The sequence below is a fragment of the Micromonospora pisi genome (genome assembly GCF_003633685.1).
Taxonomy (GTDB): domain Bacteria; phylum Actinomycetota; class Actinomycetes; order Mycobacteriales; family Micromonosporaceae; genus Micromonospora_G; species Micromonospora_G pisi.
Window position 1 is genome coordinate 7,349,779 of sequence record NZ_RBKT01000001.1, and the last position, 57,671, is coordinate 7,407,449.

General features: G+C 70.1%; 35 protein-coding genes (2 of these 35 only partly in view). 19 read left to right on the forward strand and 16 right to left on the reverse strand.

What is annotated here, in order from left to right; translation table 11 throughout:
• From BDK92_RS31530 to BDK92_RS31555, 6 genes are all read right to left on the reverse strand, one after another.
• A protein-coding gene (locus BDK92_RS31530) for an NAD-dependent epimerase/dehydratase family protein (RefSeq protein WP_211349435.1) crosses the window boundary here: on the reverse strand, positions 1 to 457 show its start. The gene continues 530 nt to the left of window position 1, outside the view; 457 of the gene's 987 nt are visible here — the first part of the coding sequence; its start codon is at positions 455 to 457; its stop codon lies beyond the left edge, outside the window.
• Entirely contained in the window at positions 451 to 3,012 is a 2,562-nt protein-coding gene (locus tag BDK92_RS31535) for an alpha/beta fold hydrolase (RefSeq protein WP_211349436.1), read from the reverse strand. Before BDK92_RS31535 ends, BDK92_RS31530 begins: the two co-directional genes overlap by 7 nt.
• Positions 3,009 to 4,031: a 3-oxoacyl-ACP synthase III gene (locus tag BDK92_RS31540; RefSeq protein ID WP_121160020.1), complete on the reverse strand. Its 1,023-nt coding sequence runs from the start codon at positions 4,029 to 4,031 to the stop codon at positions 3,009 to 3,011. The genes BDK92_RS31535 and BDK92_RS31540 overlap by 4 nt, the downstream gene beginning before the upstream one ends.
• Positions 4,032 to 4,359: 328 nt before the next feature.
• A complete protein-coding gene (locus BDK92_RS31545) occupies positions 4,360 to 5,193 on the reverse strand; it encodes a patatin-like phospholipase family protein (protein WP_121160021.1) in 834 nt (277 codons plus the stop codon).
• Between the two features lie 43 nt (positions 5,194 to 5,236).
• Complete coding sequence (locus BDK92_RS31550) at positions 5,237 to 5,719, reverse strand: molybdenum cofactor biosysynthesis protein (protein ID WP_121160022.1); 483 nt, start codon at positions 5,717 to 5,719, stop codon at positions 5,237 to 5,239.
• Positions 5,720 to 5,884: 165 nt separating this feature from the next.
• Positions 5,885 to 6,127 (reverse strand): hypothetical protein, encoded by a 243-nt coding sequence (locus BDK92_RS31555; protein WP_121160023.1) that lies wholly within the window; start codon positions 6,125 to 6,127, stop codon positions 5,885 to 5,887.
• 206 nt (positions 6,128 to 6,333) lie between these two features.
• On the opposite strand from BDK92_RS31555, the gene BDK92_RS39345 reads away from it, so the two are divergent.
• Positions 6,334 to 6,480, forward strand: a complete 147-nt coding sequence (locus BDK92_RS39345; protein WP_170208756.1) for a hypothetical protein — start codon at positions 6,334 to 6,336, stop codon at positions 6,478 to 6,480.
• A 163-nt stretch (positions 6,481 to 6,643) separates the two neighbouring features.
• On the forward strand, positions 6,644 to 8,743 hold the full coding sequence (locus tag BDK92_RS31560; RefSeq protein WP_170208757.1) for a serine/threonine protein kinase: 2,100 nt from the start codon (positions 6,644 to 6,646) through the stop codon (positions 8,741 to 8,743).
• Positions 8,744 to 8,768: 25 nt separating this feature from the next.
• Here BDK92_RS31560 and BDK92_RS31565 read toward each other — a convergent pair whose 3' ends face one another.
• Positions 8,769 to 9,659: an aminoglycoside phosphotransferase family protein gene (locus tag BDK92_RS31565; RefSeq protein ID WP_121160024.1), complete on the reverse strand. Its 891-nt coding sequence runs from the start codon at positions 9,657 to 9,659 to the stop codon at positions 8,769 to 8,771.
• 368 nt (positions 9,660 to 10,027) lie between these two features.
• On the opposite strand from BDK92_RS31565, the gene BDK92_RS31570 reads away from it, so the two are divergent.
• Together BDK92_RS31570 and BDK92_RS31575 are read left to right on the forward strand one after the other, a co-directional pair.
• The gene (locus tag BDK92_RS31570) at positions 10,028 to 11,611 is read left to right on the forward strand and encodes a DHA2 family efflux MFS transporter permease subunit (RefSeq protein WP_121160025.1); all 1,584 of its coding nucleotides are present in this window, start codon (positions 10,028 to 10,030) and stop codon (positions 11,609 to 11,611) included.
• 54 nt (positions 11,612 to 11,665) lie between these two features.
• A complete protein-coding gene (locus BDK92_RS31575) occupies positions 11,666 to 12,976 on the forward strand; it encodes a hypothetical protein (RefSeq protein ID WP_147457185.1) in 1,311 nt (436 codons plus the stop codon).
• Here the strand turns inward: BDK92_RS31575 and BDK92_RS31580 are convergent.
• The 4 genes from BDK92_RS31580 to BDK92_RS31595 are packed head-to-tail and all read right to left on the reverse strand — an operon-like array spanning position 12,961 to position 17,123.
• Complete coding sequence (locus BDK92_RS31580) at positions 12,961 to 13,986, reverse strand: methyltransferase (RefSeq protein ID WP_121160027.1); 1,026 nt, start codon at positions 13,984 to 13,986, stop codon at positions 12,961 to 12,963. The two genes, BDK92_RS31575 and BDK92_RS31580, sit on opposite strands and share 16 nt — an antisense overlap.
• Positions 13,983 to 15,143, reverse strand: coding sequence for an aminotransferase class V-fold PLP-dependent enzyme (locus BDK92_RS31585; RefSeq protein WP_246017352.1), 1,161 nt, complete (start codon positions 15,141 to 15,143; stop codon positions 13,983 to 13,985). The genes BDK92_RS31580 and BDK92_RS31585 overlap by 4 nt, the downstream gene beginning before the upstream one ends.
• Complete coding sequence (locus BDK92_RS31590; protein ID WP_121160028.1) at positions 15,140 to 16,363, reverse strand: tryptophan 2,3-dioxygenase; 1,224 nt, start codon at positions 16,361 to 16,363, stop codon at positions 15,140 to 15,142. Before BDK92_RS31590 ends, BDK92_RS31585 begins: the two co-directional genes overlap by 4 nt.
• Entirely contained in the window at positions 16,356 to 17,123 is a 768-nt protein-coding gene (locus tag BDK92_RS31595; RefSeq protein WP_121160029.1) for a tryptophan 2,3-dioxygenase family protein, read from the reverse strand. Before BDK92_RS31595 ends, BDK92_RS31590 begins: the two co-directional genes overlap by 8 nt.
• A gap of 301 nt (positions 17,124 to 17,424) precedes the next feature.
• On the opposite strand from BDK92_RS31595, the gene BDK92_RS31600 reads away from it, so the two are divergent.
• Together BDK92_RS31600 and BDK92_RS31605 are read left to right on the forward strand one after the other, a co-directional pair.
• Positions 17,425 to 17,613: a hypothetical protein gene (locus tag BDK92_RS31600; RefSeq protein ID WP_121160030.1), complete on the forward strand. Its 189-nt coding sequence runs from the start codon at positions 17,425 to 17,427 to the stop codon at positions 17,611 to 17,613.
• Between the two features lie 119 nt (positions 17,614 to 17,732).
• Positions 17,733 to 20,777: an AfsR/SARP family transcriptional regulator gene (locus BDK92_RS31605; RefSeq protein ID WP_246017354.1), complete on the forward strand. Its 3,045-nt coding sequence runs from the start codon at positions 17,733 to 17,735 to the stop codon at positions 20,775 to 20,777.
• A gap of 4 nt (positions 20,778 to 20,781) precedes the next feature.
• Here the strand turns inward: BDK92_RS31605 and BDK92_RS31610 are convergent, their stop codons facing one another.
• On the reverse strand, positions 20,782 to 21,441 hold the full coding sequence (locus BDK92_RS31610) for a GbsR/MarR family transcriptional regulator (protein ID WP_425462278.1): 660 nt from the start codon (positions 21,439 to 21,441) through the stop codon (positions 20,782 to 20,784).
• A 198-nt stretch (positions 21,442 to 21,639) separates the two neighbouring features.
• Between BDK92_RS31610 and BDK92_RS31615 the strand changes: the two genes are divergently transcribed.
• Both BDK92_RS31615 and BDK92_RS31620 read left to right on the forward strand, forming a co-directional pair.
• Positions 21,640 to 22,845, forward strand: coding sequence for a cytochrome P450 (locus BDK92_RS31615; protein ID WP_121162753.1), 1,206 nt, complete (start codon positions 21,640 to 21,642; stop codon positions 22,843 to 22,845).
• 3 nt (positions 22,846 to 22,848) lie between these two features.
• Positions 22,849 to 23,055 (forward strand): ferredoxin, encoded by a 207-nt coding sequence (locus BDK92_RS31620; RefSeq protein ID WP_121160032.1) that lies wholly within the window; start codon positions 22,849 to 22,851, stop codon positions 23,053 to 23,055.
• 76 nt (positions 23,056 to 23,131) lie between these two features.
• Here the strand turns inward: BDK92_RS31620 and BDK92_RS31625 are convergent, their stop codons facing one another.
• Entirely contained in the window at positions 23,132 to 23,686 is a 555-nt protein-coding gene (locus tag BDK92_RS31625) for a dihydrofolate reductase family protein (protein WP_121160033.1), read from the reverse strand.
• 366 nt (positions 23,687 to 24,052) lie between these two features.
• On the opposite strand from BDK92_RS31625, the gene BDK92_RS31630 reads away from it, so the two are divergent.
• The 7 genes from BDK92_RS31630 (at position 24,053) to BDK92_RS31660 (ending at position 46,225) form a co-directional block, all read left to right on the forward strand.
• Positions 24,053 to 25,306, forward strand: a complete 1,254-nt coding sequence (locus BDK92_RS31630; RefSeq protein ID WP_211349437.1) for an MFS transporter — start codon at positions 24,053 to 24,055, stop codon at positions 25,304 to 25,306.
• A gap of 8 nt (positions 25,307 to 25,314) precedes the next feature.
• Entirely contained in the window at positions 25,315 to 34,470 is a 9,156-nt protein-coding gene (locus BDK92_RS31635; protein WP_170208758.1) for a non-ribosomal peptide synthetase/type I polyketide synthase, read from the forward strand.
• On the forward strand, positions 34,467 to 35,954 hold the full coding sequence (locus BDK92_RS31640; protein WP_121160035.1) for a condensation domain-containing protein: 1,488 nt from the start codon (positions 34,467 to 34,469) through the stop codon (positions 35,952 to 35,954). Before BDK92_RS31635 ends, BDK92_RS31640 begins: the two co-directional genes overlap by 4 nt.
• A 560-nt stretch (positions 35,955 to 36,514) precedes the next feature.
• Positions 36,515 to 39,643 (forward strand): OmpL47-type beta-barrel domain-containing protein, encoded by a 3,129-nt coding sequence (locus BDK92_RS31645; protein WP_147457186.1) that lies wholly within the window; start codon positions 36,515 to 36,517, stop codon positions 39,641 to 39,643.
• Positions 39,644 to 39,756: 113 nt separating this feature from the next.
• Positions 39,757 to 40,929, forward strand: a complete 1,173-nt coding sequence (locus tag BDK92_RS31650) for a multicopper oxidase domain-containing protein (protein WP_121160037.1) — start codon at positions 39,757 to 39,759, stop codon at positions 40,927 to 40,929.
• 87 nt (positions 40,930 to 41,016) lie between these two features.
• Positions 41,017 to 45,093 carry a ThuA domain-containing protein gene (locus tag BDK92_RS31655; RefSeq protein WP_246017355.1) on the forward strand — a complete coding sequence of 1,359 codons (4,077 nt, stop codon included), beginning with the start codon at positions 41,017 to 41,019 and terminating at the stop codon, positions 45,091 to 45,093.
• A 250-nt stretch (positions 45,094 to 45,343) separates the two neighbouring features.
• The gene (locus BDK92_RS31660) at positions 45,344 to 46,225 is read left to right on the forward strand and encodes a polysaccharide deacetylase family protein (RefSeq protein WP_121162755.1); all 882 of its coding nucleotides are present in this window, start codon (positions 45,344 to 45,346) and stop codon (positions 46,223 to 46,225) included.
• A gap of 45 nt (positions 46,226 to 46,270) precedes the next feature.
• Here BDK92_RS31660 and BDK92_RS31665 read toward each other — a convergent pair whose 3' ends face one another.
• From BDK92_RS31665 to BDK92_RS31675, 3 genes are read right to left on the reverse strand one after another with little or no spacing between them, the layout of a single operon-like run.
• On the reverse strand, positions 46,271 to 47,353 hold the full coding sequence (locus BDK92_RS31665) for an Atu2307/SP_0267 family LLM class monooxygenase (protein WP_246017356.1): 1,083 nt from the start codon (positions 47,351 to 47,353) through the stop codon (positions 46,271 to 46,273).
• Positions 47,354 to 47,386: 33 nt separating this feature from the next.
• Positions 47,387 to 48,052, reverse strand: a complete 666-nt coding sequence (locus BDK92_RS31670) for an NADPH-dependent F420 reductase (RefSeq protein WP_121160039.1) — start codon at positions 48,050 to 48,052, stop codon at positions 47,387 to 47,389.
• A complete protein-coding gene (locus BDK92_RS31675; RefSeq protein WP_121160040.1) occupies positions 48,049 to 48,564 on the reverse strand; it encodes a MarR family winged helix-turn-helix transcriptional regulator in 516 nt (171 codons plus the stop codon). Before BDK92_RS31675 ends, BDK92_RS31670 begins: the two co-directional genes overlap by 4 nt.
• Before the next feature lie 289 nt (positions 48,565 to 48,853).
• Here BDK92_RS31675 and BDK92_RS31680 point away from each other — a divergent pair, with 289 nt between their 5' ends.
• The 4 genes from BDK92_RS31680 to BDK92_RS31695 form a co-directional block, all read left to right on the forward strand.
• The gene (locus tag BDK92_RS31680) at positions 48,854 to 50,686 is read left to right on the forward strand and encodes a GDSL-type esterase/lipase family protein (RefSeq protein WP_170208759.1); all 1,833 of its coding nucleotides are present in this window, start codon (positions 48,854 to 48,856) and stop codon (positions 50,684 to 50,686) included.
• Between the two features lie 285 nt (positions 50,687 to 50,971).
• A complete protein-coding gene (locus BDK92_RS31685) occupies positions 50,972 to 55,678 on the forward strand; it encodes a golvesin C-terminal-like domain-containing protein (RefSeq protein WP_121160042.1) in 4,707 nt (1,568 codons plus the stop codon).
• Positions 55,679 to 55,718: 40 nt separating this feature from the next.
• Positions 55,719 to 56,630 (forward strand): RICIN domain-containing protein, encoded by a 912-nt coding sequence (locus tag BDK92_RS31690; protein ID WP_147457187.1) that lies wholly within the window; start codon positions 55,719 to 55,721, stop codon positions 56,628 to 56,630.
• Positions 56,631 to 57,021: 391 nt separating this feature from the next.
• Positions 57,022 to 57,671, forward strand: the 5' portion of a protein-coding gene (locus BDK92_RS31695; RefSeq protein ID WP_121160044.1) for a helix-turn-helix domain-containing protein. 544 nt of this gene lie beyond the right edge of the window; the window shows 650 of its 1,194 coding nt (coding positions 1-650); its start codon is at positions 57,022 to 57,024; the stop codon falls past the right edge of the window.

Here is a 57,671-nt window from a genome sequence, read left to right on the forward strand (position 1 = left end):
CGGGCGAGTCAGCGGCCAACGCGAGCAGCTCGGCGCAGGCTTTGCTGCGGGCGTAGTTGCCCCGGGTCCGGTCCGGATCGGCAGGGTCGGCACCGGCGCCGACCAGCGCGGTGCCGTGGTGGGCGACCGACGGCGAGGAGACCTGCACGAACCGCGTCACGCCGGCCGCCCGGCCGGCGTCGAGCAGCGCGGCCGTGCCGCCGATGTTGGTCCGTTCAAACAGTGGCCACGCGCCGGTTATCGACACCTTCGCGGCCAGGTGGATCACCGCGTCGACACCGTCCACGGCCGCGCGTACGGCTCCCGGATCGGTGATGTCGCCGCGCTGCTCGTCGACCCCGGTCAGGCCGCTGGGTCGGCGTTGCAGGATGCGGACCTTGTCGCCGCGCAGCACCAGGGCGGTGGCTACGGCGCCGCCGAGCATGCCGCTGGCACCGGTGACAAGGACCTTCACCATCCGTTGAGCCTTCCGCCGGCGACCACCCGTTCCGCCCATCGACTCAGCCGGGTGCGGTCGATCTTCGAGTTGTGTCTGATGTCCGTGGGCATCGACGGGACGACGAACACGGCCGCTACCGGTGGTGCGGCCACCGCGCGTACCGCGTCGGCCAGTTCCCGGCTCGCGAGCCCGGCCCGGCGTACCGGGGGGAGGGTTTCGACGATGACCACGACCTGCGCCAGACCCCGGGGTCCCACACCGACCACGGCGGCCCGCACGACCTGCGGCAACGATTCCACCCGCTGCTCGATCCCGACCGGGGTGAGCACGCCGTCAGAGGTGACGATCACATGAGCCAGCCGGCCCTGTACCCACAGCTGGCCGTCCGGGTCCAGGTAGCCGACGTCGCCCGTGCGGTGCCAGCCCGGGTTGCGCGAGCTGGCCCGCTCGGTGAGCCAGAGGGCGTCGTAGCGATCCTTGGCATGGGCGGCCCGGACCATGATCTCGCCGGTCGGCCCAGGAGCGGGATCGGACTGCTCGGCGGGCGTGCCGGTCGTGTCCAGGGCGGCGATTGCCACCTGCACACCGGGCAACGGCCGGCCGACGCAGACGCCGTCACCCGGTCCGGTGTCGACGATCCCGTCGAGGGTGATGTCGGTGACCGGCAGGACCTCGGTCATCCCGTACGGGGTGTGTGGCTGGGCCTTCGGCATCAGCGCCTGCGCCCGTGTGAGTAGCGCGGTGGGTACCGGCGCGCCCGCACTGAGCAGCAGGGTCACCCCTTCCAACGCGGTGCGCTGCCGGGCGTCCAACGTGTCGCCCGTCTCGACCACGTTGCGCAACGCCGCCGGTGAGGCGAACACCGCCGAGGCGTCGACCGCGGCCGTCGCTTCGGCGAGGGCGCTCGCGGTCAACGTTCGCGGCGCGGTCGCCTTCATGTCCGGGATCGCCGAGGCGGCTCCGAGGGCCGGTCCGAACAGTGCGAACGGCGCGAACGCCGCGACGATTCGGGCGTCGGCGCCCAAGCCGAGCTCGGCGAGTGCGTCACGCATCGCGGCGAGCTGACGGTGGGTGTAGACCGCGCCCTTCGCCGGCCCGGTGGAGCCGGAGGTGAACAACACGGCCGCGTCGTCGTCCGGGTCGGGCGCGGCGGGTAGGTCCTGGTTACCGGCGCCGAGACGAGCGAGTCTGCCCAGGGTCAGCGCACCCAGTACGGCGGCGCCGGGCCCGGCCCCGAATCGCCGCCCCGGCCAGCGCAGGGCCCGGGCGAGGGCGAGTCCGCGGTCGACGGCGATGAGGTGCGCGGGGGCGGCGCTGCGCAGAGCCCGGTTCATGCCGGCCAGTCCCAGCCCTGGGTCGGCCACCACGATCACCGCACCGATCCGCAGACACGCGTAGACGGCGGCGGTCAGGTCGGCGCCGGGCGGTACCAGCAGTGCGACCCGGTCGCCGCGGCGTACTCCTGAGGCGGACAGCCCGGCCGCGATCTCCTGGATCCGTCGCCACAGCAGCGACCAGCTCACCTGTCGGCCCCGGTGGGCGAGCTCGACCAGCGCGGCCGACCGGTTCTCGGAGCGCTCCGCCAACGCCGCCCACAGCGGACGCCATGCCGCTGCCGGCTCCGCCGTCGCGGTCGGAGCGGGGGTGGGCCGGTCCAGGTCGGTCAGCCACTGGGAGACCGCACCGGCGACGTCGGCGTCCTCGGCGAGCAGGTGACCCGCCCCCTCGAACCGGTGCAGTCGCGCGTGTGGCAGCCGGGCTCGCAGGTCCCGTAGGTGTGCGTCGCCGAAGACCGGGTCGCGCGGTCCCCACAGCAGCAGGGCCGGTACCTCCGCCAGTGTGTCGAGGTGCTGCGCGACGTCTTCCAGTGCCGACCAGCTCGGATGTTGCGGGCTGAGCGGGATGTCCGCCACGAAGCCGCCGATCGCCGCCCGTCGGTCCGGCGTCCGGTACGGAGCGAGGTAGCCGTCCCGGACCGGCTCCGGTAGCCGCGGGTTCGCCAACGCGAGGGTTGCCTGGAGGAACGTCGGGGTCCACACGGTCGCCGCCGGCAGTATGCCGGGCAGCCCGGCGAGTCGGATGAGCGCGGGCGCAGGCGAGCCGCTCGGCTGGTGTACCGCCGTGTTGGTCAGCACCATGCCGCGTAGCTGGTCCCGATGGCGCAGCGCCCAACCCAACGAGATGGACCCACCCCAGTCGTGCCCGACCGTGACCACCGGTCCGGTCAGGCCCAGGGCGTCGGTGACCGTACCGAGGTCGGCGATCCGCTGCGCCAGTCCCCGTACCGTCCCGGTGCGCTCCGAGAACCCCATGTCAAGGTGGTCGACGGCGACCACCCGCCACGGCAGCGCGTCGGACTGGCTGAACCGGGCCAGCAGGTGCCGCCACAGGTACGACCAGGTGGGGTTGCCGTGTACGCACAGCAGCGTGCCGACCTGCTGGGGGGTGCTGCCGGTGTCCAGCACATGCCAGGTGCGTTCCACGCCCTGGCTGTCCAGCGCGGTCACCGATCGGGACCAGGCGCGATCCAGTCCGGGCAGTACGGGCGGCAGCACCTCCTGGCGACCGCTCACCACACGATCTCCAACGCGCAGGTGTTCAGGCCGGAGCCGACCCCCATGCACAGGACCCGGTCACCGGAGCTGAGCGAGTCGGCGTGGTGTGCCAGGGTCAGCGGCAGCGATGCCGGTCCGACATTTCCCAGCAGCGGGAACGTCGCCGGGACCCGGCGCGGGTCGAGGCCGAGCCGGTCGACGACGCCACGCGTGTGGGCCACCGACACCTGGTGCATCACGTACAGGTCCATGTTCTGCCAGTCCCACGGACCGACGTGGGCCCAGGTCGCCTCCGCCAGGTCCACACCCGCGTCGAGCAGACCCTTCGCGTCGGTGCGCATCCTCGTGTTGTCCCCGACGCACAGCTCGTGGTGCTGGGTCGCCGCCCGGCCCACACCGCCGATCAGCCGGTGGCCGTGCGGGTGGGTGTCGGCGGCGGCGAGCACCATGGCCGCCGCGCCCGAACCGAGGGTCAACGTGGCGAACTGCTCCCGGATGTCGGCTCGGGTGGCGTCGGGGCGGCGCAGTCGGTCGATGGTCGCCTGCTGGGCCTGCCGCGAGCTCTCACCCGCGACGATCAGCGCGTACCGGATCTGTCCGGCATCGATCATGTTAGCCGCGACCTGGATCCCGTTGACGAATCCGAGGCAGGCGTTGGCGATGTCGAAGTTCATCGCCGACTGTGGCAGCTCCAGCGCGTGATGGATGGCCACCGCCGTCGACGGCTCCAGATGCGCTCGGGACACCGATGTGTTGATCAGCAGGCCGACGTCGCGTGCGTCGACGCCAGCCTCCGACAATGCCTTCGCCCCAGCCATCGCCGCCCCGTCGGCGAAGCTGAAACCCTCCGGCCACCAACGCCGCTCCTGGATGCCGGCGATTCGTTGCAGCATCCCCGTCCGCAGCCGCAGCCGCTGGAGGGTGTCGCTCAACTCCTCGTCGATCTGCTCAGAGGTCACGATGACCGGTGCCTCCAGGGCCGTCACTGACAGCACCGCTGTGTTGGTGTAGCGGTAATCAGCATTGCCGTCTGTCATCCGGCCTCCGTCCGTCGCCCCGCGCCTCGGGGCTCGAAGTTATCCACTCCGGCCTCCATCCACCAAAGATCCGTTGGCTTGGCGGTGAACATCACCCGCTTGCCCGGTGTGGCCACCTGGTGTCGGCCCTGGGCGGATCTGCGAATCCGTGGTCCGCGCCAGTGGTCGTCGATACCGTGTGCGTGGCCAGGCATTAACTGTCCGTGATACCAGTACGTCACCTGGCGAACGGTCGACAGACCCTGGCGCAGCACCACGCGTACGTGCCCGTCGTCGATTTGACCTGGCTCGCTGATGGGGCGTACCGGGACAAAATCCCTCCGACCGTTCACGACCAGACTGTACGGACCTGGTCCGCGATCGATGCGGCCTGGTCGTGTCCGGCGCGGGCTGCCGCCGGGCGCCGCGTGGGGTCGAGCATGTTGGGGCCGATCGCGGCACGGGCCGTCGCGTCCGGTGTCACGACGATGTGCGGCACCCCGAGAGCTTCCGCCTGGGTCCGGGGCCGATCGGAGCGGCGCAGGGCCGAACTGGCGGGTGCGATCACCACGACCCGGCTGTGCCCCGTGGCCAGGTCCACGTTGGCGATCGAACGTACGCCGCCGTCCATGTACCGCCGCCCGTTGATCGTGACGGGAGGCCAGGTCAGCGGGACCGCGCAACTTGCCGCGACCGCGTCGATCAGGGGGACCCCGCTGTCCGCGTCGAAGACGACGTCCACGCCGGTTTCGGTGTCGACGGCGGTCACCAGAAGCCGGCGATCGGGCCATCGCCGGTCCGGCACGCGTCGTTCGATGACCGCGCGCCTCTCGGCTTCGGAGATGGTCCCGGCCCGTAGCGCCGCCCGCCCGAGCCAGGCGCGGCCGTGACGCCGGTCGCCCGGCCACGCGGAAGCCACCATGAAACGGACGAGATGCCCCGCACCGATCCGGGCAGGGATCTCGCCGGACCCGTTGTCGAGCTGCGCGGCGTAGATGTCGGCCAGGGGAGTTCTGCCGGTCAGTTGCGCGGCGACCGCCGCACCCGCGGAGGTCCCGATGACGGTGTCCGCGAGGGAAAGGTCAACACCGCACTGGTCGAGCCCATGTAGCAGGCCGATCTCCCATGCGACGCCGGTCACGCCACCGCCACCCAGAACCAGGGCCCGCCCATAGGTCGACATCCATGCATCCTCTCACCGTGGACGGGCGAGCGGGGACGTGCTTTCACCCTCTGTGGTCGACGATCGTGACCTCGACCGGGCCGACCCGCAGCACCCCGTCGTCCAACGGCCGGCACCGGACGCCACCCTTGCCGCGCAGCTCCCGCCAGGCGCCGGCGGCGATGGCGACGTCCATCCAGGCGCACGGGTGCGCCCGTCGGTTGACCCGCAGCCGGACCGGTCCGTCCCCCGAGTCAAGCACCAGCACGGTGCCGACCAGGTTGTCCACGTCGATGCCGGCGACGAGGACGTTGCGTCGGACCTGGCGCAGATCCACGCCGGGTGGCAGGGACTCCCGTGCGATCACGGTGACGCTCGCGTCACGGTGCGCCGGCTTGCCGAAGTATCGGTCGCCGACGACGCCGAGATCCGCCCGGATCCGGATCTCCTCGACCAGTTCGTGCGGCGGCGCCGGCGCCGGGCCGTCAGCCGGGCGGCCCTGGTAGCGGTGCACGGGCGAGGCCAGCAACTGGACGATCTCCGGCATGCAGCGAGTCTACGAAGCGCACTGCCGACGTGCCTCGGAGTTCGGCGAGCCGCTGCCGTCGCTGCGGCGGGAACTGGTCACGGCGGGCCGTCCGAGCCGAAAGGCGGTCGGCATCTCGCTCGCGTTTCTCGGGGGCGTCATCGTCGCGATCGCCGCCCTCGTCGATCAGCGGCCGGACACTCCCGGCGGGTCGCCGGGGCCGTCGCCGCAGCCGTCGCCGCAGGCGGCGAGCGCTTCGGCTCCCGGTCCGCCGAATCCTGCGGTATCCGGTCCGGCGACCTCGGTGGCGTCCGGTTCGCCGAGCACCGGCCCCACCGCCACGCCGACCGGGTCGACGTACGCGGATCCGGTGACCGAGGAACTCAGACTGCCCGCTCCCTCTGTCGGCACGTCGACCTGGCTGGACATCGACCCGCCGCGGGTGTTCCAGGTGCCGAGTTACGTGGACGATGTGGAGGCGGGAACCCAGGCCGACCTCGAGTACGACTCCAACGGCGAGTTCTCCACGTTGCACACCAGCGAATTCGCCCGGGTCGGGTACGTGTCGGCCGGGGACGTGACGGTTGACCAGTGCCTGGCGAAGTCGAGTTGCAGGCACTGGGACAGCACGAGGGGTGCCGGAGGTCGGGCGCAACATCTGCGTGGTCTCCGCCCAGGGGACCGTGGCGTGGATCCGGGTCACGGCATTCACCGAGCCGCGCAGGTACGGCAATCCGACCCTGCTGGTGCGGGCGACGATCTGGAAACCCACCGGCTCCTGAGGTCGACGGGGCACTTTCGGATTCACCACAATGGTGGGTGCCCTCGGCAATGAGTGTGGCAAAGCGTAACGACGCGACCACAATTGTCCACAGAATTGATTATCAAAGATGTGACATTGCCTGCCAGAATCGACTGATCGGCAAGGCGGGTACCGTCTAGGGAATGGGGGAGATATTACCGCGCCATATTACCGATCGGTACGTTCTGGTAGAGCGAATAGGTCAGGGCGGAATGGGGCGCGTCTGGCGGGCCCGGGACGAGATGCTCCAGCGAGACGTGGCCGTCAAGGAAATCGTCGCGCCACCCGGCCTGACCGACGAGTCGCGGCAGGAACTGCGCGAACGTTCACTGCGTGAGGCGCGGGCGATCGCCCGGCTCGACCACCCCAACGTGGTCCGGGTCTTCGACGTACTGACCAGCGACGGCGAGCCGTGGATCGTGATGGAGTACGTCCCCTCCCGCTCCCTGCACGAGATGATCACCACCGACGGCCCGCTCCTGCCCGTACGGGCCGCCGAGATCGGACTGGGCCTGCTCGGCGCACTGCGCGCGGCCCACCGGGCGGGCATCATGCACCGCGACGTGAAGCCGGCCAACGTACTGCTCGGCCTCGGCGGTCGGATCGTCCTCACCGACTTCGGGCTGGCCACCGCTGTCGAGGACACGAGCCTGACGCTCAGCGGCGTGGTCCTCGGCTCACCCGCGTACGTCTCGCCGGAGCGGGCGATGTCGGGCATCGTCGGGCCGGAGGGGGACCTCTGGTCACTCGGCACGACGCTCTACGCGGCGGTGGAGGGTCGCTCGCCGTACGCCCGGCCGTCCAGCCTGATGAGCCTCACCGCGCTCGTCACCGAGCCGCCGCCGGTGGCGGAACACGCCGGACCGCTGGCCCCGGTGCTGGAGGGACTGCTCCGCAAGGACCCGGCGTCCCGGATCGACATCGCGACCGCCGAGCGGATGCTCCGCCGGATCGTCGACGAACCCCTCGACCACCGGCCGGAGGTCGGTCGGGGCGAAACCGAGCACGACCGGACCCGCCCGCGACCGGCAGTCTCCTTCACCGAGCCGACCGATGCCATGACCATCGTGCCGACCGATGCCACGAACATCGTGCCGGTGACCACGGACTCTCTCGGCGCCGGGGCCTACCCGGAAAACGCGCCCAGCTCCCGGCCCCGTCGACCGCGACGTGGACTGCTGCTCGGCACCCTCGCCGCCCTGCTGCTGGTCGGAGCCGCTGTCGCCGTACCGATGGCCGGCCGTGGCCGCCCGAACAGTGGCGGCAGCGACTCGGCCCTGTCCAGCGGTGAACCGGCAGGTCCGCAGTCGCCCGTCATGACGCCGGCCGCGGACACCACGGCGTCGTCGCTGACCTGGACCGTCCACACCGACAGCACCGGGTTCAGCCTGCCCGTGCCGCAGGAATGGCAGATTCGCCGCGCCGGCTCCCGGGTCGAGTTCCGGGAGCCCGACGGTGAGCGCCTGCTGGCGGTGAGCCAGACCGAGTCCCCCAAGCCGGACCCCCTCGCCGAACTGACCGCCCGGGAGAAGACCAGACCCACGGGCGGGCAGTACCGGAACTACCGGCGGGTCGCGCTCGTCGGGGTCACCTACCACCTGGCCGCCGCCGACTGGGAGTGGAGCTACACCAGCGAGGTCGGCGAACCGGCCCACGTACGCCAGCGCACCTTCGTGACAGCGAAGCAGCGCGGCTACACCATCGCCTGGTCGACCCCCGAGTCCCTCTGGGCCAGCAACGAACGAGACTTCCAACGGATCACCGCTGGCTTCCGGCCGGCACCGGCCCCCGGCACCACACCGCAGACGCGACCCAGTAGGTCGGCGACACCGAGCGCCATCCCCGACCTGCCCGGTGACCAGATCACTGGCAGGGCGAGCGGCAGATGCCTGGACGTGGCCAACCCCGACTCACCCGACCCGGTCCGGCTGCGGATCTGGGACTGCGGCGCCAGCCGTACCCGGAACCAGTCCTGGACCTTCGCCCCGGATGGCAGCATCAGGCTGCTCGACAGGTGCATGGACGTGCTCGCCGCGTCGAGCGACGACGGGGCGGCGATCCAGCTCACCACCTGCAACACCACCCCCGCCCAGCGGTTCACCTTCAACGCCGACCAGCAACTGGTGAACGCGAGCAGCGGCAAGTGTCTGGACGTGGTGGCGACCGGCACGAGCAACGGCGCCCTGGTCGAGCAGTCGACCTGTGACACCAGCGTGCCCTCGCAACGGTGGTCGAGGAGCTGACGTTCGATCGCGGCGTCCCGCCCGTTCAGTCGTCGGCGAGGAGGCGATCCAGCGTACGGCGGCCGAGGGCGGACATGGTCGGGTTGCTCTCGACGTAGTACCAGACCAACCCCATGGCCTGGGCGAAGGCCCAGCCTCTGCCCCGTTCCCACTCCCGGTCGTCGCACTCCAGCCGCTCCCGGAACACCCGCCTCGGGCCGGCCTCCAGCAGGTGCCACGCGCCGACAAGGTCCAGCGCGGCGTCGGCCGGCCCGAGCCCACCCACATCGATCACCCCGGCGAGCCGCCCCTGGGTCACCAGCACGTTCCCCGGGATCAGGTCGCCGTGGGTCATCACGTCCTCTTGGGTGGGCCGGGGCGCCCTCCGTAACCCGCTCCACATCCGTCGCAGTCTCGGTACGTCCAACAGTCGTCCACTGTGCGAGAAGCAGGTCTCCATCCATTCGTCGTGCGAGGTCAACTCGCCTCCTCGACCTGACCCCGCGAAGGTCCGCCCCTGGGTGTCGATGGCGCGTACGCCTTCGACGAACTCGGCAAGATCGTGGGCGAACCCGACGGATCCACCCGGATCCGCGTCGGTGGCGACGGTGCCGGGCACCCAGGTCTGCACCGACCACGGGAGCGGATATCCGTTACCGGGCCGGCCCAGCGCGACCGGTTCCGGAGTGGGGAACCGCGTACGGCCGAACAGTTCGCGGGCAGCCTCCGCTTCGGATTCGAGCCAGCGGAGCTTCGCCCCGACCTCACCGGGCTCGATCGGGAACCGGGCCGCCAGCCGGTCACCGATCCGGAACAGCGCGTTGACCGTCCCGTGCGCGGCCACCGCCCGGATCGGCAGATCCGCCCAGGCGGGGAACTGCTCGACCACCAACGCGCGCGCGATGTCCACCGTCACTGTCAGCTGGTTGGCGTGCATCCTCACGGGGTGAGCATCACCGGCTTGCCCCGCCGCCGCACCACAATTTCGTACGAGATGACGGTGCGGTACAGCCCAGGCCGGGCGTGCTTCAGGGCGGTGGGAAACCGCAACTCAACACGGCGCTCGTGCTGAGCCTGGCATGCTACAGGTCGCGTGGGCCCACCGGTCGACATTCGCCATTGGTCGGTTGGTGAGTCAGCACACGTCTGCGCGGGGAGCCAGCCGTGCGGTCAGTAGGGTCTGTGATCCTGAACTCGGAAATCGGCGACCGGAGGACCTCGTGGCCATGGGATTCCGCACAGCCTCCGTAGCTTGACACGCACTGGGTCGACATCCCCACTGGCCAGCTGGACCTGGAGAGTCATGTGACGAATCAAGCCGTAGCGGTGCCGAACAAACTCGACGGCGCCGTCCTCAAGATTGCCGGTGTGGTCGTGCTCGGCGCGATCATGTCGATCCTCGACATCACCGTCGTCAGCGTCGCGCTGCCGACCTTCCAGACCGAGTTCGACGCCACGTACGCCGAGGTCGCCTGGACCATGACCGGCTACACCCTGGCCCTCGCCACGGTGATCCCGCTCAGCGGCTGGGCCGCTGACCGGTTCGGCACCAAGCGGCTGTACATGCTCGCTCTCCTGCTGTTCACGCTCGGCTCCGCGCTCTGCGCCACGGCCGACTCGATCGGGCAGCTCATCGGTTTCCGGGTGCTCCAGGGGCTCGGCGGCGGCATGCTCATGCCGCTCGGCATGACGATCATGACCCGGGCGGCCGGCCCGGAGCGCATCGGGCGGCTGATGGCGGTGCTCGGTATTCCGATGCTGCTCGGCCCGATCGGCGGACCGATCCTCGGTGGTTGGCTGATCGAGGCGCGGAGCTGGCACTGGATCTTCCTGATCAACGTACCGATCGGTGCGATCGCGCTCGTGTACGCCTACTTCGCGCTGCCGAAGGACAATGCCGAACCGTCCGAGTCGTTCGACTTCGTGGGCATGTTGATGCTCTCGCCGGGGTTGGCGCTCTTCCTCTACGGCATCTCGTCGCTGCCCGAGACCGGCACGATCGCCACGCCGAAGGTCTGGGTCACCATGCTGCTCGGTGCTGTCCTGGTCGCCGGTTTTGTTCTGTACTCCTTCAAGCCGCGGCACCCTCTGCTCGACCTGCGACTGTTCCGCAACCGCAACCTGACGGTGGCGTCGGTCTCGCTGTTCGTGTTCATCATCGCGTTCATGGGTGCCGGCCTGCTGTTCCCGAGCTACTTCCTCCAGGTCCGGGGCGAATCCACCCTGCACGCCGGTCTGCTGATGGCCCCGCAGGGCATCGGCGCGATGCTGACGATGCCGATCGCCGGCGCCCTGGCCGACAAGATTCCGGTCGGTCGCACCGTGCCGTTCGCGATGGCGCTCATCGCCGCCGGGTTCTTCGCGTTCACGCAGGTGGGTACGGACACCTCGTACCTGCTGCTGTGCGGTTCGCTGTTTGTGATGGGTCTCGGCATGGGCGGCACGATGATGCCGATCATGACGTCCGCCCTGCGTACGCTGACCAATCACGAGGTGGCGCGGGGCTCCACGTTGGTGAACATCCTCCAGCAGATCGGCAGCTCCATCGGTGGCGCGATCATGTCGGTGATCCTGACGAGCCAGCTGAACGGTTCGGCTCCGATCCCGGGCCTGAACGATCCCCGTACCGGCGAGCCGATCACCGAGGCCGGCGCGGCGATCGCCACCCAGCACGGCGCGCAACTGCCGGTGGAGCCGTCGATCCTGCAACGCGGCCTGGAGTTCGTGGCCGACTCGTTCGCCACGACGTTCTGGGTCGGATTCGCGCTGGTCCTGGCAACCTTCATCCCGGTCGCGTTCCTGCCCCGCAAGCGCCTGCGGACGCAGCCCCCGGTTGGACCGGACGCCGACGGTGGTGACCGCGTGGCGGCACCGGTGATGATCCACTGACGTCGGTCGGACTCGAACGGCATTCTGTCGGTGGTCACCGACAGAATGCCGTTCATGCCCACCCCCAAGGATCGCCACGAGACGTGGCGGACGGAACTGCTCACCCCGGTCGCGCAACAGTGCGCACGGGCCGGCCTGACCACCAGCGTCGAGGACATCCCCTCGAGGTGGCGTGACACCCCGGTCCGCACGCTGCGGTGCACGGACGGAGACGGTTCCTGGGCCGCCCTGATCACGGTGGTCCGTGGGCGCCGCCACCAGCCGGGCGCCTCGCTTGTCGGTAACGAGTTCAGCCGCGACCCGCACACCGGCTACGACCTGGATTCTCCGGGCGAGCTGGTGTTCGAGGTGCAGGTCACCGAGGACGTCGGATTCGACGAGGACGAACTGTTGGCCTTCCTGCTCCTGGGCGACGGACCAGCCGCCGGGGCAGAGGTGTTGCGGTGGGCGGGGAAGAAGGCGGCGTACACGACCAGCCCGCCGGTCGAACGGGTTGAGCTGCGGCAGCGCCGGGAGCGGCGCCAGTTCGACGACCGGCAGGCCGCCGCGGCGGCGGTCCGGGTCCGGATCGGCGTGGTTCCCGACGAGGCCGCCGCCGACCTCGACGCGATCGACCAGGCCGGGTTGTGCTGGCACTTCCCGCGCGGGCACACCGGTCGCTACCAGCGATCCGCGGTCGTCGCGCTGGCCGGTTACGGTGAGCGCCGGCCGCACCTGCGCAGCCGGTGGCTCACCGCCCGGGTCGACGGCGACGCGTTGATCATCGGAGTCGACGAGCTGATTCCGGCGAACCAGCGGCACCGCTGGGACGGTGCCCGCTGGCTGTGGGACCGCCGGTACGCGAACACCCCGGCGGCGCTCCGCTGGCAGGTCGACCGGGCGGAGCAGGCGCTCCCGGCGGTCCAGGCACTCCGCCGTGGCGCGTTGCCCGACGGGCTGGCCACCGCCGGAATACAGACCGATTCGCAGCTCGACGCGCTCCTGGCCGGGGTGCCGTGCCGCCTTTCCGACGCCGAACTCACCCCGACCTGGGTGGCGAACCTGCACCGAGGTCTTGCCGACCTCGCGCCCTGGCGGCTGGCCTCGGCGTACCACGGTTGGCGCGAGGGCCGACAGGCCCTGGGACTGCCGGCCCAGGACCCCGTCGTTCTGTTCGGGCTCGGAGGCGTCGGCGCCGTTCAGAAGCCGAAGGTCGCGCTCGACCAGACCGACGACGGCCCGCTCCTGCGCCTGATCTACACCGGCAGCAACGCGGTGCTTCCGTACCCGCAGTGGACCGTTCCGGCGGACCTCGGCGCCCTGCTGTACGGCTGGCAACCGAACATCGCCACACCGGTGGCGGTCAGCGGTCAGCGGGGCTTGTAGGCGACGACGAGTTCCCAACCCCCGGGCAGGACCTGGACATCGTCGAAGCCGACCTCGGTGAGTAGACCGGTGTAGAAGTCGACGTCGCGGAGTCGGCTGACGCAGGTGTCGACGCCGATGAGGAAGTAGGACCAGAAGAACTGCATCGCCAGCCGGTCCGGGGTGCGGAACTCCTCACAGATGAGCAGCATCCCGCCCGGCGACAGGGCCTGGTACGCCTTCTCCACCAACATGCGGGAGACGGGGGTCGGCCAGTCGTGCAGCACCCGTACGAATGCCAGCGCGTCGTAGCCGGACGGCAGCGGTTCGGCGAGGAAGTCGCCAGCGACGAATCCCAGTCGTTCCGGACTGCCGCACTGTCCCCGCGTCTCCTCGACCAGGGGAGCGACAGCCGGCAGGTTGTAGACGTCGGCCCTCAGATCCGGGGCGTCGTCGAGGACGTGCGCCGCGAGCGTGCCCGCACCGCCGCCGACGTCGAGCAGGCGGCGCCGACCCGGCCACAGACGGTCCGCGTGGCGGTGGAAGGTTTCGATGACCGGTCCGAGCCCGACGGACATGCTCCGCTCGAACGCCGTGGTCTGTTCGTCGGTCTTCGGCGGCCAGGCGAAGTCGTCGTCGGTCATGCTCACGTCGCCGCGCAGGCTCTCGGCCAACCGGCCGTGCAGCCGTTGCCACGGGTACCGGTCACGGTCGCGTTCGATCGAATCCGGCCCGACCGCGGCCGCCGCCGCGTCGCGGATCCCGGCAACGGCCCGGTAGCTGGCCTCGTTGATGTCGTCGCTCGGCTCGTGCCGCTCGACGCACCCGAGACTTTCCAGGCAGTCCAGGAACTTGTAGAGCCGCAGCGGCCGTAGCCCGAAGCGGTCGGCGAGCTCACGGAGACTGACCGGCCCGGGTTCCAACGCGTCGAGAAGTCCCATGGTGAGCGCGGTCTCCACCACGTCGACCGCCTTGGCCCCGTTGAACAGCAGGCTCATGAGCGCGCGCGGGGAAAGTGGTGTGGTGGTCATCGTCGGTCCTCTCGTGACACTCGCCCAAGCGCGTCCATGAACTCGTCGATCTCGTCGAGGGTGTTGTAGATGTGTGGGCCGACCCGCAGGTAGCCGCGCCAGCTGCAGATCATGTTCCGCTCGGCCAGCCGGAGCTTGACCTTCTCGCCCTCGGGCACGTCCAGGCACACCACGCCGCCACGCCGCCACGACTCCACCGGGCTGACCACGGGTATGCCGGCCGCTTCGGCCCGCTGGATGATCCGGTCGGTGCACGCCAGCGAGTGCGCCCGGATGGTCTCGATACCGACGCCACCCAGCAGGTCCAGGCCGACCTGGGAGATGAGCGCGGTGAGGGGGAACGGTGTCCCGCCGGCGAACCGTTGCACGTCGGGCGCCCAGCCCGTCGACGGTTGGAACGTGAACGCCCGGTCGCCCGCCTGCCAGCCGGTCGCCGCGGGTTCGAGGCCGGGTAGCAGGTCGGGGCGGACGTACAGGAACGCGTTCCCGACGCCGCACATCCACTTGTGGGCACCACCGAGGACGAAGTCGACACCGAGCGCGGTGACGTCGAGGGGCATGATCCCGACGGTCTGGAACGCGTCGACGACCACCAGGGCGCCGACATCGTGCGCGTGTTTCACCAGGCGGGCCAGGTCGATGGTGTCGCCGGAGGAGTAACTGGCGTGCGGCACGCACACCAGCAGCGTCCGTTCGTCGATCCGCCGTAGCAGTGCCTCCTCGTCGAAGCGCGGGCCGCCGGAGCTGACCACGTCGAGGCGGGCACCGTATCGGCGGAACGCGTTCCAGATGAACGGGATGGTCGGGAATTCCAGGTCCGTCGTCACCACCCGGTTGCGGGGCTCCTGATAGTCGAAACAGGAGGCGACCCGGACCAGCAGCGTACTCAGGTTGGCATCGGTGATCACGCTGCCCGGCGGGGCACCGATGAATGCCGACAGCCCGTCGACGTATTTCTGGAGGCCGTCGTGCCAACCGTCCCAGGCGTCGTCGCGCCACGTACGCAGCGTTTCCCAGTAGCGCGTCAGAACGTGCTCCGCACCCTGCGGAACGGCGCCGGTCGAGTTGTTGTTCAGATAGATGCCGCTTTGCAGCAGGGGAAACTGGTCGCGGATTGCCGTACCCGTTTCCGGGTGGGGTCGTGGGGGCTGGTTCACCTTGGCTCGCCTCGGGTTGTTGTCGTGGTGAAAACCGGAATGGTGCGGGCTGCCGCCAGATATGGCGTGCCCTCGGTGTAACCGGTACCCGAACGGGTGCCGAGCATCCGGACAGCGATCCGGTAATGGGTCTGGCGCCACTGCATCAGCGCGCTTGCGAACTCGCCCATCCGGGTGTCGAGCAGACGGCGATCCGCTTCCCCCAGGCAGCCGCTCTGGCAGGCCGCACGGTACGCCTGTTCGATCGACGACTGTCCCGCCAGCACCCGGTCGCGTACCTCGGGCACGGACTGGTAGGCGGCGGAGGCCAGACGCGCTTCCTCCGGTGACCGGCACAGCGATTCCACCAGCTTGTAGGACCGGGACTGGATGGCGCTGGCCCCCTCGGTGTAGACGCGGAACGCCCGGAACGACTCCTCCTGCAGGCTCGCCATCAGCGAGAAGAGTGGCGCGGCGGCGTTCAGTAGGTCCCGGGCGTACGCCAGGCAGTCGGCGGCCGGCTGCGGACGTCCGTCGCTCAGGGCGCCGACCGCCGTACGCAATTCGCCGGCGAGCAGGGCGAAGGTGGACTCGTACGCCTGGAGCACCCGGATGAAGAGGTATTCGTCGTGCACCAGGTAGACGGGGAGCATGCTGATGAGCAGGTCCCGTCGCTGTGCGGCGCTCTGCTCGACTACCACCGAGGCGTGCAGGGCAGCCGCTGTGGCCGCTGGTTCCGGGTGGTCCACCACGGCCGGCTGGCCCAGACGGGCCAGTGCCGGGGCCGCCGCCCGTACTCCGAGTCGGTAGCGCTTGACCACCCGGGCCGGCTCGGGGCGTTGTTGCGGGAGCAGGTCGGTGGTCCGGGCCTCGGCTGCCAACTCGAAGGCGAGGGCATCGGCGATCAGGTGCAGGAAGAGCTGGTCGTGTTGCCGTCGCAGCTCGATCCGCCGGTCGTCGGCGCACTCCGTACGGGGCATCCGGAGCAGGTTCAGTGCCAGGTAGCTCTGGTAGTCGTATCGTCCGTCCCACTTGTCCAGCGCGACGTCGAGGAAACTCCGCAGGAGCACCGCCGTCTCGTCGGGCGACGGGGCGAGCGCGGTGCGGATCCGGTCGAGGAGCACCAGGAGGTCGCGGGCGACGAAATGTTTGCCGGTCCGCTGGAACTGCGCCACGACCGCCGCGTACGGGAAGGCACCGGAGTTCGACCCGGTCGACAGCCAGTGCGTGAGCTCACGCAACGGAACCCTCGCCGGCCGGGTCGACCCGGGCGAGGTCGGCGCGCGCCTGCCACAGCTCGGGGTAGAAGCGGTGGTCGATCAGTTTGGCGAGCCAGTTCGCGGGGCTGCCGGTGGTGCCGACGACACCGTGGCTGCCGACCCTGATGGCGAGCTTGTAGTGCCGAACCCGCCAGAGCGAAACCCGATCGTCCCACTGCACCATTGCCTCGGCCAGCCGGTGGACCGGATCGGACGGTTCCCCGGAGTAGAGCTTCACCAGGTCGATGTCACGCGCGGTGAGGAGTCTGGCGAACGCCTGGCCGAGCTTGCGGCTCGCGGCCTGGGCCTGCCGCCAGCCCGGAGACTCCGCGCCCGATCCGTTGCCGAGTGCCGGTTGAAGCGCCTGGAAAACCGTCGGAGTCAGGTGTTCCAACATCTCCAGCTGATCGGTGACGAGCCGCACGGCGAGCGTCGCTCTGGCCAGCAGGAGATCGGCCTGCGCGGGCTCATCGGCGTCGATCCGGACGACCGCCTCGGTCAGTTCGGCGACGGCGAGTTTGAGCCATAGTTCGGCGGACTGGTGTGCCACCTGAAAAAGCAGCTCGTCGCGGTGAACCACCTCCTCGGGGCGCCGTTGCAGGTCGAGCAGTGCATCCGTGCGCATGTATCGCGCATAGTCGGTGGCACCCTCGCCGGAAAGCGTAGGTCCATCGTTCTTTTGCTTCACGAGCGCATCCTTTCCCCGGTTCGGGCGAGTCCGGCCCGGTCCGCATGAGATCATCGCGCGCGCTGTCGGCGAATGACAATAGGCAATATAAAAAAGTATCGGTGATCTGTGCCCAATAGTCGGCAGATCCGTGACAGTCAATAGTTATCAGATGAATAGAAGAGGTGAGGAAGATCTCTTTGTCGAATAATTGCAGGTCAGGCTTTGTTTCGAAGCGAATCGACATCCGGTGATTGCGGTGGCCTGCTTCGGGTTGATCTCCCTAAAAACCACCTGATCTACGCCATTCCCACTAAGCGTATGTCTGGTCCGAGATTCCGTGCGTTGTCCGACAGAACCGGCTTAATCGCACGGTGTGGCCGACCCGCCGACGCCTTCCGTCCGGCCGCCCCGGCGCTGCAAGTGGCGGTCGATCACCCCGCTCGCCCCGCTCTACGCGTCCTCGGTGGACGGCACCTGGAGCCTTTCCATGCGGGACACGGTCGGCGGCACGGGCGGAAGCCCCCGGGCGTTCTCGCAGCACTTCACCAGGTACGAGGCCTGACCGACAGGTCCCGCGCTGACCGCGCTGCCCGCGCCGCCCCGGGGTCACGTACCCCGGGGCGGCTTACGGCCCGCTTCAGCCCGCCTTACCGCCGAGAGGCCCGCCTTACCGCCGATAGGATGGCCGCCGTGCAGTTCGGCGTACTCGGGCCGCTCGCCGTCACCACCGACGAGGGCGAGCCGGTTGTCATTCCCGGCACCAAGGTCCGGGCGCTCCTGGCCGACCTGCTGGCCCACCGCAACCAGGTGGTCTCGGCCGACCGGCTGATCGACGACCTGTGGGGCGAGGACGCCCCCGCCAACCCGGGCGCTGCCCTCCAGGTACGTGTGTCCCAGTTGCGCAAGGCGCTGAACGACGTCGAGCCGGGCGCCCGCGACCTGGTCGAGTTCCGCCCGCCCGGGTACCTGCTACGCACCGACGCCGTGGACGCGGACCGGTTCACCGAACTGGCCGACTCGACCGACGTCGACCGGTTGACCACGGCCCTGACCCTGTGGCGTGGCGAGGCGTACGCCGACATGGCCGACGAGGAGTTCGTCCGTGCCGAGGCCAGTCGCCTGGCCGAGCAGCGGCTGGCGGTGCACGAGCGGCTTGCCGAGGCGCATCTGGCCCGGGGCGGGTACGACCGGGTCGCCGCCGATCTCGCCGAGTTGGTTGTCCGGCACCCGTTGCGGGAGGGCATGAGAGCCTTGCAGCTACGGGCGCTGTACGCCGCCGGCCGCCAGGCCGAGGCACTGGACAGCTACGCCGACCTGCGCGACCGCCTCGCCGACGAACTGGGCCTGGACCCGGGTCCGGAACTGGTCGCCCTGCACCGCCGGATCCTCGAACAGGACGCTGGCCTGAGTGCCCCGCCGAGGGCGGCGATCGTCCGCAACAGCGTGCCGGCCCAGCTCGACGAGTTGGTCGGACGGGCCGAGGCGCTGACCGAGTTGCGTGCGCTGATTCCGGCCCGGCGGCTGGTCACGCTGATCGGGCCGGGTGGCGTCGGCAAGACCCGGCTCGCCACCGAGGCCGCCCGCGAGCACGTCTTCCCGGACGGCACCCAGCTGGTCGAGCTGGCCCCGCTGCCGGCGGGTGAATCGCGCGTCGCCGAGCAGGTGCTGGCCACGCTCGGTATGCGCGAGGTCGCGGGCGCCAGCGTCTGCGCCGTCGACCGGCTGTGCGCTGCGGTCCGGCAGCGGCAGATGCTGCTCGTGCTCGACAACTGCGAGCACGTGATCGATTCGGCCGCCGCGCTGGTTGCCCGGCTGCTGCGGGACGCGCCCGGCGTCACCGTGCTGGCCACCAGCCGGGAACCGCTCGGCCTCACCGGCGAGCTGCTGTGGGAGGTACCGCCGCTGGCCGTGCCGGGGGAGGAGGGCGACCTTGATGCCGTACGCCGTTCGGCCGCCGCCCGGCTCTTTGCCGTTCGCGCCGCGGCGCAGCAGCGCGGTTTCCGGCTCGACGGGAGGACCGCGCCCGCCGTGGCGCAGCTCTGCCGGCGGCTGGACGGCCTGCCGCTGGCGCTCGAACTGGCCGCGACCCGGGTGCGCGCGCTCGGCTTGCAGGGTGTGGTGGACCGGCTCGACGACCGGTTCAAGCTGCTCACGACCGCGCAGCGGGACATGCCGCCGAGGCAGCGCACGCTGACCGCGGTGATCGGCTGGAGTTGGGATCTCCTACCGGAGGCCGACCGTCGGGTGCTGGCACGGCTCGCGGTGTTCCGCGACGGCTGTACGCCGGAGGCCGCCGAGCAGGTGTGCCAGTCCGATCTCGACGTGCTGGCCCGGCTGGTCGACCGCTCGCTGGTGGTGATGGACGACTCGGGCGCGGGCCCCCGCTACCGGCTGCTCGAGTCGGTCGCCGCGTTCTGCGCCGAGCGTCTGGAGGACCCCGACGACGTACGGGCGCGGCATGCGGCGTACTACACCGATCTGGCCGAACGCGCCGATCCCCAGCTCCGTGGCCCCGGCCAGCAGGAGTGGCTTGCCCGGCTCGATGAGGAGACGGCCAACCTGCGCGCGGCGCTGCTCAATGGCGGTGGGCTGCGCCTGGCCAACGCTCTGACCTGGTACTGGTTTCTGCGGGGCCGGCTCACCGAGGCGCGGCGGGCGCTGGCGCGCTCCGGCGGTCCGGCCGAGGAGAGCCGTGCGGTGGCATGGCGGGTCGGGTTCGCGCTGTTGCAGGGCGAGCCGGTCGCCCCGGACGACGTCCGGGCCGTCCTGGCCGGCGATGTCGACGGCCGGGCCACGTGGTTCACGGCGCACGCGGTGATCGGGAGTGGTGACATCGACCTGGCGTTGGAGCTGCTGCCGACGACCTTCGACGGCCGCTGGACCGAGGCCGCGGTGCTCAGTTCACGAGCCATGCTCGCGCACGCTGCCGGTGACCTGGCGACCGTGGAGAGTGCCGCGAACCGCAGCGCCGCGCTCTTCGCCGAGCTCGGTGACCGGTGGGGTGCGTTGCAGGCAAACGACTGGGTGGGCGGTCTGGCCGAGATGAGGGGCGACCACGAGCGCGCCGCGGCGCTGCACCGGGAGGGGCTGCGCTGGGCCGAGGAACTGTCGCTCTGGCCGGAGGTGGGCAGCAAGCTGTCCTGGCTGGCCTGGATCGCGGTCCAGACCCGGGACTATGTGCAAGCCCGGGAGCTGGCCGAACGCGCGTACAAACTGGCTGTGGAACAGGATTCGCCGAGCGCGATGATTTTCGCGGAGACGAGTCTGGGCATGGCCGCCCGCCGCGAGGGCAAGCTCGACGTGGCCACCGTTCATCTGACGCACCTCGCCGACCAGGGGCGAGGTGTCACCCCGCCCGCCTTCTACCTGCCGATGGTCCTGGTCGAGCTGGGTTACGCGGCCGAACAGGACGGCGACCCGGCCGCCGGGCTGGCCCTGCACGTCGAGGCATTCGATGCCGCGCAGGCGATGGGGTCGCCGCGGGACGCGACCTACGCCCTGGAGGGAATGGCCTCGGCGGTGCGCTCGCCCGAGCTGGCGGCCCGGCTGCTGGGGGCCTCGGTCGCTGCCCGGGTGGCGACCGAGGCCCCGGCCGCCCCGGCGGAGCGGGACGAGACCGACCGGGTGAGCGACCGTCTGGTCGCCCTCCTCGGGCGGGAGCGCTTCGACGTCCTGGTCGCCGAGGGCGGACGGCTGAGTCCGGGCGAGGCCCGGGCCCGGCTCTGACCCGTCAGGCCAGGAGGCCGCGCCAACGGTCGGCCGACTCCAACATGTCCAGGCTGACCCGCTCCAGGAACGTCCCTGCCCTGGCCAGCCGCTGCCCCACGGGGCTGTCGGTCCCGGACGTCTCCGCCGCGGCCATCGCGGCCTGCGCCGATTCGAGCGTATGACGCGTGCCGATCACGACGGAGTGGTACCAGGCCTCGTCGTCGACCACGTAGACGTCGCGACGCCGCTGCGGATCGCGCTCGCGCCGGACATAGCCGTGCTGGACGAGGTAGTTCACGGCCACGGAGACGGAGGCGGGGCTGACCTTCAGCCTGCGGGTCAGCTCGGCCGCGGTGCGCCGGCCGTCCTCGGAGAGCAGCAGGTCGACGTGCACGCGCGCGGTCATCCTCGGCAGCCCCGTCCGGACCGCCAACTCGATGATCTCCTCTCCCGTCGTGCCAGCCGGCGGTCCGGCCGCGCGCGGGGGTGCCGGTGTGCCCCGCCGCGCCCGCTGGGCCGTCGCCTGGTGCGCCTGCTGGGGCCGGTAGCCGCCGGGGCCGCCGTTGCGTCCGACCTCCCGGCTGATCGTCGAGGTCGGCCGGTCGAGCCGCCGCGCGATCTCGGCGTAGGAGAGCCCGGCGGCGAGTCCGGCCGCGATGTGTTGGCGGTCCTGCTGGGTCAACCGTCCTCCTGGCATGTTGCCAGTATTGCCTTCGCTGTCATTCATTGCAACGTGGCATTGCATTTGAGTCCAGCGTCATTGCATCAATTTATCGCTGCTGACCTGCCGAAACCGCTTTCGACCGATTGACAGCCATTCTGATTGCAACGTAGCTTTCGAGCATTGGCAAACACGTACTATCGCGAGTGAGGAATGGTCATGGGTGAATCCCCGCATGCCGTCACGACGATGCCGACGGCGCGTCAGCTCGGCTGCCCCTTCGACCCACCAGCAGAGCTGATCGAAGCCCGCCAGCACAGCCCGATCAGCCGCTACACCTTCCCCGGCGGGAAACCCGGCTGGCTGGTTACCGGATACGACCTGGTCAGGTCGGTCCTGGCCGACCCGCGGTTCAGCTCACGCAAGGAGTTCATGCTCCATCCGACCATCGACTACGGCGACATCGAGATTCCCCCGGCGCCGCCCGGCGAGTTCCTCCTCATGGACGAGCCCCAGCACAGCCGCTATCGAAAACCCCTGATGGGCAAGTTCACCGTACGGCGGATGCGACTGCTCACCGAGCGCGTCGAGCAGATCACCGCCGACCACCTGGACGCCATGGAGAAGACCGGGCCGCCGACGGACCTGGTGACCGCGTTCGCCAGGCCCATCCCCGCCATCATGATCTGTGAGCTGCTGGGGGTGCCGTACCGGGACCGGGGGTCCTTCCAGGAGCAGGTCGACTCGTTCATGAACGGGGAGACAAGCGACGAGGACCTGATAGCGGCCTATACCGCTACCCAGAACTACCTCGCGGAGCTGGTGGCCGCCAAGCGCGCGAACCCGACCGACGACGTGCTCAGCGAGCTCACCGACAGCGATCTGACCGATGAGGAGCTGCAGGGGATCGCCCTGATCCTGCTGGCGGCCGGGCTCGACACCACCGCGAACATGCTCGCCCTCGGCACCTTCGCGCTGCTGCGTAACCCGGAGCAGCTGGCCGCGCTGCGCGCCGATCCCGCGCTCGCCGACCGGGCCGTGGAGGAACTGCTGCGGTACCTCAGTGTCGCCAAGACGTTCATGCGGACGGCGCTGGAGGATGTCGAGGTGGGTGGCGAGACCGTCAAGGCCGGCTCGCGGGTGATCCTGTCGTACAACACCGCCAACCGTGACCCCGAGCGCTTCGCCGACCCCCACGTACTCGACCTGCGCAGGCAGGACGGCGGGCACCTGGCCTTCGGTCACGGCATCCACCAGTGCCTGGGGCAGCAGCTGGCCCGCGTCGAGATGCGGGTCGCGTTCCCCGCGCTGGTCAACCGCTTCCCCACGCTGCGCCTGGCCGTACCGCCCGAAGGGGTCGCCCTGCGCCCGGAGACCGCGGACATCTACGGGGTGAAGAGCCTCCCGGTCACCTGGGATGCGTGACCGATGAGGATCACTGTGGACGCCGAGCGCTGCGTCGGTTCCGGAATGTGCGTGTTGACGGTCGGCGAGGTGTTCGACCAGCGTGAGGACGACGGCAGGGCGGTCGTACTGCGACCCGAGCCGCCCGCTGAAACGTGGGAGTTGGTTCGCGAGGCCGTCGACCTGTGCCCTGCGGCGGCGATCGTCCTGTCGACCGACCGCCGACCCTAGGGTGAGTCGGGCAAGTTTCGCCGTACCCCTGTCTCCCAGGAGCGCAGGGGTACGGGCCCGCGTGACTCGGCCCCTTCTACTGTGCCAACTTCGGTCGGTACGAGGCGATGATCACGCCGCTTTTCATGACCTTGGTGTCGACCAGCTCGAACGACGCCCTGACGTCCTTGAGTGGCGTGCTGACGCTGTCGCCGCCCTCGATGACCGGGTGGATCCAGAACCGGACCTCGTCGAACAGGCCCGCCTGGAGCAGTTGGGCGGTGACCGACCCGTAGCCGTACTGGAGGATGTTCCTGCCCTCCTGGGCCTTGAGCCTGGTGACCTCCTCGATCAGGTTCCCCTGCAGCACCTCGGTGTTCTTCCAGGTGGGGTCGGTCAGGGTCGTCGAGGCGACGTACTTCTTGACGTTGTTGAAATAGGCCGCGCCGGTGCTCGGGTCGCTCTCGTCCTGGTTCGGCCACGCGGCGGACATGCCGTCATAGGTGGCCCGGCCCATCAGCAGCGCGTCGGCCCCGTCCGTCTGCGAGCCGGCGAAGGCACCTGCCTCGTCGTCGAAGTACGGCATGGTCCAGACGGGGTTCTCGATGACGCCGTCGAGGGTGATGTAGGTCGAGTTGATGAGCTTTCGCACTGGAATCTCCTGGCTGTCCGTGGCGCTCCGTGTTGACACCCAGAACCTTGCCGTAACCCGCTTACGATTCGCTTCAGGTGCACTTACGCTGCCGGTTCGCGGTGGTGATTCGGGGCGGCCACCACCCGAAACCTGGTGCGGCGAGGGCTGATCGGCCGGCCCGGTGACTCTCCGAAGTGGACCTTGCTAAGATCCACGCATTCCCATACCCTGGCTCGCGGAAGACAGCTATTGAATGCGCGCCAATGGCTTCCGCCGGTCTTGGGGGCACAATTTGCCGTACAATTTCTTCCCTGCTGGTCTCGGCATAACGCCCTGGGTGGAATGCGTGCCGTCGGTAACCATTGACCCGCTTTTTGTCTGCCCGTGACGATCGCTGATCAGGGCGTCGGCCGTACGCGCGACGGAATGCGGCACTTCCGGTTCCTGGTGGTCGGCAACGCCGTCTCGGCGTACGGCAGCTACCTGGACATGGTGGCGCTCAACCTGTTCGCGTACGCGCTCACCGGCAGCGCGTTGCAAACCGGGCTGATCATGGCGCTGCGCCTCGCCACGGGCTTCCTCACCGGATTCGGCGCCGGCACGCTCGTCTCCCGGTTCGACCGCAAACGGATCATGGTGACCTCCGATGTCACCCAGGCGCTCGCGCTCATCGTCCTGGTGCTCGCGCCGACGGTGACCCAGGCATGGCTGCTGTACCTCGTCGCCGTCGTCACCGGTGCCGGCGCCACCCTCACCAACGTCGCCCTGCGCAGCAGCATCCCCGAGATCGTCGGCCAGGACCAGCGGGTACGGGCGAACGCGCTGCTCGCCACCGGTCGCTCGATCGCGATGGTCGCCGGCTTCGCCTCGGCCGGCGTGCTCATCTCCACACTCGGCTATTCGGGCGCCTTCCTCATCGACGCCGGGGCGTTCCTCTTCTCGGCCGCGAACCTGGCCCGGCTGCCGATCACCACGCGCGGCGGTGGGGCGGAGCCCGGACCGGGTCGTGCGTCGCAGCCGTCGGGAGTGCTCGCGGCACAGCTCACCGCCCTGCGCTACCTGCGCCTCACGCCGATCCTGCTCGCCCTGATCAGCCTGCGCGCCATCGACGCGTTCGGGTCGGCCTCGCACAACGTCGGCCTGCCGGTGCTCTCCACCGCGCTCGACCCGGAGCACCCGGCCACGTTCGTGTCCCAGTTCTGGGCCACCTGGGCGATCGGCAACATCGTCGCCCAGCGAGCCGTCGCGCGTTGGGCGACCCGTACCGGGCGGACCATCGGCGAGCGCGCGTTCGCGGTCGGTGCCGCGCTCATGTCGGTCGCGTTCATCCTCACCTTCACCGCACCGCCGTTGCCGCTGGCCATCGTGGTCGCGGCCATGGCCGGCGTCGCGGACGGCTTCACCGAGATCGCGTACACCACGCGGTTGCAGTCCGCCCCCGACGAGCAGCGCGGACACGTCTTCGGTTTCTCCGCCATGGCGGAGAACCTCGGCTTCGGCGTCGGCATGGTGGCCTGCTCGTTCCTGCTGGAGCGGTTCACCCCGCTGACCGTGGTCAGCACGTTCCACGGACTCGCGGTGCTGCTGGCCCTGGCGATGGTGGTCGCACTCTCGCTCCGGCGGCGGTCGACGAAATGAGGGACACGATGCACGGCACCCCTGGCGACCGGAACCCCGAGGACCGGCGGATCGCGATCGTCGGCATGGCCTTCCGGCTCCCCGGCGCGGACACGCCGGATGCGTACTGGCACAACATCCGCAGCGGTGTGACCAGCGTACGGAGGTTCGGTCAGGAGGAGCTGGCCGCCGCCGGGGTGCCCGCCGAGGTGCGCGAGTCACCCGATTTCGTGGCGGTCAGCGGGGTGCTCGACGACATCGACTCCTTCGACGCCGAGTTCTTCGGGATGAGTCCGCAGGAGGCGCGCACCGTCGACCCGCAGCACCGGCTGTTCCTGGAGACCTGCTACCACGCGCTGGAGAACGGCGGCTACGCGGCAACACCGCCCGACGTACGGGTGGGGATCTTCGCGGGGGTCGGCTACCACCTGTACCCGCTCAACACGTACCTGCGCAACAACCTGCCCGAGGCGCGTTGGGAGGGCGACTTCGCCTCCGCGTTCCAGGTGGCGGTGGGGAACTTCAACGACTTCGCGGCCACCCGGGTCGCGTACCGTCTCGGGCTCACCGGCCCGGCGATCACCGTGCAGACCGGTTGTTCGACCTCACTGGTCGCGGTGCACCTGGCCGGGCAGGCGCTGCTCGCGGGCGACGCCGACCTGGCCCTGGCGGGCGCGTCGGCGGTGCACACCCCGCAGATCCTGGGTTACCGCCACGTCAAGGGCACGATCCTGTCCCGCTCCGGCCGCTGCCGTGCGTTCGACGCGTCGTCCGACGGCACGGTCGGTGGCAACGGGGTCGCGGCGGTGCTGCTGAAACGGTACGACCGCGCGGTCGCCGACGGCGACACCATCCACGCAGTGATCCTGGGCGTCGGCGTCAACAACGACGGCGCCTCGAAGCGGAGCTATCTCGCGCCGAGCGCGACCGGGCAGCGCGGGGCCATCCTGCGCGCGCTCGACGTGGCCGGGGTCTCGCCCGAGACCATCGGTTACCTGGAAACCCACGGCACCGGCACCTACAAGGGCGACCCGATCGAGTTCGACGGCATGACCTCGGCGTACCGGGCACGCACCACCCGGACCGGATACTGCGCCATCGGGTCGGCCAAGCCCGCCCTCGGCCACCTCGACGCCTGCGCCGGCATGGCCGGCCTCATCAAGACGGTACTGGCGCTGAAACACGGGGAGGTCCCGCCACTGGTCGGCTTCGAGCGGCCCAACCCGGCGTTGGACCTGGCCGCCAGTCCGTTCTTCATCCCCACCGAGGCGCAACCCTGGCCCGACCTGCCCGGCCCGCGCCGGGCCGGGGTGACCTCACTCGCGGTCGGCGGCACGAACGTGCACGTGATCCTCGAAGCGCCACCGCCGGTCCCGGCCGCCCGGCGGCGACCCGAGGCCGCCGAGCCCGTGACGCTGCCGCTCTCCGCCCACCACCCGGAGAGCCTGCGTACGCTCGCCGGCAGATTCCGCGACCACCTGCGTGCCGACCCCGGACCCGACCTGGCCGACCTGGTCACCACCGCCGCGATCGGTCGACCGCCGTCGCGGCACCGGCTCGTCGTCACGGGCGCCACGCCAGCGGCGCTAGCGGACGCGTTGGACGAATACCTCGCCGGACCGGGACAGCAGCGCGCGTACCGGGTGGCGACCGCGGCACCGGTTCCGGACGGGGGAGTCGCACCGGCCTTCGTGTACGGCGGACAGGGCACCCCGTACGGCGGTATGGCCGCGCCGCTCTACCGGCGGTACCCGGAGTTCCGTGCCGTGCTCGACCGGTGCGAGGCGTACCAGCATCGGACCGGCGGACCCTCGCTGCTCACGCCGCTGCTCAGCGACGCCGGGGGCGACCGGGGCACGAATCCCGTCGCCGATCCGCCCGTCGCCGGGGCGGCGGTCTGGGAGACCGATGTGGCGCAGCCGGCGCTGTTCGCGTTCCAGACCGCGCTGACCCGGCTGTGGCGGTCGTTCGGTGTCACGCCACACGTCGTCGCCGGGCACAGCGTCGGCGAGTACGCGGCCCTGGCCGCAGCCGGCGCACTGTCGATCGAGGACGGGCTGCGGCTCACCGGAGTACGTGGCCGGCTGATGCGTGAGTACGCCGAACCAGGTGCCATGGTCGCGGTCCTCGCCGCCCGGCCGGCGGTCGACGAACTGCTCGCCACCGACCGGCGTCTCGACCTCGCCGCGATCAACGCGCCGGAGAACCACGTTCTCGCCGGGCCGGTCGACGCGGTCGACTCGGCCTGCCGACGGTTGGACGAGCGCGGGCTGCGCTGGCGCCGGCTCGCGGTGAACCGCGCGTTCCACTCGGCACTGCTCGATCCGGTCCTCGCCCCGCTGCGCGAGGTGTGCGGCGGGATCTCGCTCGCACCCCTGGACACGCCGGTGGTCAGCAGCGTGGACGGGACCGTGCTGCCGGTCGGGCACCGGCTGGACCCGGCGTACCTGGTCCGGCAGACCCGCGAGCCGGTCCGGTTCGACCTGGTCACGGCCGCGCTCGCGATGGCTGGCGACGCATCGGCCGCCGTCCCGGTGCTGGAGTTGAGCCCGCATCCGAGCCTGGTCGGGCTGCTCCGGTCGGCGCTGCCCGGATCGCCGGTGTTCGCCGCCCAGGATCGCGGTGCTGGGCTCGACCAGCACTTCGAGGCGGTCGCCCGGCTGCACGTGCACGGTGTCGCCGTGGACTGGGCCGCCGTACTCGGCCCCGGTGCCGGTCGCCGGGTGCCGCTGCCCGCCTATCCGTTCCAACGACGGGTCCACTGGACCGGACCGCCGCTGACCCGAACCGACCCTGGAGGCGTGATGGTTGACGTTGACACCGGCCGCGACACCGGCACCGCCGCGACCGGCGAGCCCGCCGTGCCGGAACTGGAGCCGGTGGTCGCACGGGTACGTGAGATCAGCGCCCGGCACCTCGGCTGCGCCCCGGACGACATCGACACCGAGCGCCCGTTCTTCCAGTTGGGTGCCGACTCGCTGACGATGATCAACGCCCTGCGGGAGTTCGAGGGCGAGTTCGGCGTACGGATCGCCATGCGCGAACTGTTCGAGCAGGCGGACACCCCGCGCAGGCTCTCGCACCTGATCCTGTCCCGGCGTGCGCCCGCCGCCCCGGTGGCCGTACCCGTCGCCCCGGTGGCCGAGCCGCCCGTGGTCGAGGCGCCGGCCACCGTGGTCGTACCCGAACTGCCGGAACCGACCGCGGCGCCGAGGCCCCCGGCGGTGCCCGAGCCGCACGGGCCGAGGGTGACCGTCGCCCACGGCTCCGGTCAGGCCGGCTCGGTCTCCACCGGCAGTCAGCGGGACCACGTCGACGACCTGCGACGCCGGTACGTGGCGAAGACCCGGCGCTCGAAGGAGATCGCCCAGCACTACCGGGGTGTGCTGGCGGACAGCCGAGCCGTGGTCGGATTCCGCACCGCGACCAAGGAGATGCTGTACCCGATCGCCGCGGAGCGCGCCAAGGGCGCGTGGTTGGAGGACGTGGACGGCAACCGGTACCTCGACATCACCATGGGCTTCGGCGTGCTGCTCTTCGGCCACGAGCCGGACGACGTCAGCGAGGCGGTACGCGAGCACCTGTCCCGGGGTGTCCAGCTCGGCCCGCGCAGCGTCGACACCGGCGAGGCGGCCGCTCTGCTCAGCGAGCTGACCGGGATGCAACGGGTGGCGTTCGCGAACTCGGGCACGGAGGCGAACTCCGCCGCGATCCGGCTGGCCCGGGCCGCCACCGGGCGCGACAAGATCGTCATGTTCCACGGCTCCTACCACGGGCACGCCGACAACGTGCTCGGCCGCTCGCTCGGCACCGGCGCGGACCGGGCCACCGTCCCGGTCTCCACCGGCATCCCGGCCAGCGCCGTCGCGGACCTGGTCGTCCTCGACTACGGGGCGCCGGAGAGCCTGGACGCGATCGAGGCGCTCGGCGAGCGGCTGGCGGCCGTCATCGTCGAGCCGGTGCAGAGCCGCCACCCCACCCTCCAACCGGCCCAGTTCCTGCACCGGCTGCGCGAGATCACCCGGCGGTACGGCATCGTGCTGATGTTCGACGAGATGCTGACCGGGTTCCGGCCGCACCCGCGCGGCGCCCAGGGCCTGTTCGGTGTGACGCCCGACCTCGCCACGTACGGCAAGCTGCTCGGCGGCGGCTTCCCGATCGGGGCGATCGCCGGCCGCGCCGACATCATGGACGGCGTCGACGGCGGCTTCTGGCGGTACGGCGACGACAGCCGGCCGGAGCGCGAGACGACCTTCTTCGGCGGCACCTACATCCAGCACCCGGTGTCGATGGTGGCCGCCCGTGCCGTGCTGACCCGGTTGAAGGAGCAGAGCCCGCAGCTGCAGCAGGCGCTGAACAGCCGGACCGACCGGCTGGTCGGCACCTTGAACGCGTTCTTCGAGGAGGAGGAGTACCCGGTCCGCCTCGGCCACTTCGGCTCGCAGCTCCGCTTCGAGCACCGGGCCGACCTCGAACTGCTCTACCACCACCTGCTGCTCAAGGGCGTGTACGTGTGGGAGTGGCGCAACTTCTTCCTCTCCACCGAACACACCGACGACGACGTCGACACGCTCGTCGACGCGGTCCAGCGTTCACTGCGGGAGATGCGCGGCGCCGGTTTCCTCGCCCGGCCACATCTCACCGCCGTACCCGCCACCGCCTCGCTCCCCACCGCCCCCGCCGTGTCGTCGCCCACCGCTGTCGCGCTGCCCGAGGTGTTAGGAAGGGCCCCTTCCTCTACCGAATCCGATAACAAGGGGCCCTTCCTTCCCCGGGTGGCTCCGGATTTCAGTGTGTACTTCTTCGGGGACTATCCGGGGGGTGCGGAGGGCGTCGACCCGTACGAGTCGATCGTCGACACGGCCCGGTACGCGGACGAGCACGGATTCCACGCGCTCTGGATACCCGAGCGACACTTCCACTCCTTCGGCGGAGTGTTCCCCAATCCGGTGGTGCTCGCCGCCGCGCTGGCCCGCGAGACGAGTCGGATCCGGCTGCACGCCGGTTCGGTGGTCCTGCCGCTGCACGACCCGATCCGGGTTGCCGAAGAGTGGTCCATGGTGGACCGGCTCTCCGGTGGGCGGGTCGGCATCGGCTGCGCGCCGGGCTGGCACGCGGGCGACTTCGTCCTCGCCCCGGAGAACTTCGGCCCGCACCGCGAGGTGATGTACAGCCATCTCGACCAGGTACGGCGCCTCTGGCGGGGGGAGCCGGTGCGACGCCGTTCCGGCACCGGCGACACCATCGAGGTACGCACCCTGCCCCGCCCCGTACAGGCGGCGCCACCGATGTTCGTGGCGGTCGTCGGCAACCCGGAGTCGTACCAGCGTGCGGCCGAGCACGACCTCGGCGTGGTCACGAACCTGATGAGCCAGTCGGTGGAGCAGTTGGCCGACAACATCGTGCGGTACCGCAAGGCCCGGGCCGCGCACGGACTCGACCCCCAGGCCGGGCGGGTGGTCGTACTCGTGCACACCTACCTCGGCGAGGACGCGCGGCGGGCCCGGTCCGAGGCGTTCGCGCCGCTGCGGACGTACATGCGCTCCTCGCTGTCGCTGTTCGGGCAGATGACGAACAGCCTCGGCTTCCAGGTCGACCTGGACGGCGCCCGCGAGGAGGACCTGGACTATGTGTTCGAGCGCGCCTATGACCGGTACTGCGAGTCCCGTGCGCTGATCGGCTCGCCGGAGGAGAGCGCCAGGCTGATCGACGCGCTCGCGGCGGCGGGGGTCGACGAGGTGGCCGCGTTGGTCGACTTCGGGGTACGCCCCGAGCAGTTGCGGGCCGGCCTGTCTCAGCTCGACCGCCTGCGCGCCCGCTACCACGAAGCCGCCCCGGTGCCGGCCGCGCCGGTCGTGGCGGCGGCGCCGCCGGATCGGTCCGGGCCGCTGTCGCACGGGCAGGCGCGGATGTGGTTCCTCGAACGGCTGCACCCGGGCCAGGGCGCCTACAACGAACCGACCGCCGTACGCCTCGACGGGCGGCTGGACCTGCGGGCGCTGCGTACCGCGCTCGAACTGCTGGTGGCGCGCCACGCCGCGCTGCGTACGGTGTTCCGCGAGCAGGACGGCGAGCCGGTGCAGATCGTACTGGGGCGGGGCACGGTGGACTTCGCGGTCGAGGAGCACACCGGCCGGGACGAGGACGAGGTCGTACGGGCGGCGCTGGCCGCCGAGACCCGGCGCCCGTTCGACCTGGCCACCGGCCCGTTGTTTGTCAGCCGACTGCTCCGCTGGTCGGACGAGCGGCACGTGCTGGTGCTCTCGTTCCACCACATCGTGGTCGACGCCACCTCCGCGACCGTGCTGGCCCGGGACCTGTCGGCGCTGTACCGGGCGGAGCTGACCGGGCAACCGGCCGATCTGCCCGACGTGTCCCGGGACTGCCTGGACCTGGCCCGGGAAGAGGCGGGCCGTGGCAGCGGCGAGCAGACCGGCGCCGACGCGAACGGCAGGCGCGACCGTGTCGCTGCCAACGGCAGGCGTGACCACGGTGCCGGCCTGGACTACTGGTGCGCGCGGCTGGCCGGCGACCTGCCGGTGCTGGACCTGCCGACCGATCGTCCACGCCCGACCACGCAGACCGGCAACGGCGCGTCGGTGTGGCGCCGGCTCGATTCGGAGCTTTCCGAGCGGCTGCGCCGCCTCGGTGGCGTGCACCGGGCCACGCTGTTCATGACCATGCTGGCCGGGTACGCCGCGACGCTGCGCCGGTTCACCCGTACCGACGACCTGATCGTGGGCACGCCGGTGTCGAACCGGCCGGCCGGTGCCGAGCGGGTGGTCGGGTTCTTCCTCAACACGGTCGCGCTGCGGTTGGACCTGTCCGGCGATCCGACCTTCGCGGAGCTGCTCGGCCGGGTACGTGACACCGCGCTGGACGCGTACGACCACGCGGACGTCCCGCTCGACGCGGTGGTGCGCGCGGTCCGGCCGGTACGGGACACCAGCCGGAACCCGATCTTCCAGACGATGATCGAGTTCGAGAACGACGACGCGTTCCCGTTCGACCTGCCCGGGGTGGACGCCCGCACGCTCGACCACCGGGCCGAGCGCGCCCTGGCCGACCTCAGTTTCTACGTGACCAACCACCGGGACGGGATCAACTGCCGGCTGGAGTACAACACCGACCTGTTCGACGGCGGCAGCATCGAGCGGCTGCTGTCGTACCTGGTGGCGATCCTGGAGGCGGCCGCCCACGATCCCGGTACGCCGATCTCGGCGCTGGTCGGGATTCTTCCCGCCGACCGGGACACGCTGGCCCGTTGGGGCACCGGCCGGCGCCGTGAACCGCCGCAGGGCTGCCTCCACGACGCGGTACGGCGCTGGGCGGTCGAGACGCCCCAGAGTGTGGCGGTGATCGGCGGCGGCAGCGTGTTGACCTACCGGCAGCTCGACGAGCGGGCCCGGGTGCTCGCGGACCGGTTGGCCCGGCTCGGCGTCGGCGCGGGCGAGATCGTGGCGCTGTGGCTGCCCCGGTCACCGGAGTTCGTCGTCGCCACGCTGGCGGTGCTGCGTACCGGTGCGGCGTACCTGCCGCTGGATCCGCTGCTCAATGGCCGACAGGTGCGCTTCATGATCTCCGACAGTGGTGCCCGCGTGGTGCTGACCACCGAGGGCAACGAGCCGGCGGACCTGCCCGACGGGGTCCGCCCACTCCACGTTGACGTGGAGGTTGACGAGGCAACGGTGCGGGGCAGCCTGCCCCGGGTGGCGGACGACCCGGATGCGCCCTGTTACGTCATCTACACCTCCGGCTCGACCGGCACACCGAAGGGCGCGGTGATCACCCATCGGAGCGTGCTGAACCTGTCCCGGTGGTACCACGACAAGCTGGAGCTGACCAGTGCGGACCGCAGCGCCGCCGTCTGCGGGCAGAGCTTCGACGCCTCCATGCTGGAGATCTGGCCGACCTTCATGGCCGGTGGCAGCCTCGCCATCGCCGACGACGCGGTGCGCCTGGACTCGATGGCGCTCGCCCGCTGGATGCGTACCGCCGGGGTGACCGTGGCGATGTTGCCCACGCCGATCGGCGAAGGGCTGCTCTCGCTGCCCGTCGCGGCCCAGCCACGCCTGCGCCACCTGGCCGTCGGTGGCCAGCAGCTCCGGGTACGACCACGGCCCGACCTGCCGTACGTCGTGCACAACGTGTACGGGCCGACCGAGACGACGGTCGTGGTGGTGGTGGACGTGGTGGCTGACGCGTCGAGTGCGCCGGACGGTCCGATCCCGATCGGCCGGCCGTTGGACAACATCCACGTCGAGGTACGCGACCAGCACGGCAACCTGGCACCGCTGGGCGCGGTGGGGGAGCTGTTCATCGGTGGCGCCGGGGTGGGGCGCGGATACCTGCACCGCCCCGAGCTGACCGCGGACCGGTTCGTGGACGACCCGAGCGGCGGGCCCGGCGCCCGCTTCTACCGCAGCGGTGACCTGGTCCGGTGGACCCCCGACGGGGTGCTGGTCTTCCTCGGCCGCGCCGACGACCAGGTGAAGATCCGGGGTAACCGGGTCGAACCGGGGGAGTCGTCGGCGGTGCTGCGCGGGCTGGACCTGGTCGCCGACGGGATCGTGGTGGCCCGTCGGGACCACAACGGGGACGCGTACCTCGCCGGGTACGTGGTGCCCGCGTCGGGCGTACCGCACCAGGGGATCGCCGAGCGGCTGGTGGCGGCGATGTCCGACAAGCTTCCCGACGTGCTGGTTCCCCGGGTCTGGGCGCTCCTGCCGGTGCTGCCGCAGACCGGTAACAACAAGTTCGACCAGGCCAACCTGCCGGAGCCGACGATCCGGACCGCCGCGCCCGGCCCTGTCCTGTCCGGCCCTGTCCCGCCCGGCCCTGTCCTGTCCGGTCGCGTGCCCCCGCCTCCGATCCCGGCCCCGCCGCCGGCTTCGGTACCGGTGCCACGGGTCGACGACCTCGAGCGGACGGTACGCGCGCTCTGGGCCGCCGAACTCGACCAGGAACCGGAGACGATCGAGGAAACCTCCTCCTTCTTCGCCCTGGGCGGTCACTCGATCAACGCTCTGCGCCTGCTCAACCGGGTGCACGAGGCCACCGGCGTCGAGTACCCGGCGCTGGACTTCTTCCGCGCCCCGACCGTCGGCGCCATGGTCGAACGGCTGTGTGAGCACGCCACGCCGGCCGCGAACAGCCACCCCGGGCGGGTACGGGGCACGCTGTGACCTTCGAGGAGGTGCTGGAGTACGCCGCCGTCCACGACGTACGGCTCACCGGTGTCGACGGCACACTGCGGTACGACGCCCCGGCCGACGCGGTGACCCCGGAGCTGGTGGCGGCGCTGCGTTCGTACAAGGGTCAGCTGTTGCGGTGGCTGGCCGCCCCGGCCGACGAGCGTGAGGTGACGCGGGCACCGCTCTCGGCCCAACAGAACCGGATGATGGAGAACGTCGAGCGGACCGGGAACTCAAGCGGCTGGAACGTCGGACTGCGACTGGAGCTGGTCGGCGAGTTGGATGTCGCCGCGTTGGACGCCGCCGTCGACGGGCTGCTCGCCCGGCACCACGCGTTGCGGGCCCGGCTGGCGCCCGACGGCGACGTCCGGACCCAGCGGATCCTCGCCCACCAACGGGTTCCGCTGCCCGTCGTCGACCTCACCACACTCGCCCCCGACCAGGCGCGCCAACGGGCCGAGCAGGCGTGCCGGGCGGTGGTGGAGCCGGCGTTCGGACTGGCGGACGAGGCGCCGGTGCGGTACGCGTTGATCCGTCTCGACCCGGGCGAGTCCTGGCTGGTCCTGGTCGTGCACCACATCGCCTGCGACGGCTGGGCCATCTCGGTGCTGCTGCGCGACCTGGCCGCCGGCTACCGCAGCGCGTACGCCGGGGGTACGGCCGACTTCGGTCCGCCCGCCGCCCAGTGCACCGGGTACGCCCGCTGGCAGCGGGAGCAGTGGGACGAGTCGACCCGACGTCGGCGGCTCGCCCACTGGGCGGAACACCTCGGCGAGGGACCCCTCACGCTGGACCTGGCGTTCGACGGTCCCGCCCCGGACCGGCCCACCGGGCGCGCCGCCACGCATCGGTTCGAGATCCCCGACGAGGTGCGGCTCGCGGCCGGGGCTCTCGCCCAGGCGCGGGGCGCCACCGTCGGCGCGGTGACGGCCGCCGCGATGGCGCTCCTGCTCGCCCGGCTCAGTGGGCAGCCCGACGTCACGCTCTCGGTGCCGCACGCGAACCGCTCACCCCGGCCGTACGAGGAGGCGGTGACCGTGATGACGACGGCGCTTCCGCTTCGGGTCCGTACGACCGCTGCCCCGACCTTCGCCGAACTTGTCGACCAGACCGCGGCCAGCCTCTTCGCCGGCATCGACAACCTGTTGCCCACCGCCTGGATCTACGGGCAGTTCCTCGGGCCGGGGGGCGGCGGGATGCCGTCCGGCGTGATGGTGAGCTTCGCGTTCCAGAACACCCTGGACATGCGGCTGGAGCTGCCAGGTCTGGCCGTTCGGGTGCACGACGTGCCGACCGACGCCGAGCGGGGCGCGCTGATGTTCGGTCTGGTGCCCGGTCCGGACCGGCTCGACGGCTACCTGGAGTACCCGTTGGACCGGCTCACCGGCGAGACCGCGCGCCGCTGGACGGCCCGGTACGTCGACCTGCTCGCCGATGTCTGCCAGCACCCCGACCGCCCGCTCGGCGACGCCTGACGTCGATGCGGGGCGAGTGGACGCAGGGGGCGCCGCGACCTTTTGTCGCGGGGCGCAGGGAGTGCCGCGACCTTTTGTCGCCACGGATAAAAGTGCGGCCCTTCCTGTCGAAAGTTGTAGACATGTCGATGCTAAGCCCGTTAGGGTCGGGCAACATCAAATTGTTTCGTCGAGGTAACCGGCGGCGCGGTTAGCTCACCGACCGAGGGCCACGGCTCGGCCGGGGGAAGTGGCATTCCTCCAGGTCAGCAGTGCCGGCAGGTCGAACCTGGCGCGTCGGCGCGCGCCAAGCCCGCAGCCACGTCGACCCTCTACACCTTTTGATGCGCGGCCGGATCCCGTCCGGCCACAGACCCGACCCCCACCCAACGTCCCCGTCTGTCCCAGACCTCAGGTCCGTCTGTCCACAGTGCTCCACCGGGTGGCCACGCCACTCCGGTTCCAGCGGCGTGGGCCAGGCGCGCGCCTGTGGTCCGCCGCCATGTCATCCATCGATCCTCGCGAACGCCGCTGCGGGAACGTCGGAAGTTCAAGGAAGACTCGCGAAAGGTATGCGCGACATGCCATCTTTCCCTGTACGACGCGGTTCGCCACGTCGTTTGCGACTGCTCACCCGGCTCGCCACGAGTCGGCCCAGCCGACCGTTGACGGTGCTCGCGGCAGCGGCCATCATGCTGGTCAGCTCCACTCTGGCCGCGGTTCCGGTGAACGCGCGTCCGGCGGACAACGGCACCGGCAGCACCTCCTCGGCGGGACAGCTCCAGGCCCAGGTGCTCACCTGGACGGCGGGCAACGACTTCCAGGCCTATCGCTCCGTCCCCACCACCGCCGTCGCCGGGCCGACCACCCTCGTCTTCGAGAACAGCGCCGCGACCGGAAACACCACCGGGATGCAGCACACGCTGACGTTCGACACCGGCAATCCCGCGTACAACCGCGATGTTGACGTGAACATCCTGGCCGACCCGTTCGACGCCAACCAGGGCCGGTGGACCGTCGACGTGGTGCTCACGCCCGGCACCTACCGCTACTTCTGCGCGATCCCCGGGCACGGCGCCATGACCGGTCTGCTCGTCGTCAGCGGCGGCGGTGGCGACACCACCCCGCCGACGGTGACGGCGCAGGTGACCGGCGACCGCGACGACGACGGCGCGTACCTGGGTGCCGCGACGGTGACCCTGTCGGCCAGCGACACCGGATCGGGCGTCGGTCGGGTGGAGTACTCGCTCGACGGAGGGCCGTACGGCACGTACTCGGCCCCGGTCACCGTCAACGCCCCCGGCGAGCACACGGTGAACTACCGGGCCACCGACGTGGCGGGTAACACCTCACCCGTCCAGTCCGTGAACTTCCGCGTGGCGCAGCCGTCGACCCCGGACACCACTCCGCCGACGGTGACCGCCGCGGTGACCGGTGACCGGGACGACAACGGTGCCTACCTCGGCATGGCGACCGCGACGATCTCCGCCACCGACACCGGCTCCGGCGTCGCGCGGGTCGAATACGCCCTCGACGGGCAGGCGTACGCCACGTACACCGCGCCCGTCATGGTCCACACCCCGGGCCAGCACACGGTCAGCTACCGGGCCACCGACGTGGCGGGTAACACCTCCGCCCCGCAGTCGGTCGCCTTCCAGGTCGTCACCGTTCCGGACCCGGACACCACCCCGCCGACGGTGACCGCCGCGGTGACCGGTGACCGGAACGACAACGGCGCCTACATCGACGACGCCACCGTCACCCTCACCGCCACCGACGCGGACTCCGGCGTCGACCGGGTGGAGTTCTCCCTCGACGGGCAGGCGTACGCCGTGTACACCGCCCCGGTCGTGGTGAACCAGTCCGGCCAGCACACGGTCAGCTACCGGGCCACCGACCAGGCGGGTAACACCTCGACCCCGCAGTCGGTCGCCTTCCAGGTGGTGACGACCCCGGCTCCGGACACCACCGCGCCGACGGTGACCGCCGGGCTGACCGGTGACCGCGACGGTAACGGTGCCTACCTCGGCGCGGCGACGGTCACGATCTCCGCCACCGACGCCGGCTCCGGCGTCGCGCGGGTCGAATACGCCCTCGACGGGCAGGCGTACGCCGCGTACACCGCGCCGGTCACGGTGAACACCGTCGGTCAGCACACGGTCAGCTACCGGGCCACCGACGTGGCGGGTAACACCTCGACCCCGCAGTCGGTCGCCTTCCAGGTCGTCGCGCCCCCGGACCCGGACACCACCGCCCCGACGGTGGCCGCGGCCGTGACCGGCGACCGTGACGAGGACGGTGCCTACGTCGGCGCCGCCACGGTGACCCTCACCGCCACCGACGCCGGTTCGGGCGTCGCCCGGGTCGAGTTCTCCCTCGACGGACGGCCGTACGCCGAGTACACCGCCCCGGTGACGGTCAACCAGGCCGGCCAGCACACCGTTTCGTACCGGGCCACCGACGTCGCCGGCAACACCTCGACCTCGCAGTCGGTCTCGCTCACCGTTGCCACGCCCGCCAACCCCGACACCACCGCGCCCACGGTGAACGCGGCGATCACCGGTCAGCAGAACGGGAGCTGGGCGTACATCGGCAGCGCCACCGTCATGCTGACCGCGTCCGACTCCGAGTCCGGTCTCCACCGGGTCGAGTACGCCCTCGACGGGCACGGTTACGTGCTCTACACCGGGCCGCTCACGGTGAACACCCCTGGAGCGCACACGTTCAGCTACCGGGCCACCGACCGGGCGGGTAACACCTCGGGCACCGCGTCGGCCACCTTCACGGTGGTGGAGAGCGTCCCGGTGAAGCCGACCTGCAAGGTGACCGACACCCGACCGACGGTCTGGATCGGTACGTTGAACAGCGGCGTGGCGAACCGGGTGGTCGAGGCCGGTTGCTCGATCAACGACCTGATCGAGGATGAGCGGACCTGGCCGAGCCACACCGAGTTCGTGCAGCACGTCCGGGCGGTCGCCGAGCGCCTGCTGCTCAAGGGCGTGATCCGTCAGGGTGAGTACGGCGACCTGGTCCGCACGGCGAGCGATTCGGGCGTCGGCAAGTCCGACGACAAGCAGGGCTACCAGGTGCTGCTGGACCGCTCGGGTGCCTCGTTCGGTCTGTGGGAGCAGGTCGGCGCGGGTGGCTTCACCCGTAACGCCGACGGTTCGGTCACCAGCCGTCCGGTCGACGGTCTCGGCATGCTCTGGTTCCCCGTCCGGGCGTACGGCGACTTCTCGCTGAAGCTCCAGTGGCGTGACGACGCTCCCGGTGACGGGCGCGCCAACAGCGGTGTCTTCGTCCGTTCGCCGCAGGTGCACCAGCACCCGGAGGAGTCCCGCCCGGAGTGGGTGGCGATCAAGTACGGCCACGAGTTGCAGATCTACGACGGCCCCGCGGGCGACCAGTACAAGAGCGGATCGGTGTACGGCTTCGACCGGGTCGATCTCGACGGTGCGCAGGTCACCCCGAAGGGCACCTGGAACGACTACGAGATTCGCGTCGTCGGCCAGCACTACTCCGTGTTCCGTAACGGCGAGCTGATCAACGAGTACGTCAACGTGCCCGAGGCCGTCTTCGACCCGCCCCGCGCCGACGATCCCGGTGGTGCCGGGCGGCAGAACGCGACCGGCTACATCGGGTTGCAGAACCACAGCGCCGCGGACCGGATCAGTTTCCGCAACATCAGGATCGCCCCGCTCACGCCGTGACGCCGGCACGGCGCGTCGTCTGACCCCTTCCACCCGCGTGAGCGCGGTTGGCCGAGCGATTGGATACGACCTTTGAGCAAGCCAATGGACAGTGCTGTTCCGGGAGGTGGCCGATGACCTCGGTGACCGAGTCGCCGGGCGCTCGCCCGGCGGCCCCGGCCCGGCTCCTCGGATCGAGCGCCGGCCGGGCGCTGATGGTGATAGTGGTGCTGCTGGTGACGATCGGTGGCGCGGGTGGGCTGGCGCTCGCCCGTGACTCGGGCGCGCGTTCGGCCGAGCGGCCCCAGGGCTGCGTCGCCCCCGATCGCCGGATCCAGTTGTACGCGGTGGAGTTGCCCCGGGACCCGGCGACCAACCAGATCCGGCTCGGGTACGGGCTGACGCCGCAGACGGCGTCGTACCCGGGCCCGACGATGGAGATGATCGAGGGGGAGTGCCTCGCGATCACGCTGCACAACCAGGTGCCGGTGGCGACCCTGGAGCAGCTCCGTACCGACCCCGCCCATCCGCTCGGGGTCTCGTTGCACGCCCACGGCATCAAGTACACCCAGCTCTCCGACGGCACCGTGCACAGCAACTCGTACGTGCCGCCGGGCGCGTCGCGTACGTACATCTGGTTCGCCAAGCCCCGCGACAGTCGAGGATCGCAGGGTACGGCGGGCTACTGGTGGTACCACGACCACACGGTCGGCGGGCCGCACGGGACCCAGGGTCTCGGAGCGGGACTGTTCGGCGGGCTCGTGGTGCGCCGGCAGGGGGATGTCCGGCCGGACCGGACCTACGTGACCGCCTTCGGTGACCGTCAGACGATCAACCTGCGGCGCAGCCAGGACGCGGACAACTGTGACGAGGCGAACCCGCAGCCCGGCCCGACCTGCATGATCGCCAAGCTCGGCGAGCGGATCGAGTTCATCGTCATCGGCATCGGTAATGACATGCACACGTTCCACCTGCACGGGCACTCCTGGGCGGACACCAGGACGGGCATGGTCGAGGGGGCCAACGAGGCGCTGATCGACTCGATTCCGATCATCGACAACCGGACGCTCGGCCCTGGTGACAGCTTCGGCGTGCAGGTCCTCGCCGGCGACTCGGTGGGACCTGGTCACTGGATGCTGCACTGCCACATGCAGTTCCACTCGGACCTGGGCATGTCGACGATGCTGCACGTGCTCGACGAGAACGGGGCGATGCCGCCGCACGGCGGACCGGTTCCGACCGCGCCGGCACAGTCGGGGTCCGCGCCGGCCGGCGACGCGGCGGGCGCCCACACCAACCATCGCTGAGCCATGGCGATCGCACTGTCATCAACCCCCAACCTGATCGCCCTGCCCACCACCTGAAGGACTTTCGTACCCTCTCGAGGAGGAGAAATGGCTCAAGAACGCCATTTCCAGATGTCCCGATTGGTCGGACAACTCCGTTCCGACCCTGCCAACCCTCCACCTCCCGCCCCGGCCGGTGTTCTCCGGTCGCGTGGCCGGGGGGCCGGACCGATCCGCCGCGCGGTCGCGCTGGCGTCGAGCGCCGCTCTGGTGTTCGGCCTGCTGACCACGCCCGCCTCGGCCGCCCCGGACCAGAGCGTGGCCCAGTCTTCGCCGACCTGGGGCAACCAGGTGGTGAACGTACTGGTCTTCCATGGTCCGGCGGCCTCGCAGGACGACCCGGTGGCCAAGGCCGTCAACGCCATCAGGAAGCTGGGTAGCGAGAACGGCTTCTACGTCCACGACTCCGACGACCCGTCGGTCTTCACCCCGGACAACCTGGCCCGCTACCGCAGCGTGGTGTTCCTGTCGGCCAACGGGGTGACGCTGAACGACGCGCAGGAGGCGGCGTTCCAGGCGTACGTCAAGGGCGGCGGCGGCTTCGTCGGTATCCACGACGCGGCCCGCGCGCAGCCCGGCTCGGAGTGGTTCACCGGTCTGATCGGCACCCGTCCGGCGGCGAGCCTGCCGAACGCGGAGGAGATCGAGAGCGTCACGGCGAGCGGCAACAACCCGCCGAGCGAGGTCGTGGAGAACCTGATCGACGGGGCGACCGGCACCAAGTGGTTGACCCGTACGCCGACCGGCTGGGTGGTCGCGAAGCTCGGCGCTCCGAAGGCGGTGGCGCAGTACGCCCTGACCTCGGCGAACGACTTCCAGGGCCGTGACCCGAAGGACTGGACCCTGCAGGGCTCCGCGGACGGCAACACCTGGACGGACCTGGACACCCGTACCGGTGAGACGTTCTCGCAGCGGTTCCAGACCAAGCAGTACACGTTCAGCAACACCCAGGCGTACCAGTACTACCGGCTGAACATCACCGCGAACAGCGGCGAGCCGCTGATCCAGTTGGCCGAGCTGTGGCTGATCGGGCCCGACGCCGGGCCGGCACCGGAGAACACGGTGCAGCAGGCGGTCGTGGACCTGGTCGACCGGCAGCACCCGGCGAACAAGGGGTTGCCGCTGAACTGGACCCGGTCGGACCAGTGGATGAACTGGGATCCGAGCCCGGTCGGGCGGGTCCACACGATCGCCCAGGTCAAGGAGAACACCTACAACGCGGGGCTCGGGGGCAACGGCGCGTTCCACCCGATCTCGTGGTGCCGTGACTACGACGGCGGGCGGTCGTTCTACACCGGCATGGGCCGCACCGAGGCCAGCTACACCACTGACGCGCAGTTCCGCAGCCACCTGCTCGGGGCGCTTCAGTGGACGAGCGGTACGGTCCGTGGCGACTGCCAGGCGACCATCGCGTCGAACTACCGGGTCGAGCGGCTGACCACCACCAACCAGACCGGTCAGCTCGACCAGATCGGTGAGCCGCACGGTCTGACCGTCGCCCCCGACGGCAAGGTCTTCTACATCGGCAAGGCCGCCTGCGCGACCGGGGCGGTTGCCGACTGGAACAACCCGAACGTGGGTCTGGGCTGCGGCACCATCCACCAGTGGGACCCGAAGACCAAGCAGGTCAAGCTCCTCACCACGCTGAAGGTGATGGGCAACCGGGGCAGCGGCAGCGAGCTGGTGAAGAACGAGGAGGGCCTGGTCGGCATCACCCTCGATCCGAAGTTCGCGGAGAACGGGTGGTTCTACGTCTACTGGATGCCGCACGAGTCGATCGACCGGGTGAAGCGGATCGGTCAGCGTACGGTTTCGCGGTTCACGTACAACGCCGCGCAGGCGACGGTCGACCAGAACACCCGCAAGGACCTGCTGCACTGGGACACCCAGATCCACAGCTGCTGCCATGCCGGTGGTGGCATGACGTTCGACGAGTCCGGCAACCTCTACATCGGTAGCGGTGACAGCAACTCCTCCGGTGGTTCGGACGGCTACTCGGGCAACAACTGGACCCAGGCGTACGAGGGCACCTCGTTCCAGGACGCCCGCCGTACCTCGGGCAACACCAACGACCTCAACGGCAAGATCATCCGTATCCACCCGGAGGCGGACGGGACCTACACGGTTCCCGAGGGCAACCTCTTCACCGGCCAGGAGGAGGGCGGCGGCAAGACCCGCCCGGAGATCTACGTGATGGGCGTGCGTAACATCGCCCGGATCGCCTGGGACCCGGTGAACGACTGGCTCACCGCCGCGTGGGTCGGCCCGGACGCGGGTGCGCCGAGCCCGGAGCTGGGGCCGGCGAAGTACGAGACCGCGACGATCATCACGTCGGCGGGCAACCAGGGTTGGCCGTACTGCATGGGTAACGGGCAGCCGTACCGGGATCGCAGCAGCACCGACGCCACGGTCCTGACCGGCTGGTACGACTGCGACAACCTGAAGAACGAGTCGCCGCGCAACACCGGTCTGGTCAACATCCCGCCGGCCCGGGACAACATGATCTGGTACTCGCCGCAGGGTGGTGGGCCGGTCTTCCCGACCCGCACCGACGGCAGTGGCCTGCCGACCTACAAGCCGGAGGACGCGACCTTCACCCAGCCGTACCTGAGCGGTGGCGGCCAGGCGATCATGGATGGCCCGACGTACCAGCGCTCCAAGGTCGACGTGAACAGTGGCGTCGCGTGGCCGGCGTACTGGGACAACAAGTGGTTCATCGGTGACCAGTCGAACTCCAACAACCGGATCGCCGTCACCGTCGACCCGAGCAAGGTCGCCCAGGCCGGGGCCCCGGCTTTCGCCGAGGACCTGCGCAGCATCATCCCCGGCGGCAGCGGCACCACCCAGCTCCAGTCCTGGATGGACGCGAAGTTCGGCCCCGACGGCGCGCTCTACATGCTCGACTACGCCGGTGGCTTCTTCAGCCTGCATCCGAACCAGAAGCTGATCCGGATCACCTACCAGGGTGGTCAGGCGACCCCGAACCCGAGCCTGGCCACGGCCCGGTCGGTGACGCCGAGCGAGCCCCGGACCGTCGCGTTCTCGGCGAACCGGGTCGGTGGCGTGGCGTGGGAGTGGAACTTCGGCGACGGCAGCAATCCCTCGACGCAGGCTCACCCGACGCACATCTACAAGCGGTACGGCACCTTCCAGGCAACGGTGAAGGTGACGTACGCCGACGGTGAGGTCGTCACCGGGAAGGTCGACGTCAACGCCGGCTGCACCGCGGCCGACGCCCGGCCGACGGTCTGGCTGCTCGACGCCGACACCGGGGTCGCGAACCGGCAGGCCGGTGGTGGCTGCACGATCAACGACCTGATCGACGACGAGAGCACCTGGCCGAACAAGGCCTCGTTCGTCACCCACCTCGACGAGGTGCTGGCCGAGCTGAGCGCGGCACACGTCATCGACAGCCGCGAGGTGACGAAGCTGCGCCGGGCCGGGACGCAGTCCCCGATCGGCCTGGCCGCCGGGTACAAGCCGATCTTCGACGGGTCGGCGTACTCGCTCGCGGGTTGGCGTCAGGCACCCGGCGGGTCGTTCTCGCTGCGTCCCGACGGTTCGATCCGCAGCTCCGGTGGGCTCGGCATGCTGTGGTACGCGGACCAGGAGCTCGCCGACTACTCGATCAAGATGCAGTTCCGGGACATCTCCCCGGAGGGCTTCCGGGCCAACAGTGGTCTTCTCGTACGCTTCCCGGACCCGCGCATTCCGGTGGAGCAGCGTCCGGCCGGCAGTTGCGGCACGGTGGGTTCGGCCCGCAGCTCCCAGGCCTGGGTCGCGATCTACTGCGGCCACGAGATCCAGATCTACGACGGTGAGACGGGTGAGCCGCAGAAGACCGGCTCGGTGTACAACTTCTCGCCGAACACGCTGGACAAGGCCGGGGCGACCCCGAAGAACCAGTGGAACGACTACGAGATCCGCGTGGTCGGCCAGCACTACACGATGATCCGCAACGGTGTGGTGATCAGCGAGTTCGACAACACGCCGGGCAAGCAGTCGTCCCGCCAGGGCGACCCGCCCACCGACCTGCGGCAGTTCCTCAGCGGTTACGTCGGGTTGCAGAACCACGGCAACAACGACCTGATCGAGTTCCGCAACGTGCGGGTGCGGGAACTCTGACCGACCGGTGCCGGGTACGGGCGCGATGCCCGTACCCGGCACTGTGCCGGCTCGACCCACCGGGCCAGCGGCTGCTGGTGGGACGGGTCAGGCGAATGCGAGAATCGTCCGTTTCTTTGGCAAATCGGACGTACCCTGAGTGCCAGGTGTGGCGCTGAAGGGGGCCGGCATGGCATCTCCGGGTGACGGTCGGTCGTCGACCGGCCGGTACGGACACCGTGGGGCCGGTCCGTCCCGCCTGTCTCTGATCATGATCCTTACGTTGGCGGTCGGCTCGATCCTGGGTGCCGTGTACGTCACCGGCCGGGTGGTCGGCACGCCCGGGGAACCGCACCAACCGGTCGCTGCTCCGACCTCGCCGGGCGCGTCGCGCGTCGCCACCGCCCCGGCAGCCGACTCGGGGACGATACGGCAGCCTTCGCCACCGGCGCCCTCCCCGGCGGCGTCCGCCACATCCGACCGGGAACCGGACCCCGTCGACGACCCCGCCCGGCCACCCCTGGAGGGAAGCGGCCCGTACGGCAGCCGGATCAGTACCGGCTCCCGTGACGTGGCGCTCACCTTCGACGACGGCCCGAACCCGGAGTACACCCCGAAGGTCCTCGCCGAACTGGAGCGTTACCAGGTCAAGGCGACCTTCTGCCTGGTCGGGGAGCTGGCTGCGGCGTACCCGGAACTGGTCCGGTCGATTGCCGCCGCCGGCCATACCCTCTGCAACCATTCCTGGTCCCACGACCCGACCCTGGGCAGCCGGGCGAAAACGGTTATCCGGACCGACCTGACCCGCACCAACGCGGCCATCCGGGCGGCGGTGCCGGACGCGCGGATCGTCTACTACCGCCAACCGTACGGCGGGTGGACGGCCGCGTCGGTGGCGACCGCGTGGGAACTCGGCATGACCTCGGTGCACTGGGACGTGGACTCGCTGGACTACAACCGACCCGGAGCCGGCCGTATCGCCTCGATCGTCACGGGCCGCGTCGGCGCCGGCTCCATCGTGTTGATGCACGACGCTGGCGGCAACCGGCAACAAACCGTCGACGCGCTCCGGACGATCCTGCCGAATCTGCTGCGGCGGTTCAGCGTGACGTCCCTGCCGACCGGGCCGCCCCAGGTCCCGTCCGACGGGTAGCCCGTCGCACGACGACAGCGGCCACGGCTGACGGTGTCGAGGGTGTCAGGCCAGCAGTTCGCGGACCCGGGGGATGACCCGGGTGCCGTAGAGCTCGATGTTGGTCATCAGCGCCTCGTGCGAGAGTCCGCCCATGCCGTACTTCAGGTCGAAGCGGGTGGCGCGGAGAGCGGTCAGGTTGGTGGCGATCTTCCGCGCGACGGTCTCCGGTGACCCGACGTAGAGCGCGCCCTGCGGCCCGATCTCGTACCGGAAGGACTCCTTCGTCGGTACGGCGAATCCTCGGACCCTGCTGACCTTTCGGATGGCCTCCAGGTAGCGCGGCCAGAACTCCTCGCGGGCCTGCTCGTCGGTTGCGGCGACGTGTCCGGGGGAGTGCACTCCGATCGGTCGGGCCGGCTGTCCGAGCTGCTCCAACGCCTGGTGGAAGAGCTGGGAGAAGGGCGCGAAGCGGGCCGGGGATCCGCCGATGATCGCGAGCATCAGGGAGTAGCCGTACCGCGCGGCGCGGATGACCGACTGGGGGCTGCCACCGACGCCGATCCACGCCGGGAAGGGCCCGGACTCGGGGTACGGCACCACGTCCTGGTCGCGCAGCGGGGGACGGGTCTTGCCCTGCCAGGTCACCGGCCCGCCCTTGAGCACTTCGGCGAAGAGTTGGGCCTTCTCCTCGAAGAGCTTCTCGTAGTCGCCGAGGTCGAAGCCGAAGAGCGGGAACGAGTCGATGCTGGAACCGCGCCCGAGGATGACCTCTGCCCGGCCGTGGGAGATGGCGTCGAGTGTCGAGTAACGCTGGAAGACCCGGATCGGGTCGTCGGAGCCGAGCACCGTGACGGCGGAACCGAGGCGGATCCGGGTGGTGCGCGCGGCGATCGCGGCGAGCGCCACATCAGCCGCTGACAGTGGGAAGTCCGTGGTGTGGTGTTCACCGATGCCGAAGAAGTCCACGCCGACCTGGTCGGCGAGAACGCCCTCCTCGACGACGTTGCGGATGGTCTGGGCGTGGGAGAGGGGGCGGTCGAGTTTGTCGTGGGTGACGTCGCCGAAGGTGTCGAGGCCGAGGATGAGGGGGAACTTCCCGGGTTCGGCCGCCGAGGCGGGTACGGCGTCTGGCAGTGCGGTGGGCACGTCGGTTCTCTCTGTTCGGTGGGGTGGGGCGACCTAACCGGCTTCGGTCGATATCGCCAGCTCGAATCCGGCCCGGCGCAGCGAGGCGCCGAAGACGGGACCGCCGGGTTCGAGGAGGCGGCCGGCCCGCAGGCTGTCTAGTCGGACGGCGTCGTAGCCGAAGCGCTCGATCACCTCCGCTACGAGCTTGACCGCGCCCGGGTCGTCCCCGGCTACGCCGAGTGCACGGCGATCGGGCGAGTCCGCGGGTCGGCTCTGTTCCTCGAGTTCGTGGTAGCCGATGTGGTTGAGGGTCTTGACGACGGTGGAGCGGGCGAGCCGACGCTGGACGATCTCGCTGCTGCCGTACCGCTGGTCTTCGAACATCTCCTGCACACCGTCGGTCGGCGGCCAGTAGTTCATCGTGTCGACGACGAGTTTCCCGGCCACCAGGGCGGGATCGAACGTGGTGAACCGGTGCAGCGGGATCGCCAGCACCACGATGTCGGCGTCCGTGACGGCGTCGGCGGCCCAACGTGGCTCGGCTCCCGGCGCGAGAACCTGGGTGATGAGTGCGATCCGCTCGGGGTCGCCGGCGGCCGCGATCGTCACGGGGTAGCCGGCGGTGATCGCGACCCGAGCGATCACCGGGCCGGTGTGCCCGGCACCGAGCACCGCGAGCCGAGGTGGTCGTGGTGGGGCGGACGTGCCGTCGGTCATGCTTCCTCCTTTCCGGTGTGCGTGGTGACCGGTTGCGGTTGAAGGTGTTCCCGCAGCGCCCGCAGGATGTCGGCCAGCGCGTCGAACTGCTCGGGCGTCAGCGCGTCGCCGAAGTGTTGTTTGATGGCCCGCAGGTGCGGTGCGGTGGCGGCCCGGAAGATCCGTGCCCCGTCGTCGGTGAGCGAGATCTCGGAACCCCGGTTGTCGGTGGCGCACTCGTCGCGCCGGATCAGCCCGCGCCGCTCCATCCGACCCAGGTGGTGGGAGAGTCGGCTCCGTTCCCAGTCGATGCTCGCCGCGAGCTCCGACGACCGCAGCCGGGTGCCCTCTGTCTCGCTCAGGGCCAGCAGCACCTGGTAGTCGGCCGGCGAGAGGTTCGACTCCCGGGCCAGTTGTGCTCCCATCAGCTTGCGGAGATCGTCGGTCGTGTCGATCAACGCCCGCCAGGTCGCCAGCTCCCTGGTTGTCATCCGCCGCCGGGCTGCCGTGCCCGTGGCTTCGTCGTCCCGCATGCTCCGCTCCCCATCCGCTTGACGCGTCAAGGGTAGCTCACTGATTGACGTGTCAACATTGACGCGTCCATCACAATCCCCGGTGTCGGCCCACGGGTTCGGCGCCTGCTGAGCGCCGGCTTCCCTCGCCTCGGCCGGCCAAACGGGCCGGGTAGCGCCCGCAGTGCCCGGAGTCGTCCGACCTCGCGGAACACGTCCCTGTTCGGTGATCTATTGCCAAAGGAGCCGTAGACGTATGGTTTTTCGCGGTTAACGCATTTCACCCCTGAGCATGGAGGAGCGGAACAGAGTGGCGAAGCTCAACAGGTGGCTTGTCGCGCCGGGGGTGATGGCGCTGGTCGCGGTTGCCACCGTCGGTCCCGTACCGGTCACCGTCGCGGCGTCGGCGTCGGCGTCGGCGTCGGCGGCAGTGGCTGACGGTTGGACCGGCACATGGTCGGTGGCGTACGAGACCACCGGCGGCACCTTTCCGGCCCAGTCCACGACTCGCCAGATCGTGCACACCAGCATCGGTGGCACGGCGACCCGACTGCGTCTCTCCAACGTCTTCAACGACGAGCCGCTGACCCTGAGCGACTTCCACGTCGCGCAGCGGGCGTCGGGCTCGTCCATCGTCGCGGCCACCGACCGGAGCGTGACGTTCGGCGGTCAGGCGTCGGTGACGATCCCGGCCGGCGGCGAGGCCGTCAGCGACGCGGTGCCCTTCGAGGTGCTGCCGGAATCCGACGTGGCGGTCAGCTTCTACGCACCCGTCCGAGCCGAGGGCGTATCCAGCCACCAGTTCGCCTTCGCCGACCAGTACCTGGCGAACGGCAACGTCACCGGGGCGGCCTCGCTCTCCGTGATGCAGACCTTCTCCAGCTACTTCATCCTCTCCGACCTCGAGGTCCTGAACCCGGCGGCGACGGGTTCGGTCGTCGCGCTCGGCGCCTCGATCACCGAGGGGCACCTCTCGTCGTACGGCACCAACCGCCGCTACCCGAACCTGCTGGCGGCCCGGCTGAACGCCTCCGGACGTACGGTGGGCGTGCTCAACGAGGGCATCGCCGGCAACCAACTGCTCGGCGTCGGGACCGGACCGAGTGCCCTGGACCGGTTCGAGCGGGACGTGCTGGGCCGCTCCGGGGTACGTTCGGTGATCTTCGCGGACAACCCGATCAACGACCTCGCCAGCGGTCGCGAGCCGACCGGCACCCAGTTGATCGACGGGCTCAAGCAGCTCATCACCAAGGCGCACGCGGCCGACGTAGCGTTCTACTGCGCCACGCTGACCCCGTTCGAGGGGCACTGGGCCTGGTCACCATCGCGTGAGACGGCACGCGGCCAGTACAACGCCTTCGTCCGCGGCTCGGGCTCGGGCTGCGACGCGGTGGTCGACTTCGACACGGCTACCCACGATCCGGCCGCGCCGACGAAGTTCCGGGCCGACATCGACTCCGGTGACCACCTGCACCCCAACGACGTCGGCATGCAGGCGATGGCGAACACCATCCCGGTCACCCTGTTCGGCGCGGGTGCTCCGGTCCCGGCCCCGATCACGTTGGCCCAGTCCTTCAACAACACGGCAGTCTCCGCCGACGCCAACACCAACCCGGCGAACTTCGACGGCGGCGGGGCGAGCTTCTCCGCCGAGGCGCTCGCGAGCGGGGGCGCGGCGGCGGGCGGGACGGTGACCGTGGACGGCGTCAGGCTCGCGTGGCCGGCGAGCGCCGGTACCGGCCAGCCGGACAACACGATCGCCGCCGGTCAGCTCATCTCGGTCCCGGGCACGGGCGACACGCTCGGGCTCCTCTTCACGGCCGCCTACGGGCCGGCCTTCGGCACCGGCACGGTGCGGTACACCGACGACACCACCCAGACATTCAGCGTGTCGTCGCCGGACTGGTTCGTCGCCGCGCCCCCATCCGACGGCGCCAGCACGCTGGTGGCGGTCGCCGCCTACCAGAACCGGCAGGGTAACGCCCGGTTCGAGGCCCCGAGCGCGGTGTTCGGCGCGACCGTGCCGCTGACCCCGGGCAAGACCGTGGCTAGTGTGAAACTCCCCGTCGCGGGCGGCGTCCCGGTGCAGGCGGGACTCCCCACCCTGCACGTCTTCGCGGTGGGGTTGGGTACGCGTTCCTGAGTGACGTACGCACCACGGCGGGTCTTCCGGAACGATCTCCGGGAGGCCCGCCGTTCGCGTACCACGGTCACACCGTCCAGGAGCACGTCGCCCGAGCGCGGGTGCTCGCCGCCTGGCCCGGCGTCGCCGGCGGTGGCACGCGTCGCCGGTTGTCGATTATCGCCACTGCTCCCACCGCGCTGTCTGCCGGCGTTCGCCCGAAGGGCCTGAGCAGCCGATTGCAGGTTCTCACAAGGATTCCTCTGGATCTTGCATCAAGGATGGTGGCCGGCCAGGGGAGGCAGGATGACCGTTCGGGGTCAGGGCGTCGGCAGACGGCGTTGGTGGTACGGGGCGTTGGCGGTAACCGTCGTGGTCTCGACCATGACGGTGCCCGCCCGGGGTGCGTGGGCGGATCGGGGTTCACCGGCGGAACCGGTGCCCACGCTGGACGCCGATCCGGGCCCACGGTCCGACGTCGCGCCCGAGCAGCGCGACTCGGTGCTCGGCAAGGGGTGGCGGACCTCGGCCGACCGGGCATGGACCACCTCGGGAGACGCCGACGGGCTGCACGTCCTGGTGGCGGACGCCCGAGCGGGCTACCGGTGGCGGACGGCGGCCACCCTGACCGAGCCGGGATTCGACACCGATCGCTGGATCGGCAACGCCTGCGTGACCGGATCGGGCCGGCGGCTCGTGGTCACGTACGCGCCGAGGACCTTTACAAACCGCGCCGAGCTGTACGAACGCGGCGCCTTCACCGCCGTGGTGGACCTCGACACCGGTGCGGTGACAAAGCTTCCGGTGCTGTCCTCGTTGGCCTACTACAGCCCCGGATGCGGGGTCGACGAGAGCGCGGTGCTGACCCAGGGCCGCGACGCGGGCGAGCCGGGCAGTGACGGCACGGCGCAGACCCGGCTGATTGGCGTCGATGCCGTGTCCGGCAAGCTGGCTCGTCCGATCACCCTCTCCGGTCAGGTGACCTCCGCAGTCCCGATCAAGGGCGGCGGTGTGGTGGCCGCGGATGCCAACCGTCTGGTGCGAGTCGACGAGAAGGGCGTACGGGCCGAGGTGGCCCGGACGATCGGAGTGCCCTTCCGGTTGGTCGCCGGCTCCGACGGCGGTGTGGTCTTCATGGACCGCGAGGGTGACACCGGGCTGGTCCGCCGAATCGACGCGGGCGCGGTGTCCGGGGCGGGGGCGAGCGGGCGCGCTGCCGTGCCGGTCGTGGTGCATTCCGTGGCCCGGGGCAAGCTGACCGATGTTGACCTCGTTGCCGGTGCGGGCGGCCGGGTGTTCGTCACCGGGGAGGTGCAGCGGCCGGCGGCGACGGCCAGCGGACCGGTGCACATACTGGCTATGGCCAGGGACGCACGGGTCTCCACCCTCGGCGAGGCGGTGATCACCCGTGCCGGGTCGACGACTGCGCCGGACTCGCTGGGGTCGGGCGGCGCCGGATCGGCCGCCCGTCGAGTCGACCTGACCATGACGATTCGGGCGACCGGCCAGCGGGTCGAACTCTCGGCGGCCCCGTCCGCCGAGGTCGCCGACCGGACCGGTGCCGGTCGCGTCGCCCACCCGGTCCTGGACCGGGGTGGGCCGAGTGCCGCCCGGCTCGCCGCCGGTTCGGCGAGCGATCCGGTGGAGGCGGAGCGGACCTGTTCGGTGCCGCGTAACGACCCGCGCAACCAGGTACTGCAACCCAAGCCGCGCCAGGTCGAGTGGGCCGCCGACCAGGCCGTACGGGGTGTGCTGACGGTGCAGCGGCCAGCGGACTGGAAGAACCTGGGGATGCCGGCGTACACGCCGCAGGGACTCTTCCCGCCGGTTCCCCTCGACGGCGGAGGGTTCGTCCCGGCCCAGGTACTGCTCGGCATCGCTGCGCAGGAGTCGAACACCTGGCAGGCACCCAGCTATGCCGCGCCCGGTGTCACCGCGAACCCGTTGATCGGCAACTACTACGGCCGCGAGATCTACAACGACGACGAGGGTGACGACTGGGACATCAAATTCGACGACGCGGACTGCGGGTACGGCATCATGCAGGTCACCGACCGCATGCGGATGGCCGGACGGGAGCGGCCCGGTGACGATGCCGCCCTGCCGTACCAGACTCAGCGGGCGGTGGCGCTTGACTTCGCCGCCAACATCGCCGCCGGTCTGCAGATCCTCCAGGCCAAGTGGAACGAGACCCGCCGGGCCGGGCTGGTCGTCAACGGCGGCAACTCCATGTATCTGGAGAACTGGTTCTTCGCCATCTGGGCGTACAACTCGGGCTTCCACCCGCAGAGCGAGGCGGCGGCCAACAACGGGGCGTGGGGGATGGGGTGGCTGAACAACCCGGCGAACCCGAACTACCCGGCCAACCGCAGGGCGTTCCTGGAGTCCTCCGCCGCCGACGCGGCCAACCCGCAGGACTGGCCGTACCCGGAGAAGGTGCTCGGCTTCGCCGGACATCCGATCGAGGTGCTGGAAGCCCCGAACACGCTCGTGTACCAGTTCCGGCCCGCCCAATGGCTGGGCGGCACGCCGGCCGGCGGGGTCAACCGGGCGGCGGTCAAGCCGCCGGTCAACGCCTTCTGTGACGGCAGCAACGATTGCGAGCCCGGCGCTCAGCACCAACCGAGCGAACCTGGCCTCGGCAGCGAGCCGGCCGGCCCCTGCGCCCACACCAACGCCGCCGGTCAGTACGACCTCAAGTGCTGGTATCACGGGCCGGTCACCTGGAAGCCGAACTGCGCGGCCACGTGCGGCTTCGAGTTGCTGCGCTTCGATCCCGGCTACGTCTACCAGGACGATGGCACCTCGTACCCGCCCCGCTGCGACCTGACGGGGCTGCCTGCCGGCGCGCTGATCATCGACGACGTGCCCGCCGACGTCCCGGCCGTACGACCGAACTGCCCGGGCACGGGTGCACAGGCTGGGACGTTCGAGCTGGAGTTCGCATCCGACGCCACCGGCCTCTTCCCGTCGAAGGTCGACTTCCACCAGCTCGGCAGTGGGTTCGGTGGACACTTCTGGTTCGGCCACACCCGTACTGCGATCATGCGGGGTGGTAAGCAGCGGGTCACCGGCACGTGGACGCCCAGCTCGCCGATCAACGGCTGGACCCGGGTGATGGTCCACCTGCCGGAACAGGGTGCCTGGACCCGGCAGGCCGACTATGTGATCAACCTCGGCAACGGCAAGACCCGCCACCGCGTCGTCAACCAGGCGGTGCAGGCTCTCACCTGGGTCGACCTCGGTGTGTTCCCCCTGGCGGGCGATGCCAGCGTCCGGTTGAGCACCGACACCGCCGACGGCGTCGGCGAGGACAACGTCGCCTTCGACGCGGTCGCCTTCGTGCCCACCAGCAAGCCGTCCGCGGTCTACGTCGCGATGGGCGACTCCTACTCCTCGGGGGAAGGGGTGGGGCCGTACTTCGCCAACAGTGACTACAAGCGCTCCAACGGCGACGTCAACGCCTGCCACCGGTCGAAGACCGGCGCCTACCCGACCCAGGTCAAGCAGCCCGGACACACCAAGACCATCGCCCAGGAAGCCGCCGAGGGTACGGCCGCATTCGCCTTCATCGCCTGCTCCGGTGCGGTCACCCCGGAGGTAAGCGTGTCGGCGGGCAACGATCCGCCCGAGCAGAGCGACATCGACGGTCACACCGTCTGGGGTGATTTCGGTGGCCAGTGGGGAGGTCAATACCAGCGCAGCGGCGAGGTGTTCCAGGTCAACCAGGGCTACCTGGACGAGGACACCACCCTGGTCACTCTCACCATCGGCGGCAACGACGCCCGGTTCGCCGAGATCATGCGTAGCTGCATCGCCTCGTTCGACCGATGCTTCGCCGACGACCACAAGTTGACCAGGGACAACGGGCGCGTCGACCCGGAGGCGCTCAAGACCTACGAGAAGCGGCTGCTGTCGGAACTACTGCCCCAGCACCTCAAGGCAACCTACCGGGCCATCTGGGCCAAGGCACCAAACGCCGAGATCCTCGTCCTCGGCTACCCGCAGCTCTTCGCCGACCGGCCGCTGTCTGCCGGCTGCACCGGGCTGAGCACCCAGAGCATGCATTTCCTCAACACCCTCGGCGACCTCTTGACCATCGCCATCGCCAATTCCGTCGACGAGGTCCGCAGGGACGGGGTGAACATCCGGTTCCTCAACCCGACCCAGGCCTGGCGAGAGGGGAACATGCACTGGGCCTGCGGATTCTGGACCACCGAGTGGAGCAACGGGCTCATCGCCAACGCAGCACCAGGCAGCGGACAGGAGGCACCGGGCCGGGGCAGCTTCCATCCCACCGCCGAAGGCCACCAGCAGCTCGCAGCCCTGGTCAACACCCAACTGCACGGCGTCAGTACGGCGGCGGCGGTGCAGCAGCGCATCGAGACGTACGTCGCCACGCGTCCGCCAGTAGGCGCACGTTGGGTGGTCACGCCCGCCCAGGCCCTCCAGGCCGCCGAGACCTGCCTGCGTTTGACGGCTCGGGGAGGCGTTGTCGGCGACCCGTGCATGACCATGCCGATGTTGTTCCCCACGACCGGAAACGCCGCCGGTGCAGCCATCAACGACATGGAAGCCATCGTGGCGAATCCACCCTGGGTTCAGCTGAACCGGGTCAGCGAGACCGAGAAAGCCAAGGTCCTGCCAAATCGTAGCTGGATGGATACGGTTCCGTACCGGCCCAATCCGTGCCGTGCCCTGGACGACAACGGGCCCCGGCCCACCGGCATGCAGTGCGACGAGTATCCGTTCTACTCCAGCGAACTGGGCGGGGCGTGGGACTACATCGACGGCTACTACTCGGTCAGCTCCACCTCCCTACGTCTGGTCCCTCAAGGCGAGAACGGTGCCGAGGGCAGCATGTTGTCCTCCATGTACAGGCGCTGCTCGATCCCGACCGGGATCTACAACACCGGCGGTGGCCACCCGGTCAGTGTCGGCGCCCCATATCTGACCATTCCCTTCATTTCTGACCCACCAGCGGCGGCACCGTACACGTTTTACGTCTGCTGACCGCACGCACATCCGAACAACGTTTTCAGGAGGAAGCAAGGTGCGAGTAATCCGCCGACTACTGGCTACGACTGCCGCAGTACTCACTGCGCTCGTCGTGACGCTGGTCATCCCGGTGGGCGCCGCCTCGGCGGCACCGCCCATCGACCCCGCGTTTCCCGGCAGTTGGGCCAAGTGGACCTTCCACGCCGGTGGCGACTACAACCAGGTTCTCGAGATCGGTGGTGCTGGCGGTGCCGGTACCGCAGCTCAGCTCTACGGCGACAACAGCGGCTCCAATCAGGTCTGGTTCCAGGAGGCCGCCGCAGAAGGTGGACAGTTCCTTCACCCCGGCTACAACCGGTGGCTCTGCCTGGGCCGCAGCGGGAACGAGTGGGGGGCGAGGGTCGAGGTGCAGAACTGTGATGGCAGTTCCAACCAGCGCTGGGGCATTCCGCGTTACGCCCAACAGTGGTTCCTCATCAAGCCCTGGAACGATACGAGTGTCTGTATCGACGTACCCGGCAGCAACTTCAGCCAGGGCGTCGACCTGAACCTGTGGGGTTGCAACCAGAGCTCCGCGCAATACTGGCAGACCGGCCGCTGCTATGCGTCGGGTTGTGACGACCAGTGGCCTGACGTCACCGACTGCGACACCGCCGGGGCAGACGAGGTACGTGACGTGAGCCAGGACGGTGATCGAGTCGTACTGGTCTACTCGGCTGGGTGCCACGCGTACTTCGCCCGCCTCTCACACAGTTCGGGCAGTTGGTCCTCTGTCGATCTTGTCTTCTACCGAAGCCATCCCCGGGCCGGCCTGACAACGCGGAAGTTCGTCGTCAATGGCGGCGAGATGCGGTGGTCATCCCTGCTCGGCGCTGACTCCGAGGGTTCGTGGTTCGAGGCTTGCTACGAGAGTCCGCTGAACCCGGCGGACGGCAGGTTCTGTTCCGGCGGCGCGACCTCCAACTGATCGCATCCGATCTCGATCCGCACCGGTGCCGGCGATCTCCGCAGGCACCGGTGCGCCGATCTCCGAAGCGTTGATGACCTGCCGATGATCCCGCCACTGACTCCCCCCCGAAACGGCTGCGTTGGCAGCAACGGCGCCAGTGCGGCCCACTCGTGATTACTGATATCTCCTGGCGCCACAAAGGGTCTAACGAACGAGATTCATGATCCGTGAGACAGAACCTAGCGGTTTCCGATCGTGCCGTGATGAGCGTACGGGTTCTCGCGATCGTTAGCTTCGATGTACCGTCCGAAGTGGCGGTCCGCCGGGGTAGGGTCCGGCGTGCTGCCGCCTCAGCCCTACCTGGGAGGCACCGGTGGCCCGCACCATTGATCCATCGTTCCCGGCGCGCATGCGCCAGCTCCGCGCCGACCGGGGCCTATCGCTGCGCGACCTGGCCAAGCTGACCGTCTACGCCAAGTCCTACATCCACGAGCTGGAAACGGGTCTCAAGCAACCTACCGACCAGGCGGCGCGACGCATCGATGACGCCCTCGGTGCTAGGGGCGAGCTGTCCGCACTGGTGTCCGCAGACGGCGGGATCGGCCGCCGTGAGTTCGTCGCTGGCGGCATCGCAGTGGCGCTCCCACACCTGGTGCTTGACCACGGCCGGCAGGTGGGCTCTGATCTGCCCGTGCAGTTGACGGAGCGCACCGCGCGGCTCCGGCGGATTGACGACTACCTCGGTGGGGCGGACACCTACGAGGTGTTTGCCGCAGAGGTCGAGTCGACCCGCCGGCTAGCGCAGGGCGGTAGCTTCTCGGAGGCCACCGGCGCCGCGCTGTTGACGGTCCTCGGCGAGCAGGCCCAGCTTGCTGGCTGGGCCGCCTTCGACGCGGGTCGGTACGTCGACTCCGAGCACTTCTACCGGATGAGCCTGGATGCCGCTCGGGGCGCCGGAGACTCGGCGCTGGCCGGTAACGCGATGGCGTTCTTGGCCTACCAGGAACTGGCCCTCGGCCGACCTGGCGTGCCAGCGGCAACCTCGGCCGTTGAAACGGC

Bases quoted from the DNA above. Each gene is read 5' to 3' on its own strand.
- BDK92_RS31540 (WP_121160020.1), bottom strand. From the start codon at position 4,031: ATGACAGACGGCAATGCTGATTACCGCTACACCAACACAGCGGTGCTG.
- BDK92_RS31545 (WP_121160021.1), bottom strand. From the start codon at position 5,193: ATGTCGACCTATGGGCGGGCCCTGGTTCTGGGTGGCGGTGGCGTGACC.
- BDK92_RS31550 (WP_121160022.1), bottom strand. From the start codon at position 5,719: ATGCCGGAGATCGTCCAGTTGCTGGCCTCGCCCGTGCACCGCTACCAG.
- BDK92_RS31555 (WP_121160023.1), bottom strand. From the start codon at position 6,127: ATGTCCAGCCAGGTCGACGTGCCGACAGAGGGAGCGGGCAGTCTGAGT.
- BDK92_RS31560 (WP_170208757.1), top strand. From the start codon at position 6,644: ATGGGGGAGATATTACCGCGCCATATTACCGATCGGTACGTTCTGGTA.
- BDK92_RS31565 (WP_121160024.1), bottom strand. From the start codon at position 9,659: ATGCACGCCAACCAGCTGACAGTGACGGTGGACATCGCGCGCGCGTTG.
- BDK92_RS31575 (WP_147457185.1), top strand. From the start codon at position 11,666: ATGCCCACCCCCAAGGATCGCCACGAGACGTGGCGGACGGAACTGCTC.
- BDK92_RS31580 (WP_121160027.1), bottom strand. From the start codon at position 13,986: ATGACCACCACACCACTTTCCCCGCGCGCGCTCATGAGCCTGCTGTTC.
- BDK92_RS31595 (WP_121160029.1), bottom strand. From the start codon at position 17,123: ATGATCTCATGCGGACCGGGCCGGACTCGCCCGAACCGGGGAAAGGAT.
- BDK92_RS31605 (WP_246017354.1), top strand. From the start codon at position 17,733: ATGGCCGCCGTGCAGTTCGGCGTACTCGGGCCGCTCGCCGTCACCACC.
- BDK92_RS31615 (WP_121162753.1), top strand. From the start codon at position 21,640: ATGGGTGAATCCCCGCATGCCGTCACGACGATGCCGACGGCGCGTCAG.
- BDK92_RS31620 (WP_121160032.1), top strand. From the start codon at position 22,849: ATGAGGATCACTGTGGACGCCGAGCGCTGCGTCGGTTCCGGAATGTGC.
- BDK92_RS31635 (WP_170208758.1), top strand. From the start codon at position 25,315: ATGCACGGCACCCCTGGCGACCGGAACCCCGAGGACCGGCGGATCGCG.
- BDK92_RS31645 (WP_147457186.1), top strand. From the start codon at position 36,515: ATGCCATCTTTCCCTGTACGACGCGGTTCGCCACGTCGTTTGCGACTG.
- BDK92_RS31650 (WP_121160037.1), top strand. From the start codon at position 39,757: ATGACCTCGGTGACCGAGTCGCCGGGCGCTCGCCCGGCGGCCCCGGCC.
- BDK92_RS31655 (WP_246017355.1), top strand. From the start codon at position 41,017: ATGGCTCAAGAACGCCATTTCCAGATGTCCCGATTGGTCGGACAACTC.
- BDK92_RS31660 (WP_121162755.1), top strand. From the start codon at position 45,344: ATGATCCTTACGTTGGCGGTCGGCTCGATCCTGGGTGCCGTGTACGTC.
- BDK92_RS31670 (WP_121160039.1), bottom strand. From the start codon at position 48,052: ATGACCGACGGCACGTCCGCCCCACCACGACCACCTCGGCTCGCGGTG.
- BDK92_RS31675 (WP_121160040.1), bottom strand. From the start codon at position 48,564: ATGCGGGACGACGAAGCCACGGGCACGGCAGCCCGGCGGCGGATGACA.
- BDK92_RS31685 (WP_121160042.1), top strand. From the start codon at position 50,972: ATGACCGTTCGGGGTCAGGGCGTCGGCAGACGGCGTTGGTGGTACGGG.